Raw genomic sequence first — 57,671 nt, 5'->3', positions numbered from 1 at the left:
TCATAAATATCCCTACCTTCGATAGGCAGACTCTTTTAGGCTGCAATCCCAATTAATTTTATAATCGAACAGCAGATCATAATAATAGGTTTCTAACTTGGCAGGATAAGGCTTTCCCTTTGGGTCATAGACGGTTTCAGGAAAATCATACTTTTCCTTCAAGTCTTTCTTCATTATATGACAAAAGAAGAAAGAAAAAATGTGAAAAATGGTATTTGGCTCTGTGGGAGATGCGCAAATGAAATTGATGTTACTCCTGATTCTTATCCAATCGATTTACTTTATACATGGAAGAGTCAAGCTGAAACAGGTAATCTTTCTTTGTCTGACTCTCTTCCCCGATTCCTCCCGATGTTTCGCAATGTCATCTTTTATGGGATAATGATTTTGCAGTCCCAAAAAATAAAAAGCGAGTATTCCCTTACGGGGGCTCGCTTTCGTTCATCTATGGCGAAAATGAACAAATTTTCCCAAGCATGGAACCGATTTTAGTTTTGTCACTACGAAAAAAACTGCTATTTTGATTTTCTTGATGAAGGACTACATACACTTTCATTTTCTCATACCTTCGCAAATGTGTCATAATTTAAACGACCGACCACTTGAAGTAACCTGCGTTTCAATCGTTAAAATCCACTCGTCCAAATCATCTAGGTTATACCCGGCTGCCATTAATTCTTTCGGAAAACTTTCTGGATTTTCCGCAGCTGATACATGTTTTCTAGCGCTCCAGGCATCCGTCCGAAACTATAAATATTTTGGTTCCTGATTTATTTCCATCAGAGAATGTTTACGGAGATAAATATAAACCCGGCCTTTGGCTTATAATCTGGTGTATTTTTTATATTCTAGGAGGCAATATTATGGAACAAGGTACAGTGAAATGGTTTAATGCAGACAAAGGATTCGGTTTTATCGAAGTTGAAGGCGGAGACGATGTATTCGTACATTTCAGCTCTATTCAAGGCGAAGGCTTTAAATCATTAGACGAAGGTCAAAAAGTAACGTTTGATATTGAACAAGGCCAACGTGGCCCACAAGCGACAAACGTACGTAAAGCATAAGAGACCCTAATAAAAACAGACTCTATTTCCAGAGTCTGTTTTTACTTAAAAAGATTTTTATATCAACCTTATTCACTATTTTTCATGTTTCATTAATTCTTCTTCAAAGAAAAAAGTACTGGGATATTTATTGACTACATAAGAGTATCTTTTCATATTTTTTACATAATGACTTTTTAAGACTGTTACTAATTCATTCGATCCTCTTATATTTACTATTTCCCCATTACGAAATATTTCCGCGCTCATAGCCATCATCCTCTCGAGTATCAGACATAATAAAACTTTTAATTTTATTTATTGTGAGACACAATTTAAATCTCACACGTTTCTTTATTTTATTTCGTTCTTTCGCCTGATGTTGTTTAGTTCTCCCTAATCATAAGGATTAACCATTTAAGTTACCGTATTCTTATAGTAGAGCTGAGAAAGGCTTACATCAATCCGTGTAGGTTTTCTTCCGATAGATGTGTTCAAAAAGTAAGCAATCTTTCTTCGATAGTTGGTCCAGAAAAGGTTCGTTGTTTTTGACACTTTACGGAGCGATCAAGATCGATACCTACTAGGAAAGTATATAGTCATAAAACAATAAAGGCTTATCTTCTATAAGTCTTTTTACGGCCTGCAGCTTCTTTTCTGCCTCTACTTCTCTTGCGTTCTGTTTTTGCCTTTCTATTACGAAGTGGTGGCACTTCAGTTAATTGAACAGGAGTCATATTCGATTCTTTTGTTAAGAGCTTTAAAGTGGCTGACAATAAGGTAACAGAATCCACTTCTTCTAATAACTTTTCCGCCGTAGGTTTATATTCCCCTAACTCTCTTTTGTCGATGGCGGTCAAAACACGGTGAACGATTGCTTCCTGATTTCCTGCCATTACTTCACTAGAAGTGGGAGGTGATTGTCTAGACATGCTTGTTTTCGTGACATCTTCAATTACTTTTAAGTGATGACGTTCTCTCGAGGTTATAAAGGTAACCGCCAATCCCTTAGTACCTGCCCGCCCTGTTCGACCAATACGATGAACATAGCTTTCAGGATCCTGAGGAATATCAAAATTATAGACGTGGCTAACACCTGTAATATCAAGTCCTCTTGCTGCAACGTCGGTTGCGACCATAATCTCAATAGTATGCTCCTTGAATTGACGAATCACATCGGCCCGTTTTGATTGTGTAAGATCTCCATGAATGCCTTCTGCTGCATACCCACGTTTTTTCAGCCCTTCGGCAAGTTCATCCACCCGTTTTTTTGTGCGTCCAAACACAATAGCAAGGTCTGGTGATTGAAGATCTAAAAGATTACAAAGAACATCAAATTTTCTATTTTCTGGAATTTCCACATACTGTTGCTCAATGTTCTTTACCGTTAACCCCTTCGCTTTTACTTTCACGAGTTCAGGAGTGTTCATAAATTTCTGTGCTAAACTTTGTACTTGCTTGGACATGGTTGCTGAAAATAATAAGGTTTGATGGGGAGAAGAGATACCACCAAGAATCGTTTGGATATCTTCAATAAAGCCCATGTTTAACATCTCATCTGCTTCATCTAGAACTGCCGTACGAATATGATTTAAACGAATGGTTCTTCTTTTTATATGGTCCATAAGACGGCCTGGCGTTGCTGAGATAATATGTGGTCTTTTCTTAAGCGCCTTGATTTGGCGACTAATATCCTGTCCCCCATAAATAGGTAACGTTTGAACTCCTTTTACCTGTCCAATTCGATTTAACTCCTCAGCTACTTGAATCGCCAGTTCACGTGTCGGTGCTAAAACGATTCCCTGAATCGTTTTAGCACCAAGCTCAACTCGCTCTATAAGGGGTATACCAAAAGCTGTTGTCTTTCCAGTGCCTGTTTGAGCCTGTCCAATTAGATCTTTACCCGTCATAGCTATCGGAATAGCTTCAGCCTGAATCGGCGTAGCCTCTTCAAAACCCAAGTTATGAACGGCCTTTTCAATGTCCTTACTTAAATGAAAATCGGAAAAATTTTTCAAATGTTTCATGCTCCTTCTCTTACTTAAATTCAGAAATGAGAAAAGTACTCTTCAAACAGAGGTGTTGCTTATTCATTCCTGCGTATTGTAAATCAATGTTACTATCAACGAACATCTTGTTTTAAGGTATCTGTCCAAGACGAATTCAAACCTTATTTTATCCACGCTTACGTGTATTTATAAATTCTGTATTATAACCATAGGAAGAAAAATCAAGAGCCCTTACTAGAGAACGAATAGAGATTTGGGAATGCGAATCAGAAGAGTGGAATGGTTGGATGAGAAAAAATTTCTCTTATCAAAACCATCAAAAGTGTCCTTTGTGTGACCATAAAATGAGATCTGGAGAACGGCTTTTAGATGCGTCTCCTAATCCCCATCCAAAATAATTTATGCCCGCCTTTTGTATAAATCCTTAAAGAACTTCTGGCACTTTTTTAACTGAATTTAAACTTCTTACCAAACAAACAAGCCATATTTGCTTTATATTTCTAATGTATGATATAACTAGTCCATACCTTGTTCCATTTGTTTTGTCCAAAAACCAGACTTAAAACTCTGGTTTTTTTTATTATACCGAGATTTTAAAAGTAGATATCATATGTTTTTTTCTAGCTAGTGAAATCAAGAGTAAAAAAGACTCCCAGATGGAGTCTTTTTTACTCTGATTATGCTACTTTATGAACGTTAGCAGCTTGTAGGCCACGTTGCCCTTGTTCAATATCAAACGTTACTTTTTGACCTTCGTCTAATGATTTAAAGCCTTCGCCTTGAATAGAGCTGAAATGTACGAATACATCGTCTCCACCTTCTTGCTCGATAAAACCGAATCCTTTGTCTGCATTAAACCATTTCACTGTACCTTGTTCCATAATATTACCTCCTGTTGTGGGATGCCCCACACTTGTATTACTACCCTTGTTCAACTATACTATCTCAAGATAAAAATTTTCTATTGAAGAGATTTCTATTCTCACAATCTTACACCGAACAAAAATAATTAAGTTAAGCATAACATATAGAACTGAATATAGCAAATCCAGGAAAGTAGATAAATCTTTAAAGTGTAAAAACCTTGTTTAGAAAAGGACGAATTTAAATCTACTAATAGTAAATAATTTCATTTGCCTTTCATCATTTTTGCGTATATGAAATTTTTTATAAAATTGATAGTTCGGGTAATAATACCGGGTATATACATGGTATAGGGGGGATTGTTTAGGACTGAAGGATGGAGACTTTTATACAGATAGTAGAAACAACCGATAAGGTATATAGATTAAATGAAGATGACAAGGGCAACTGGTACGTGAGTATGCGTGAATGATGAAGATACTCATAAAATGTCAAGAACTTCGGAGCGTAACATGATGAAATGGTTAAAAAGTTTTCATCACAAAATGAACGACAGTTGAAAATTCATAGCTCTGAAGAAACTACCTTATCCTAGTCATCATAGAGAGGAAGTTTTTTGTTCGCATTATATTTAAAAAGTAGTGGCTCAAAACCTGTTGGAAAGATACACGTTTATGAGCACTTTTAAATATCTATGACTGAAATAGTGCTAGTACTTTAATGAAAATGAATTTTTCTCCACATCCTTTTCCTTTCATTAAAAAATACATCCACCTATGTATGACAGTTGTCATACTAGTTACTTGACGTTTATATCTTTTATTATCAGTTACTATGGTCTACTATAAATATAAAGAAGAGTTGAATATTAAACACGGTAAAGATTTAAGGAGGAACACATGAGCAAACAAAAAACGACTGAATTAAGAAAAAATGTAGCACCTTTTGAAAAACCCAATACGAAATCAAGTATAAAGCAATTGATAAATACATTCCTTCCGTTTTTACTACTTTGGTTTCTAGCTTATCAGAGTTTGTCGGTTTCTTATTGGCTAACACTGCTATTAGCTATTGTTACAGCCGGGTTCGTCGTGCGAAGCTTCATTATTTTCCATGATTGTTGTCATCAATCATTTTTCAAAAGCCGAAAAGCGAATAATATCCTTGGTACAATCAGTGGGGTCATAATAATGTTTCCGTATGAACAGTGGAAACGAAGCCACTCGATACATCATGCCACGAGCAGCAACTTAGACAAACGAGGAACTGGTGATGTGTGGGTCATGACAGTTGATGAGTATATTGCAGCTTCCTCCTGGAGCCGGTTAGCCTACCGAGTTTACCGCAATCCAATTGTTATGTTTGGATTAGGTCCCATCTATCTGTTCTTAGTTTCTAATCGATTGAATCGAAAAGACGCGAAACGTAAGGAACGTTTAAACACGTATTTGACCAATTTCTCAATTGTTGCGGTGTATGCACTTTTGTGTTGGGCTATTGGTTGGCAAGCTTTTCTGCTAGTTCAAACTCCCATCCTTTTTGTAGCAGGATCACTTGGAATTTGGCTATTTTACGTACAGCATCAATTTGAGGATTCCTATTTTGAGAACGATAAAGAGTGGGATTACGTGAAGGCTGCAGTTGATGGTAGCTCCTATTACAAGCTCCCTAAAGTTCTACAATGGGTGACTGGTAATATTGGTTTTCACCATGTACATCATTTGGCTCCTAGAGTGCCAAACTACAATTTAGAGAAAGCTCATGAATATACGCCACCGTTGCACAAAGCGACAACAATTACACTAAGAACAAGCCTGAAATCCCTTCGTTTTCGGCTTTTTGATCAACAAAATAAAAGTTTTGTAAGCTTCAAAGAAATTAAGCATCTAGTAGACAATAAAAATACGCGTATGAAGTTAAATAACAAAAGACCAAAACTCGATAAAAATTGAATATCCATACGATAAAATCATTCAATTCTAATAAAAAACACCTGGATTCGTTTATTTCTTCCTCGTATGCTCTATAGAAACTCCCTGTTCCAGGTTCGATTTTATGGGACGTGCAATGGTGGTAGTCCATGTAAGGATCTTGCGGTCGGTTTTTCAGAGCTAGATGTACAAAAATATGAACTACATATGAAAACGACTGCAAAGATGATAAAAGTACTGGAGGAGCGCGGACGTTATGACACTGCGGAAAAGAATCGTACTAATTTAAAGAGATATGAAGATATCCTAAACACCATCAAGCAAGGTAACATAATTTTTGGTCGATTAGAACGTGTAAAACAAAAGCAAGGTGATTTAAATGGCTAAATATGATCGCAGAGAGCATTTGAAACAAGTGCATGAAGCAAGAAAAGCAAAGACTCGTAAAACGGTTGATGATGCGATTCAAAGCCAATGATAACATTAACTTTAATAGTGTTGCAGAGGAAGCAGGAATTAGCAAAGCTACTTTATATAACAAGCAAGAAATACGAGAACGAATTGAATCGTTACGAGAGCAGCAAACCCAAGTTCAAACTCCAAAACAGGTAAAACGTGAGATTGATGAGAATAATAAAGATGCAATTATAGTATCTTTAAAACGTAAAATTAAGAAATTAGATGTAGAAAATAAAGAACTACGTGAGCAGTTAAAATTTGCTTATGCAGAAGTTTATAAAAAAATCTAAGTGAACACCGTTACCTGCATGTTCAACAAACGGTCCTTTAGTAGAATAAAGCGTATTGGACTAAACTTATTTTGAATAATGATTTATACGTACTATATTTTAAGAGGGTGATAACGTGAACATTATAGTGAATAAAAAACAGAAATTAATAAATTAATAGAAATATGGTACGAAGGTTCCTTAATCGCACATGATTTTATTGATAAGGATTATTGGAAATCACAGCGAAAGGAGATGAAAGAAAAGTATATTCCAATGTTATTCCAATGTCTAAAACCTATGTTCTAAGCAATGAAAAAGAAGTTGTGGGCTTCATTTCAATGGTAGATAATTATATGGCTGCATTGTTTATTGATGTTAAACACCAAGGTGAAGGATACGGAAGAAGATTATTAAACTTTATAAAAGGACGAAGGGAAAATATACAACTGAAAGTGTACAAGAAAAATAACAAAGCCGTTAATTTTTATTTGAGAAATGGCTTTGTAATAAAAGAAGAATTATTCGATGAACAGACTGACGAGGAAGAGTTTTTAATGGGATGGGAAAAGGTCTAAGTGCCATTTTAGTTGAGTCAGATTATTACATAAAATACAGATGAACATTCTTCAGTTAAAGGAGCACGAGTATTGAGCAAGAAGTAAAAGGGCGATACATATTATACATGACTAATATGTATCGCCCTTTAGTTTTTATGACTTTCTGCGATTTAGGTCTTGATAACATAACTTAAGACATTTTATAGTAGGGGTACCGCCACATGCCCATCAAGTTAGTGCAAATCATTACCCCAAAAACGAAAAAAAACGCTATTCTTTCTGTAATATGATGGAAAGGAAGGTGTTTTTTATGTATCGTGAAAGTTTTAGACGAACTTACCCTCTTTTCACAGGAATTGCAACGATATCTGTCTCCATAAGCTCTTCATCAGTTGGCCAAAAAGGTAGGTTTTGTTCAAAGGACGAGTAAGTTCCAAGCCTAAGATTTAATTGCGTTGTGCGTGTGGTTAAGCCAAAAAGTAGCAAGTATGTCCCTAACACAGTTATGTAGTTGTCTAGAATCTTCAACGGGAGTCTTGATAAGTCCTGAAGGACTCAATCAACGATTTAATCCTTCTCCTGTAAAGATTTTACATCAGGTGTTAACCTGTTTGATTAATCAAAAGTTGAATACCTCTAAGGTTCTTTCTCATCATTACGCTTCTCAGTTCGGGCGGAAGCCAGGCAGCCGGCAACGGAAAACTGATTGGTTGTGGCACAAAAAAGATGCCAGACATCGCAGGAATATTTCCTGCACGTGGTGTCTGACACCTTTTCCATTTATATTTCTTTTTCCCAGCTCTCTCTTTCCTGTTCTTTCATTTGTTCTTCTGTTTTTGGCGGATAGACGGTACGGAATTTATGAGAATCGAGTGGGATGACTTCGACCATTTTATCGATCATTTCCTGTGGATCGAACTGGTTGGCCATTCCTTTGTCGATTTCCTTCATTTCATCGGCCGGTGAATAATGGATTTCTTCATTAAACCATTTCCACTTAGCCTCAACGGCACGATCGTTGAAGCCGGTCGCAAACGGTCCCGGATTAATAGTCGCTACTTTAACATCAAACTGTTCCAGTTCTTTTTGCATTGTTTTCGCCATTGCTTCAATTGCATGCTTGGAAGCTGCGTAGAGGCCGCTGTAAGGGGAAGTCATAATGCCAGCCATTGAAGACATGAAAATGATTTTCCCTTCGCCTTTTTGGACGAACTTCCGAGCCGCAATCTGGGCGGTTTCCAGTGTGCTGAAAACATTCACTTCAAAGATGTCACGGAAAATTGACATCGGCACTTCACCAAGCGGACCGCCTTCATTGATTGCCGCATTGGCGACAAATATATCAAAATCATATTCAGCCATCTGGCTTCTGTCTTCTGGATTACGGATATCCATCTTAAATACTTCGAGTTCCACACCTGCTGCACTGGCATCTTCCCGAAGCGACGTGACCTGTGCATTGATTTCCACCGGTGCAATCACACGGTGTCCTTTCTTTGCCAATCCGATCGCTGTTCCTTTACCAAGTCCGGTCGCTGCACCAGTAATAAAAATTGTTTTTGCCAATTGATACGCCTCCTGTATTTGAAAAGTCACTAGATTTTGTCTTCCCTTTGTTTGTCTTCCCTTTGATAGATAAGTTAAACAACCGTGTTTCCAGTCCATAAGCCGGTGACGGTAGTAAAGAAATGAAAAATTGACCGGATCATAATAAAAATCGGAAAATTTTGTTAAAATGGAAACAGAAACGGAAAAGATAATGTAAGTAATCAGTTCATTACATATTTAGCAAAAAAGAAAAGGGGAAGGAAATGAAAAAATTGAATATTGCCCTTACCCTTATCATACTGGCAATTCTCGCTATTGGTATATTCGGTGGGACTTTTATTGTTCAGTACATCAGGACGGGAATTTTTCTAATCGATCAGATACTAGGAACTATTTTTAGCATTGCTTTACTGGTAACCAGCCTGCTCTGCAGAAAGGCACGATCAAGGCTGTTAAGGTAGGGAAGATGGCAAAATGTTCACCTATTCTTTTCATCATTGTTTAACTACTGACGGCGCTTGTTCTCTATTTTTTCTACGCTACTAAAATCTTTGATATAGCGACATGCATTGGCATTGTGTAGTAAATTCCTTGGCGAGCAGATGTGACAGAAATCCTTTTTGGTTGTTCGCAATAAAATCCTTATATATTAGGTCTTTCAGTTTTAACGTATAGAATATGCGTTTTGACGGTGTTACCCCATTTTGAAACCTGATTCTAGTTTTTTAAAAAACCAAGTAGAACCGCTCATTCCATAGGCTCGTACCTGCACACTAGTTCCTTCTTTCCTACTAAAAAGTGCCTCGCAGTAAATCCTGCGAGGCACCCTCTTTTACCTAAATCATCTTCCAGAGCCTTTTACAAGCCATTCATACTGAGTTCGTTTTAAGTCAAACAATGTCAGCGGATCGGTGTATTGTTCCGGATTTGCCCTTATTGTATCAAGAGCGTTTTGGCTGGTTTCGATGTTATTCTTTGTTTCATCGATCGTTTCAGTTATTTCTTGATAAGGATTTTGATAGAACATGTTGATGTCGTGCTCCAGCGCTTGTTTGAAAAGCTCAAATTGCAAAAGAAATTTTCTCGTGATTGAATTGGCGACTTCCTCGTAGCTTTCGTTTTCAATATATTTTTTGTACTGGTTATAAAGTACGGATTTTTGGTTGGAAAGTCCGCCTAATAGCTTGCCTGCGCCTTTAAGAAAGAGCTGAGCGGGTTTTGATCTTAGCAAAATGTTTTCCTGTTCAATTTGGGCTCTTCCGGTCATTCGGCCAAGATCTCGTTTCCAATCTTCAAAGATTCGAAAATCACATGCCAGCTTTAATTTTTCTTTTCCGTATAAGCTATTAAAGGTATCGCTCATTTCATTTAGATAGACTTGGCTATCAGAAAGTGTTGCCTTTGCCTGATTGAGCCATTCTTCAAGAGAGCGGGTAAGTGATGGGAGAAGCTCGTCTTGCAGATAGGCTTGAATCCCTTCATTCATTTTTTTATTTAATTCAATATGAATTTTCCGGAAGTCGCTCTTTTCATTCATATGTGTCGTTGATTTACGAATAATTTCAGGGATTTTTTCTTTCATTTGCTTTTCTGTTTCATTAATTAACCCTTTATATGAGCTGGTGATTTCTTGAATACTCTCAGCTTCTCTGTCATTGTAGTGGTAAATGAACCCTTCCAATCTTGAAAGAATGTCCTTGTTCCAATTGATTAAATCAAGGTACTCGTTTTCTGTATCTTCCTTTTTCTTGATAATATCTTTGGTCAAAATTTGAGCCATAAACAACAGCTTTTCTTTTAGTCTGCGAGCTTGGAATCGAGCCAAAGAAGAATCAACGGTCTGCAAAAAGGTATTCCAATCATGGTGATCATTAAAAGTAAATACCTCTGCATCCGGGAAATATTCTTTAATTTTCCCCTTCGTTTCTTGAAGGAATTCTACAGTATCAGAGCCATCAAGCGAGTCTTTTCCTGTTATAGCAAAATGAATGGCTAAGGTTGGGTCCTGTTCCCGGATATTTAATAGAAAGTCCAATTCTGAAAGGTTAAATGCTTCTTTTGCTTCCAGCTGGAAAAGAAGCCCGTCAGCCAAAGGTAAATAGCGCTGCATAGCATTTTTATTGCTTGGAACGTGGATCCAGGCATACTTTTTCTCTTCATCAAAAGGAAGATTCGGAGACTGAATTTCAATAAAATCTTTGCCCGACCTCGTCGGCTCTTTTTCACCTGTTTCTGATAAACTCGTAATCTTTCGGATGCCTTGATCGGAAATTTCATGTGCTTCTGCAGGATTTTCACTGGAATAAATGATTGCTGCTTGTGAATTCGGAGTCAAAATCTGATCTCCAAGCAGCTGATGGATCAATTTATTTTCATGAAAACCAGCGAGCATAATGTAGCTTGTCGATTTTTCAGTAAGCTTATTGGTCCACCATAAGCTTCGGTTGCCAGGTGATAATTCATTGGTTTTACCAAAGTTCGTAATCGTCTTTATCAATGCTTTAATATCGTCTACAGAAACCGCATCAATATGATTGTCAGAAATCGTCTGTTGAGCGCGATGGATCGTGTTTTCATCAAAGGAAGCAGGTGAGATTTCATTCCATGCAAGCACAGCTGATGCAGCAAGTAATTGCTCTTCCTTCACGGATATTTTGAGCCAATTCACAAGCAAAGTTGGAACGATAGGCTGAATTTTATTTATGTAGTACTGTCCGTTAATGAGGCTTGAGTAAGTATCCTTATATAAAGCAGACACGCTTTGCCATGACTCAAATGGCTGCACTTCAATGTTTAAGAAAATATTGTTTACCGTTTCTAACCAAGGGAACATTGAGCCTTGAAGGCGGAAGTGGTTCCACAATGCAGCAATTAACTGGACAAATTTCCGCTGATCTATTCTGTAAAGCACGATCAGCACCTCATAGAAATCTTCCGGCGCAGCAGTCCCAGCTCGTTCTTGCTCGACATACTCTTTTAGCACATGGAACCATTGAATATCCTCTGTGCGAATCGCTTCTTTTATTGCAAGCTCGGTCGCATTCTGATCATCCCGTTCCTCCTCATAAAAACGGCGGGCCAGTTCAGTTACCATTGGATAATCAGGATCCAGATGCAGTGCTTTTTTTAATATCGCGTATGTACGATCTGTCTTATTTCTTTCTTGGTAAAGGAAAAAGAGCTTTAAATAGATTTCTGATAATAGGGTTTTATCGTCGGTTTTTATCGATGTGTAAATGTCTTCTGCCGATGTCAGGTCTTTAAGCTCATAATATGAATCGGCAATATTTTTCCGGGACCAATTCCCGAGCTCGCCCTCAATATTTTCCCATTTGAAGATAGCTGCTTCATAATCCTTGTGATGAAAATAAACCTCTCCTTGGGCGTACCGTACAGCACTCAAGTCGTTTGACTCCTCTTGACGCTCGGCCAGATGATTTTCAGCCAGCACAAGAATGGGATGCTTTGTTTCGTGCTCGTCTATAAATGATTTATAAAATGTTTTATTAATTAATTGTGAAGTCATGGTAACCTCCGGGCTTTTCGACTATGTCATTCGTATAAAAAAGAATGCTTACCTATTAGTGTATCAAAAATAAGTTGCGGCAAGTTTTCATTTCCTTTTCAATTTAATGCATTTTGTACAAAACAGAACGAACTAAGTAGTTTTTCTATAATGTAACATAATGCAATTAAAAAATGTTATTCTCGAATTTTTCTGATTGCAATGTAATATAATCTCACATCATACATGTTTTTCCGGATGATCTGCTTTATGATTTTATACAAGTTAACTAAAAAAATATAGTTTTATAGATAAAAGTAACCAACACAGCAAGTGCAATTGGAGGTTCATTTATGGATACGATTCATCAAATATTGAATGCTCTGGATTACACAACGGAAGATTCTGTGCTTGCGACGATTATTCGCGTGGACGGTTCCTCCTATCGTAAAGCAGGAACGATGATGCTCTTGGAAGAGGGAGGTTCTAGAACAGGTGTTTTAAGCGGCGGCTGCCTGGAGGAAGATTTGTATGAAAGGTCGATTCAGCTTCCGAAAGGATTTTCGTCGAAGCTAGTTGCCTACGATATGAGCAGTGACGACAATCTTTCATGGGGCTTAGGTGTCGGCTGCAACGGTGTTGTGTACGTTCTGCTTGAACGGATTGATGCTGAGCTGAAGTTGAATTTAGCAAAAGTAAAATCGGCATTTCATAAAGGCAGTCCGGTCACGATGGTGAAAAAGCTGAATGATAAAAATCAAGTCACAGACTATTTATTTCTAACGGAAACTGAAGAATTTGGCGTATGGAATAAAGAGCTCTCCACATATGAAAGAGAGCAAATAGCAAAAGTCAGCAAAACGGTTCTCATAAAAAAAGATGATGGCACAACGTACATCCAGCGATGTGAGCCAAAGCCAAGGGTATTCTTGTTCGGAGCGGGGATCGATACGATACCGATTGCTGAATTGGCTTCAACTTCAGGCTTTTCGGTCATTGTCTCTGATTGGCGATCTGCGCTGTGCAATACTTTTAATTTTCCAAGAGCAGATAAGCTGATCGCAGGTTTCCCTGCCGATGCACTTAAGCAGATCTCCTTTCGAGAAAGTGACAGTATCATTATCGCTACCCATCATTTTCAGCACGACCAAGCCATTTTGGAATATATGCTGGATCAGCGAGTCGCCTACATCGGATTGCTTGGATCGAGCAGGCGGACCGAGAGGCTTCTTCAAGGAAAGGTGCCTCCTGCTCACTTTTTTAGCCCGATCGGATTACGAATAGGGGCTGAAGGACCTGAAGAAATAGCCGTAGCCGTTATCGCTGAAATTCTGCAAAATCGAAATAGCTTAAAAAATTCTCAAATCAAGAAGCAGATTAGAATATGAAGGCAATGATCGGGATTTACTTAGCTGCGGGAAAAAGTACGAGAATGGGACTATATAAACTTGCCCTCCCGCTGTCAGGCACTACACTCGGGAGTTTAAGCTTAAAGGCAGCGATTCAGTCAAAGCTTGATCAAGTCATTGTAATTGAAAACAGCAGCACGCCTCACGCTGCCTGGGTCGATCCGAGTCTGCTAAACAATCAAGAAAAATGGAGCGTTGAGTGCTGTGATGATGCAGATAGGGGACAGTCTTATTCCATTGTATGCGGTGTGAAAAAGGCAGCAGAAATGGGTGCTGACGGTATCATAATTATGCTTGCGGATCAGCCGTTTCTCTCTGTATCGCTCATCAATCGATTACTGTCAACATACTCCAGCCGTACAAAACCTCTACCGTATGTAGCTTCGAAACTCAAAAACGATATTCGACCACCAATCCTCTTTTCAAAGGAATGCTTTCCATTTCTACTGAAGCTAAAAGGAGACGAAGGCGCCAAAAAACTTATCTTAAATGGATGCTTAGGAGAAGGACTCTCGATTGCTCATGAAGATCCGATGAATTTTTTTGATATTGATACGCCGCGAGACTATCAAAAGGCAAAGGGGGGAGCAAGCCATTGAATAAAACATCAATGTCAACGAAGGTTTTTGTTCCGAAAACAATAGAAGAAGCGTTTGAGCTGAAGCATTCCCTTAGCGAGAAAGGCTGTGTTGCTCTGGGTGCGACGTGGCTTCAGCTTCAATGGGAGAAGACGGGCATGAAGCCTCAAAATTTGATAAGTCTTGAACAAGTCATCCCCCTTCAGGAGATCACAGCTGAATTGATAGAAGACCAACTTTTTTTATCATTGGGAGCTGCCGTAAATCTAAGCTCCTGTCGGCGTAACCCATTGATACAAGGGAAATGGCCTGCTTTAAGCCGAGCAGTTTCGCATGTAGCGTCACCTGGAATCAGAAACAAAGCAACGATCGGCGGAAATGTCGCAATTAAAACGGGTGATATCATCCCGTTGCTGTTGGTTATGGATGCCACGATCGTTTTATATACAACTGAAGGCTATGTTCGTACTCCACTCGCTGAATGGCTGGAGAATAATCGTGAGGATTGTCTAATAACGAGAATCCTCATTCCCAGGGAAGAAAATCGGAAGGTCTTTTATCATAAAATCGGACGACGAAAAGCATTTATAGGGTCGTCAGTCGTTGTATCCGGAAGCTATGAGAAGGATAATCAGCAAAAATTTTCTTTTATCCGTCTGATTGCAGGGCATGCAGACATCCAGGCACAGCGTTTGTATGACGCGGAAAAAAAGCTGTTAAACAAAAGGCTTGCTCCGGAAATGATGAAGGATATTTATCAGACGATGATTTCCGAATTTCAGCCAATGCCTGATGCTTTTCTTTCAGCTGATTACCGTAAGAAAGCAGCGGCAAACCTTTTAATGTCTGAGCTTGTTCAATGAAGGAGGAAACATTCATGGATGGTAAAAACCGTGTTCGTCCGGACGGCAAGACAAAAGTTACCGGCACATTAAAATATATGACAGACCTGACTTTTCCAAACATGCTTTATGCCAAGGTTTTACGAAGTGAGTTTCCGCATGCTGAGATCAAATCAATAAGTACGGATCGTGCCTCCACGTTGCCTGGTGTGAAAGCTGTTATTACGTATAAGGATGTTCCGGGGATGAATCGTTTTGGAATCGTTTTTCCAGATCAGCCTGTTTTGTGCGAAGATCGGGTTCGTTATGTGGGAGACGCGATTGCGGCTGTGGCAGCTAAGACTGAAGATATTGCCGTTCAAGCACTGTCTTTCATCGAAGTTGAGTATGAGCCGCTTCAAGTGGTAGATGACCCGGAAAAGGCGTTAGAGCCCGGCTCGCCAAAGCTTCATGATAATGGAAATATCCTTCATGAAGCTGGTCATCAGCACGGAGACGTGGAAGCGGGCTTTCGTAGCAGCGATCTGATTTTAGCGGAAACGTATCATCTGCCGCGGCAGATGCATACGTATATGGAAACTGAAGGCGGAGTGGTAGTCCCGGAAAAAGACGGAGCTATCACTATTTATGCAGGCACACAGCATGGCTATAAAGACCGATTTCAGCTTTCAAGAATACTCGCAATGCCGGAGGAAGACATTCGGATCGTATCGAGTCCAATCGGCGGCTCCTTTGGCGGAAAGGATGAATTAAATATCCAGCCGTACGCGGCATTGCTTGCTATCGTTACGAAGCAGCCTGTAAAAATCCATCAAACGAGGAAAGAATCTGTTCGTTCGGGAATAAAACGGCATCCGATGAAAATTACGATGAAAACAGGAGTGACGGTGGAAGGAAAAATCCAGGCGCAATACGTAAAGATTGTTGCCGATACTGGCGCCTATGCCACTTTAGGACCAGCTGTGCTTGATTTTTCTGTCGAACATGCCGCTGGTCCATACCTTATTCCGAATCTGTTGACCGAAGGCATTTCTGTCTATACGAATAACGGAGTAGCCGGAGAATTCAGAGGCTTTGGCGGCAACCAAATAACGTTTGCGCTTGAAAGCCAGATGGATCGTTTAGCGGAAAAATTGGGAATGGATCCGCTGCAAATACGAAGAATTAATTTGCGCGAGGCAAAAGATCCCGGTCCGATGAACCATCGAATTGCACCTACAGATGGTGCTGCAAATGTGCTTGAAACGATTGCGAAATCTCCGTTGTTACATGTTTCAAAAAAGTCCTCTTCTCCATTTAAAAAGAAGGGGGTGGGAGCGGCAATCACGATGCATGGAGGTGGCCTTGGATACGGAAGATTGGATCCTTCAGGAGGCAGGCTTTCATTATCTGAAGAAGGAAAGATCGTGATCTCATTTGGATTTGAAGAATGCGGACAGGGGATCCTTGCTGTCATTGAAAATCTAGTAACGGATGAGCTTGGCTGCTCTACCGAAGATTTGCAAATTATTATTGGCGACACTGAAGCGGTACCTGTATCCGGATCATCTACAGCTTCAAGAGGAACCAGCATGGTTTGGCAGGCGATTCAGCTGATGAAACCGTTATTTATCAAACAACTGATTGAAAAAGCCGCTGAACTTACCAATCTTCCAGCTGAATCTCTGTTGATTGGACCAGGGGGACTTTATCAAAAAAAGTCACCTGTTATTTCATTTTCAAAGCTTGCAGCGCAAGGCTTTAAAGAAAGTTCCCTGGTCGTCGATACTTCATTTCAATTTCCTACGACTCCTGATCCTGTAATAGGAGGGCATTTTCTTTATTCGTTTGGCGCGGTTGCTCTTGAAGTGGAGGTTGATCTTCTGACAGGAATGGTTCAGGTAACGGATATGGAGCATGCGGTTGCGGCTGGTCCTGTCGTCAGCAAACAAGGCTATACCGGACAAATTGAAGGCGGCGCTATGATGGCGCTTGGCTATACGTTATCGGAAGAAGCAGCGATGTCAGAAGGAAGATACTTGACGGGAAATTTGGATACTTATCTGATCCCAGGGATACAAGATGTGCCTCCCGATATAAATATTCACGCGATTGAGGAGCTATGTGAAGGGGATATTTACGGACCTAGAGGAGTTGGAGAAATAGGGACGGTCGCAGTTGCGCCGGCGATCGCCAAGGCTGTCCACGATGCAGTCGGATATTGGGTCAATCGCCTGCCGATTTCATCAGAAGAGCTTCTTGACGCAATCGATGAAAAGGGGGAAAAGGCATGGATATGAAGGAGCAATCACAGCTAAAACCGGGCGACTCCCCAAAAGAATTAAAAAGCATGACTGTAAACGGAACGATAAAAGTGATTACAAAACCAGATACGACCCCGCTTGTCGAAGTACTGAGGGATGAATTTCAGCTGACAGGGACAAAAGTATCTTGCGGAATCGGCCGATGCGGCGCATGCTCAGTACTCATGGATGGACGCCTGATTAATTCCTGTATGACGATGGCCTATCAAGCGTTTGATAAAGAAATAACGACGATTGAAGGCCTTGCTGAAGATGAGCTCGACTGCTGCCAAAATGCTTTTTTGCAGGAAGGCGGCTTTCAATGCGGCTATTGTACACCCGGAATGATCATAGCGCTAAAAGCACTGTTTCAAGAAAATGAAGAAGCGACAGATGAGGAAATTTTAGAAGGCCTGTCGGGAAATCTATGCAGATGCACCGGATACGGCGGAATCATTCGAGCGGCGAGACGAGTAAGGGAAGAGCTTAGAGAAACAGGTTTTTTTGGATAAAAATTAGTGGGAGAGTTTTTTCTCTCACTGGTTTGCTTCTCATTTCAACTTCATTATCCAAAACCCCGCAACAATAATAGCCAGACCGAGCAATGTCCACCAGTTCGGTACCTCCTTCAAAAATAAATAACTAATCAATAAACAAATCATCATTTCAATGCCTTTTGAAAAAGTAAGGGTGAACGTCATATTTCCAAAAGCTTGATATGCAAATTTCACGCCGTATCCGATCAATAAGTTTGCTGCAAAAAATACCGGTAAAAGCTTAAACTGATACCAAACTGTTGTCCAAAATGCCGGATTGATATGCTCACTTTGGTACGCAAAAATAGCGTTTATTGTAAATAACCCTCCTGCTAGTAAAACAATAGCGAATATAAACAATTTTTTTCCTCCGCCAAAAACAATTTGAGAATTATTTTTCCCTTGAGGAACTTTTTTAACCATAACCAATTTTCGAAGATTAATCTTTAGGGTGATAAATTTCTTATTGAATTTATCTCTTTAATCATTTTTTGAGGTTCATCTGCACGAAATACTACAGTATTAACGTATTTATTTTTTCCGTAAGAGCCTCTCATTAATGTTGGTTCCTTTAAAGTGAGTTCAAACTGTGGAGAATCAAGCTTTGTTAAAGAAATGTATGTATCTTTAGGTATTTTAGCACCGAGTTCACTTTCTTTTGCATGTTTTATGCTTATGATATTTTTGATATCTATTTCAATGCTGCTCTGAAATCCTAGACGAATTATGAGTTTACCTTTCTTAATAACATGAGGTAAATATTTTATAGAATTATTATGTCCTATCATATAAAGTAGAGCGTAAATATTCAGTACTGTAAAAATCCATGCAGCAATATCATTCCATATTTGAATAAGAAAATGAAATAGCAGGCCTTCTCCAACAATCAGGATTGAAAATACGATGGTAACGATCTTTAACTGTAAAGATTTATGATAGGGATAGACTCCTTGCGATTGTACTTTTGGCTTTTTAAACGACACGACTATAGAATAATAAAATACACTAAGTTCTGTTAAGACTATTTCTAATAGCGGGCCTTTTCCTAACTTTGGTTCAAGTGACTTCCTAACAGCATCAAGAAAATCACTGTTTTCATTTGTTTTATAAAGGATTATAGTTTTAACGATCGTATAAATTACAATAATGATGACACAAACTTCTAAAACAGGTAAGAGCCAAACCAAGATATGATTAAAAAAACCTTTGTGCGGAAGAGGGATAATATAATAAGAAGCAGCTAAACATAAAAGAAATGAAAGATATGACAATAATTTTGGCAAAGGTCTTGGACGGATCAACAAAAAATAGATGCTCATCGGGGTTAGAATAATTAGGCTCAAAGTTATTAATATTACAATAGAGTTATTAATGTTATCCAAACGTAGTATAAAGTAGCTGCCTCCCATTAAAGTGAGAAGCACCACAAGTAAGATTGGTATTTGCAGTTTTTTTATGGCCGACACCTCATAACGATATTATTTGTTCTTTCCCTATTTCAATTAAATTATGAAGCTTACATACATTAACATAAATTACCAATATTTCACAGAAGAAAAATAAAAACAGGAGCGAAAGAAATAATTCCTTTCGCTCCTGTTTTTTAACTTCCTCTATATACCTGGTATCCCCAAGGTGAAACGAGCAAAGGAACATGGTAGTGGGAGCCCGGATCTGCGATTCCGAAGCGAACTGAGACGACATTCAGAAATGGCGGATCGGGCAAAGGTGTTTCTTTTTCTTTAAAATAGTCGCCGATATAAAATAACAGTTCATATTCTCCTGAAACCATTTTCTCTTCAGAGAGCAGCGGTTTATCAACCCTGCCGTCTTTGTTTGTTATGCTATTCGCAAGCAGCGACCTATTTGATTGTTCGATAGAATATAATTCGATTTTTACACGAGAAGCAGGAATGCCGTGTGTTAAGTCAAGAATGTGAGTTGTCAGCTGTCCCATAATATCCCCCTTATTTCTTTACTTCTCCAGCTTTTTCAGTGTTTTGTGTATCAATTTTTTCTTGCAATCGGAAAGAGGCAATTTTGAATACTTCGTTTAAAGCTGTTTCAAATTCTATGTCGCGTCCGTTTTGCAGCCGGGAGTGAATGGCCTGTTGAATTTCGTCTTTCGTTTTGCCTTTAACAGCAAGAATAAATGGAAAGCCGAATTTCTCATCATAGGCATGATTTAATTGAAGAAAGAGCTCGTATTCATCATCATTCAAGCTGGCGAGGCCCGCATTTTTTTGCTCTTTGACAGAATCATTGCTCATTTGTTTTCGATCCCCTAGCCGCGGGTGGCTGTTTAGAAGAGTTTCCTTTTTCTCCCGATCTGAGTATTGAACGATTTTTTTCATTGCTTCAGTCAATTCGGCCAAACTGGAATATGGCCGTTGTTTCTCCGTAAGAATCGCAACCCAAGGCGATTCCTCATAGATATGGGCAAGCGTATCAGAAAATTCATTTGGTGACATTCGATTGAGTTCGGATAAAGTGACCACTTTAGATGCTCCTTTCACTGTTACTACTCATCATAGTAAATAGGGCGCATGAAGTCATTGGACATCATGTATAAAACCACCTATAACTTCTTATGTTTTCTACAATACAACCTAGTTATTTCAAAACCATTTGTATACGAAAAGCAAGTCTTAGCCGCAAGGTAGCGTCAGGATCCTTTAAGCTTACACCTAAAATTTCTTCACACTTTTCCAGTCTATAAATCACTGTATTGCGGTGAACGTACAAGCGCTTCGCTGTTTCAGAGATTTGGCAATGCGTCTCTAAATAAATCGAAAGTGTGTTTAATAAGCTTTGTTCCTCATATTGAAGATCTGAGAGCTTTTGCAGCGTAAACGCATAGAAGTTTCGTAAATCATCAGTCGGAACCATCCTTAAAATCTCTGAAATGTCCTTCGTATGGTAAAATTGAACAAATTGAGAGTTTCCGGAAAGGTAGCCTGTTTGCAAAGCATCGGTCGCTTCCGAATAGGATTCGGGAACATCAAGCAGCACGTGGCATACGTTACTGACTCCGAAAGATATCGTTTGCCGAAACAGTCTGTTTATATCGTTTTGCATCTGTTTTAACCAGTCAGAAACGACGGTATTTTCTTCTCCCCAATATTCACCAGCTTCGATCAATAGGACGCCAATATCACTTTTCATAAAAAAATGTGACGGAAGAGAAAGTGAAGACAAGCGCCCTTCCAAAAATTCAAATACGGTATCCGTTATGATCTGATTTTCAATGAAGCTTGCGTCGGATTGCTTGCGGTCAAGCTTTCCTGCGACACATAAATATTTTTGTTCTCTTTTTAAATTCAGTTCTTTTCCGCGATTTTCGATTTCGCTTTCGGAAGAAAAAACGCCTTCGACAAAATTGCTAAAGAACTCATTTCGTGCTCTTTTCGTATATTGTTTTAGTGCATTATCCTTCATCAATTCAAACGAAATGACATTGGTTGCCTGTTCGATCGTAAGGATTTTTTGTTTATCTGACACAGAAATAAAGCCTTCTACGATAAGATATCCGCATTTTTTTTCATGAGTGAAAATTGGAAAAACGGAAAAGGCAGATTTGGAAGAAAGCAAAGTAAACGATGTGTACGCTGCATCCGTTAACTGCTGCAGGCCGTTCTCAAGGTCATCGCTAACATTCGTTGAGTTTGTTGATGAAGCAAGGATTCGTAAATGATGGTCGACCAAAAGGACAGGAAAATCCAGCAGCTGGGAAACGTTTTTCAGAAGCGCTCTCAAACCTTTTCCGCTCATTATATGTTCTGTAAATCGTTTGTGTATGGAAACTGCATGCTGCAATTCACCCGTTCGAATATCGAGAATGTAACTTAAGGTCTGGTTTGCGATGTCGGCTAATCTTACCTGGTCAGGGAGGTCGATGATCGGAAAAGCGAGCTGATCAGCGAGCTCTAAAATAGAGTCGGGGATGTGGTGCAAAAAACGTTTTGTTTTAATGCCCAGTCCTGCACAACCCCGATTTGACATATGGATAATCAGATCGCCTAGTAGCTCGGGTTCATCCTTTAAGTGATATGCCGTAGTCACAAGAAGATCCCCTTTATTAAGATAATCCGTAATATCGGGAGCGTCCATCATGTTAACGTGTTGAACCTCTCGACCTGACCCAGATAAGCCGCCAATTATCTTTGCTTGTTTAAATATAGGTAGCTGCATCAAATCAATAATGTTCATCTCGTTCTCCTTTTCTATGTTCTAACAAGTAACATACGAATCTCATAATTTTCATCTTTTTAGTTAAAATAAACAATGAATATAAAAAAAAGTAACGAATTTGCTAATGATTATTTTATATATTAACAGTAAACTAAATCTAATACATAAAGTTGTCACATAATGTAACAACAAATGAAAGGAAGTGAGGAAATGAGCTTCTCATCTGATACATTAAGAGGAGATAAACCACAGTTGGATCAATTGCTGTCATGGCTCGCTTCCTACGGAAAGACAAAAGATAACGGCGTGACCAGATTGCTATATTCAAAGGAGTGGCAGGATGCACAGCTGGCTCTTTATGAATTGATGGAGTCATACGGTCTTAAGGCATATTTTGATGACGCGGGGAATCTGTTTGGAAGAATTGAGGGAACAGAAGATTCTCAAGCAACCATTTTAACCGGCTCTCACGTAGATTCTGTCGTGAATGGAGGGCGTTTTGACGGAGCTTTTGGAATTGTTGCGAGTTTGCAGGCTGTTTCACAACTTCTTTCCGATCACGGTCCTCCGAAAAAAACGATTGAAGTCGTTTCCTTATGTGAGGAAGAGGGCAGCAGATTTCCCCTGACCTTTTGGGGTTCCGGCAATATTACCGGGGTACATGACCTTAAAAAAACACCGCCTGTCCGCGACGCGGAAGGTGTAGGCCTGGAAGCCGCGATGCACGAGGCCGGCTTTGGTAAAAGAATGCATCCAGATCCGTATCGAAATGATATTACATGCTTTCTAGAGCTTCATATTGAACAGGGGAATGTTCTTGAACGATCTGGGAATTCAATTGGATTGGTTACAGATATCGTTGGCCAAAAAAGATATACAGTGACAATAAAGGGAGCAAGCAATCATGCAGGTACGACCCCGATGCAAAATCGGGAAGATGCTCTCGCCGCTGCGTCAGAATGCATTTATTACATGACGAAGGAAGCGAAAAAAACAGATCCGCACCTTGTGGCAACAGCCGGGAAAATGAGCGTAAAACCGAATGTTCCGAATGTCATTGCTGAATCTGCAGAGTTTACGGTTGACATCAGGCATCATAACGAAGATTTGCTGGAGAAATTTTCTCATGATTTATTTGCAGCCTTTGAACGTATTTCTAATCAGTCAGAAGTAAAAATGGCCGTTTCCCAATGGACGAATGTGAAGCCTGTTCCATTGAATGCCGACTTGAAAAAGCTGTTTGCCGAAGAGGCGGACGCTCTAAATATCAGTTATCAAGAAATGACAAGCGGGGCTGGGCATGATTCACAGGTATTCGGTACTTATTGTCCGACGATGCTCGTATTTGTTCCAAGTCATAAAGGGATTAGCCATTCTCCGTTGGAATGGACGAACAATGAGGATTTAACGTCTGGCTGCAAGCTGCTGACATCCGCGTTATATCAATTAGCCTATGAATAGAAAGGAGAATAAAGAATGGCATATAAGGAGCTTTGTGCACCGAAACGAACAATTATGACGCCAGGTCCGGTAGAAGCGGATCCGAGAGTATTACGTGCATTAAGCACGCCGATATTGGGGCAATTTGATCCGGCTTTTACCGAGATGATGAATGAAACGATGGACATGCTAAGAGGCGTATTTCAGACTTCAAATAAGTGGGCTTTTCCGATTGACGGGACGTCCAGGTCCGGATTGGAAGCGGTCTTGTCCAGCGTAATTGAAAAAGGTGACAAGGTGCTGATCCCGATTTACGGACGGTTCGGGTATCTTCTCACCGAAATTTGCGAAAGATACGGAGCAGACATCCACATCATGGAATGTGAGTGGGGAGACGTATTTAACCCCGAAGATGTAATCGAGCAAATCAAACAGGTTCAACCGAAAATTGTCGCAATGGTGCATGGGGAAACCTCAACAGGTGCAATTCAGCCATTAAAAGAGATTGGTCACGCGTGCCGTGCTTTGGATGCCCTGTTTATTGTTGATGCGGTCGCAACAATTGGCGGTACAGAAGTATTAACGGACGAGTGGTGCCTGGACGCTGTAATTGGCGGAACACAAAAGTGCCTGTCCGTTCCATCTGGAATGGCCCCGATAACCTTTAATGACAGAGTCGAAGCTGTCATCAATTCTCGAAAAAAAGTAGAGAAAGGTATCGCGACAGAAAGCGATCATGCCTATGAAAGAAAGCATTCTCCGATTTCGAGCAATTATTTTGATATCAGCCAGTTAATGGATTATTGGAGCCCAAGACGGCTTAATCATCATACAGAGGCTACGACAATGCTTTATGCGCTTCGCGAAGGCGTTCGTCTTGTTCTTGAGGAAGGACTTGAAAATCGTTTTAAACGCCATCGTCTTCATGAAGAGGCGCTTATAGCAGGAATAAAAGCGATGGGACTCGAACTATTTGTTGAAGGAGAGAAAAAGCTCCCGGTAGTCACCTGTATTAAAGTTCCGGAAGGGATAGATGCAGACTCGGTCAGAAGCTTGATGCTATCTGAATTTGGCGTTGAGATTGCCAGTTCTTTCGGGCCTCTTCAAGGGAAAATTTGGCGTATCGGTTCGATGGGCTACAGCTGCCAGAAGAAAAATGTTCTTTTTGTCCTTGCCGCATTTGAGGCAGCGTTAATTTATCATGGAGCAGCAATTAAAGCTGGAGATGCCATACAAACGGTTCTTTCTTTTTACAAAAGGGAGGGGTAACTATGAAGCCCTATGATCTAATAATTAAAGGAGCACAGATTGTTGCACAAGATGGAGTTATTTCTGCAGATGTGGGAATTAATGATGGAGTCATAGCTGAAATCGGCTCCCTTTCCGAAGAAGACAGCTTAGACGTATTTAAAGCAGAAGGGTTTTATGTCTTTCCCGGGGCGGTAGACTGCCATGTACATCTTGACGAACCTGGCCGCGAGCATTGGGAAGGTTTTGAAACAGGAACGGCGATGCTTGCTGCGGGAGGCTGTACAACATTTTTTGATATGCCTTTAAACGGAATCCCGTCAACGACTTCTGTGCAAGCCTATGAAGAAAAAAAGAAAATCGCTAACGAAAAATCGGTTGTTGATTTTGCTTTGTGGGGAGGACTTGTGCCTGGAAACTTTGAAGAAATTGCAGGGCTTGCCGAAGCTGGAGTGATCGGCTTTAAAGCGTTTCTTTCTGAATCCGGGAACAAGGAATTCGAAGCGGTTGATGATGAGACGCTTTTGCTAGGCATGATGGAAATCGCCAAGCATAATAAAATACTAGCTCTCCATTCAGAAAGCAATGTGATCACCCGTGTCATGCAGTCGATTTTTGAAAAGAAGGGTGATGTATCTGCGGATGCCTATGCTGCCTCGAGACCAGTGGAAGCAGAGGTAGAAGCGGTTGAACGAGCTATTCAGTTTGCTAAGCTAAGCGGCTGCCTGCTGCATTTTGTCCACATCAGCAGTGGACGAGCCGTTGAGGCAATTACGAGAGCAAAAGAGGAAGGAATGGATGTCACCCTTGAGACCTGTCCTCATTACCTTCTGTTTACCCATGATGATCTAAAAACAATAGGGTCAAGAGCAAAGTGTGCTCCACCACTTAGAGAAAAGCCAGTCAGAGATGAATTGGTTTCAGCACTCATTGAAGGCAAAATTGATATGATTTCCTCTGATCATTCTCCGTGTCCTCCTGAAATGAAAAACGAAGAAAACATGTTTCAGTCATGGGGAGGGATCAGCGGCGGGCAATATACGCTATTGAGTGTTATTGAGGTGGCGCTTAAGTACAATATTCCGTTAGAAAAGGTCGCATACTGGACGGCGGAATCTCCTGCAGACCGTTTCGGATTAGGGAAGAAAAAAGGAAAAATCAAAGCTGGATATGATGCAGACCTTACTATTGTTGATCTGAACCAACAATTTACTGTGGCAAAGAAAAACATGTATGCAAAGCATAAAGTCTCACTCTATGAAGATCATTCGTTTCCATGCAAAATTAATGCGACATTTACAAGAGGCAAGCTAGTATACTCCGACCTGACTTGAACAAACCTTCAAACAGTGGGGGTTATGAAGGACATTTCTCCGGCACTCTTACTTCATGATGTCCTTCACAACCCGGATGAAGGACATATTTCTGTATCACTTGCGCCATTTTGTCCTTCATAACCCGAATGAAGGACATTTCTCTGCCTCACTTGCGTTATTTTGTCCTTCATAACCTGAATGAAGGACATTTTTTTGTATCACTTGCGCCATTTCGTCCTTCACAACCCGGATGAAGGACATTTCTCTGCCTCACTTGCGTCATATTGTCCTTCATAACCCGAATGAAGGACATTTCTCTGCCTCACTTACGCCATTCTGTCCTTCATAACCCGAATGAAGGACATTTTTTTGTATCACTTGCGCCATTTCGTCCTTCACAACCCGGATGAAGGACATATTTCTGTTTCCCTTGCGTCATTTTGTCCTTCGTGACCGGTATGAAGGACATTTCTCCAGCACTTTTACTTCATTCTGTCCTTCATAACCCGAATGAAGGACATATTTCTGTTTCCCTTGCGCCATTCTGTCCTTCACATTCCGAAATGAAAGATGTTCCTCTGTCTCATTTGCGCCATTTTTTGTCCTTCACAACCAGAAAATTCGAAAATTGGACAAGCTATGATAAGCATGAAATTTCGAGCTGTACCTTTATCCTTATTAGAAGATTCTTAGAAAATCGTATGATAAACTAAGTTTAGAGGTGATACAGATTGATTTACATAGGCTTGTCAGGCTGGGGAGATCACGATAGCATTTATCCCGCGAGACTTAACAGTAAAAACAAACTGGCTCATTATTCCGCCAATTTCCCTATCGTTGAACTTGATTCAAGCTTTTATGCCATTCCGCCGGAGAGAAATAGTGTAAAATGGATAAAAGATACACCTGATTCCTTTCAATTTATAATAAAAGCCTATCAGGGAATGACTGGTCATCAAAGAGGAGAAATCCCTTACGAGTCAAAGGAAGAAATGTTTGATCATTTTAAGAAATCGATCGTTCCTTACATAAATGCTGGTAAGCTGGCGATGGTCCTTTTTCAATTTCCTCCATGGTTTGATTGCACGAAAGATAATGTTGCTTATTTAAGATGGTGCAGGGAACAAATGGGTGATATGCCTTGTGCTCTTGAATTCCGGCATCAGTCTTGGTTTTCCCCTTCATTTTTGAAAAGAACGCTGGATTTTATGAAAAAAGAAGAATGGATCCATAGCATATGTGATGAGCCGCAAGCAGGTGTTGGAAGCGTGCCTGCAGTATTGGAGGCGACTTCACAATTAAAAACGCTCGTTCGGTTCCATGGACGTAATATAGAAGGCTGGAAAAAACCCGCTTCAGGAGAAAACTGGCGGGAGGTTCGGTATTTGTACAGGTACAATAAGAATGAGCTCACTGAATGGAAAAAGAAGCTGGAAGCCTTGCAAAGACAAACTCGCGACATATATGTTATTTTTAACAACAATTCTGGCGGAGATGCAGCAGATAACGGAAAAGAAATGATTACCCTTTTAAATCTGAATTATGAGGGTTTAGCCCCGAGACAGCTAGATTTTTTCAGCTAAAGAGAAGAGGTATTTCATGATTGTAATAATCATTATGCTTATCCTTGGGGTATTGGCAGGTATGATTGGAAGCCTGGTGGGGCTCGGAGGGGGAATTCTGATTGTCCCAGCTTTGACTTATTTGGCAGAAATCGTACCAGCTTTTCACGATGTGACCCCTCAGATTGCCATCGGAACATCGTTGTTTGTTATTATTTTTACCGGCCTTTCTTCTACTTTATCATATATGAAATATAAACTTGTTGATTACAAAAGCGGGCTGATTTTTTTTATCGGATCTGGTACAGGAAGCGTAGCGGGGGCGTATGTTTCTAAAGGATTTCATACAGATTCGTTTTCCTTATGGTTCGGCATTTTTATGATTGCCATCTCGCTATCGTTGATGCTGAAAAGAAATCAAAGATCCGCTGAAAAAAAACATGTCGGAATGATCCGGGCGTTTCAGGAGAATGATGGGACTGTATATACTTATTCCTATCGTGTTTGGATCGGAATCAGCATTGCTCTAGTTGTTGGCTTTCTTGGCGGGTTATTTGGAATTGGCGGCGGGTCATTAATGGTGCCTGCGATGATACTGCTTTTTATGTTTCCGCCGAGGGTAGCTATAGCCACTTCCATGTTTATTATTTTTTTATCATCTATCACCGGATCTATCGCTCATATTGCTTCAGGACATGTCAATTGGCTTTTTGCTCTTTGTTTAGTCCCGGGTGCATGGTATGGCGGCAAACTTGGTGCGTATATTAACAGGGCGCTTAAAAACGATATTCTTGTCATTATGATGAGATGGGTTTTGGTCATTATCGGGCTGCGCATGATCTTTCAAGCGATTTTTTAGTTCTTTACAAGGAGAAGGAGATATGAGAGAGACTCTTCACTTATTTCATACAAATGATTTGCATAGCCATTTTGAAAACTGGCCAAAAATCGCGCAATATATTGAAACGAAACGTAACGAGCTGCAGAAAAAGAAGGAAGAGTCATTGGTTTTTGATATCGGTGACCACGTAGATCGTTTTCACATGATTTCAGAAGCAACCTTTGGAAAAGCAAATATTGAGCTTTTGAATGATATATGCTGTGACGGTGCGACAATCGGAAATAATGAAGGGATTACACTACCGCACGAAAAACTCGACACATTGTATGCTGATGCAAAATTTCCAATCGTATTATCGAATCTGTATGATTTAAACGGTAAGAGACCCGATTGGTTGATGCCTTACTATATTAAGACGCTGAAAAATAATATGAAGCTTGCCATTCTTGGTGTTACAGTATCCTATTACGATGTGTATGAAGTTCTCGATTGGAAGATAACGGATCCGTTTGAAAGCATTTCAGAAGTCATAAATGAAGTGAGGGAGCAAGCTGATATTATTGTGCTTCTTTCCCACCTTGGCATTTCTGATGACATTCTGGCCGCAAAACGGTTTCCTGAAATCGATGTGATTCTTGGCTCTCATACCCATCATTTGCTCGAAAATGGTCAATACGAAAACGGGGTTCTTTTGGGATGTGCAGAAAAATACGGGCACTTTGTTGGACATATTGAGCTTCAACTGGATTCTGAAACGAAAACAATACACGGCAAAAAAGCAAGTGTTCAAAAGGTAGAAGATTTAACAGAAAGCTCAATCAGGGCAAAGGACTTTCTGCAGAAGGAAGAAAAAAAAGCAAGCGAAATCCTGAATCAGGAGGTAGCCACGATTTCTTCGACCTTAGAGGTCAACTGGTTCTATTCATCTTCTTTGCCTAAACTGCTTGCAGAAGCTTTGAGGGAATGGTGCGGAACTGAGATCGGCATGGTGAACTCCGGAGTTATTCTCCAGTCTCTCGAAAAAGGATCTGTTACGAGAAAGGATTTGCACAGCATTTGTCCGCATCCGATTAATCCCATAAAGGTTTTTCTTGAAGGGGACGAGCTAAAGGAAATTATTCTTCATGCGGCAACGGATCAAATGGAGCAGTTCCAAATTAAAGGGCTCGGCTTTCGCGGGGAAGTGATGGGGAAAATGATGTATTCCGGTATCGAATTGGAGACGGAGCGTTTGCAAGACGGATTGGTGCATGTGAAGAGCATATTGATTAATCAAGAACCGCTCGTGCCCGATCGAGTATATTCCGTTGGTACAATCGATATGTTTACGTTAGGCTCTTTTTTTCCTTCGATTCGAAATGCAACGAATAAAATCTATTTTATGCCGGAATTTTTGCGTGACCTTTTGGCATGGAAGCTCAGTAAAGCGTAATTTCCGCTTCGGCCTATACAACAAGTCCTTCTTTCTATCATAAATTGATGGGGAAGGGAGGATTTCTTAAATGGTAACATTAACACCGTTGATGATTGGTGATTATCCTTTTACTGCTATAACTGTAAAGCTTCCAAAAACAAACTTCATGGCTGTGACCAATGAGAATGGCTACATTATGTGTGGCGCGCTCGATGTTGCTTTATTAAATGAAAAATTAAAGGATCGGAAAATAATAGCCGGGAGAGCTGTAGGTGTCCGGACAATTGAACAGCTGCTTGAGGCGCCGCTCGAATCTATCACATATGAAGCGGAATCGCTGGGGATTCACCCTGGTATGAGCGGAAGAGAAGCATTATTAAAAATGGCTAAACCCCTTTAATCAGGGGTTTTCTTATGTATTTTTTTAAACATGGCAATTGTCATATACTCTTTTCTAGCGAGTGGTTTTTTCTAGAGAGCATCATGATCCCTGCTATAAGCAATAAGATCCCTGGCACAAAATAGAATGAAAGTGAGTACAAAATCCCCATGACCAAAATAAAGATGCCCCAGCCTAAACTGTCTTTCTTCAGGAAAAATGTCCCGACCCAAACTAAAATAATCAACGGGGCATTTAAGAAAATCGAAATTAGAAGTACAATAAACCAAAAAGCCGCATTCGCATCACCTTCCGCAACCGTTCCGAAGAAAAGTAAAATGAAAACAGTCAAGATCAAGCATAAAACCAATAAAATACTAGCGATTAAGGATAAGATAAATTCGGTTGACCTGTTCAAGCGTGAGCTACCTCCTAGTTGTTTTCTATTACATGATATCATAAATAAGGAGGATATTTTTTACTTTTCCAATTATCTAGGATTCAGAAAAGTTTTTTCAACTTCGCATTCTAGAGGCTATAATCATTTTTAGACTATATTGTGTTTGATAATTTTATGGACAAACTTAGTAAAAAAATACGGATTATTCATCGCTCAGCTTTTTAATTATTTTTCTTTCGGATATATTCTGCTTTAGTCGCAGAGCTATTACTTTTTTTGGACTGACTTGGGGCTAGCATTGCCAACGCTGTCGTAAAAAGTAAAAAAAATAAGTAAACCCTAATAAAAGAGTAAACCGTTAATTCGAACGGTTTACTTTTTTTTAAGATCTTTTCGCTCCCATACTCGTAAATAAGGATAGGGATCAAAAGACCATTCGGTTCGTCCATTGTCCTTATACATCCCGTAATGCAGGTGAGGCGGAAACTTACCGGAAGTGCCTGGCGGACCATAGCCGGAGCTGCCGACTGAACCGATTACTTCGCCTGGAGCTACAATTTGCCCGACCTTTAAACCTTTAGTGAAGCCGTTTAAATGAGCAAAGTAGTGGTACGTATTATTAATGTCACGGATTCCGATTCTCCATCCTCCAAATCGATTCCAACCCTTCATTTCGACGATGCCAAAGCACGTTGATCGGACAGGGAGGCCGTAATGAGCGAATAGATCCGTTCCTTCGTGTATGCGTCTGCCGCCAAAGCCTCGTGCAGATCCCCATGTACTTCTGTAGCTGTAATCAGTTCGAACGGGCAGCGGAAATGCATGTTCGCCCAGTTCAATGTGCCCGTACTTCTTAAATAGCTTAATAAAGCCAGTAATGATTCCGACGGTCTGATCGCGATGATAATATTCCCATAGGCCAATCCGAATGTTTTCAAGATCGGTTCCGTACTTGCGTAAATATTGCCCAACTGTAAATAACACATCTTCTTCATCGCTTTGATCAGCTAATCCGTCACCGTTTCCATCCATTCCAATTCCATCAAAAACTTTAATACTTAAAGGGTGGACATCTTTAGGATCGGGATTTTCCGGTCCACTCCATATTTCTTCAGGAATATAAATTCCGATAGGGCCGGTGGAATCCGGAAGGTCTTTGCGATTATTACGTATATTCGTTTCATATTGGTCAATCGCAGCAAGCACGTACCAAGGAATGTTTGTCACAGCTTCTGTCTTTTGATAGAGCTCCATCCGTGTTTTTTCAGTTGACTCGCTGGCGGCTTCAGCTATTGGAGAGATGAGCAAAAAAATTAGGGATAATACAATTGCTTTTCTTGTCAAACGGTCGGGCTCCTTTCAAAAAAATTAAGGTACTTCTAGTCTGTGGTATAATCCCGTAATCCATTATTAGAAAATGTTAGTAATTTCAAGGTTTTCTTTTCTTGTTCAATAATGATTACTATGTTAAAGTGGCAATTGTAAAAACTTTTATCTACAATAAAATGTGATCGATTTCAATACACTTCTTATACCCTTCCTAGAAAGAACAGATTCAAATAATGGAGTTGATATCAGTGGTAAAAAAAGAAGAATACCTAAGAAAGCCTGATTGGCTTAAAATAAAGCTTAATACAAATGAAAACTACACAGGCTTAAAAAAAATGATGAGGGAAAAAAACCTACATACAGTCTGTGAAGAAGCGAAATGCCCCAATATCCACGAATGCTGGGCAGTTCGCCGGACAGCTACATTTATGATTCTCGGCTCAGTGTGTACAAGAGCCTGCCGTTTTTGCGCAATAAAAACCGGACTTCCAACTGAGCTTGATCTTAACGAGCCGGAGCGAGTGGCTGATTCTGTGGCTCTTATGAATTTGAAGCACGCTGTTATTACAGCCGTTGCCCGCGATGACCAAAGGGACGGAGGAGCAGGCATTTTTGCGGAAACTGTCCGTGCTGTCCGCAGAAAAAGCCCGTTTACTACTATTGAGGTTCTACCTTCCGATATGGGTGGGGATTATGAAAACTTGAAAATCTTGATGGACGCAAGACCGGATATTCTTAATCATAATATTGAGACCGTTAGAAGCCTGACTCCAAGAGTTCGTGCGCGTGCCACATATGATCGTTCACTTGAATTTTTGCGCCGCGCAAAAGAGATGCAGCCTGATATTCCAACTAAATCGAGCATTATGATTGGTTTAGGCGAAACAAAAGAAGAGATAATTGAAACGATGGATGATCTATTGGCAAACAACGTTGATATTATGACGATCGGACAGTATTTGCAGCCTACGAAAAAGCATTTGAAGGTTCAGAAGTACTATCACCCGGATGAGTTTGCAGAGCTAAAAGATATCGCATTGGAAAAAGGCTTCAGCCACTGTGAAGCAGGACCTCTCGTACGATCTTCCTATCATGCGGATGAGCAAGTTAATGCGGCTTCAAAGAAACGTCAAGCACGAGCATAAACGCCAGAATTCTGGCGTTTTTTTTGCCTCATTCGGAAATCATTGAGAATTAGTGTATCCTATTAAAAAGAATTTTCTTTTTTAATAATTGATGGGGCAATCGTTATGGTCTATCATAAAGAGGATGAAAATTATCAGTCCCTGCAAAAAAGAGGTGGCAAATCAAGGTGATTTCTTTTCAAAATCATACTTTTGAGATCATTGAAAATTTTAAGGACGGGTTTGACGAAGAAGCATTTAAAAATCGTTATTCAGAAATTTTAAACAAGTATGACTATATAGTAGGTGATTGGGGATATAATCAGCTTCGTTTAAAAGGTTTTTTTGATGATCATAATCAAAAGGCAGCTTTCGATACAAAAATAAGCACATTGGATGAGTACATATATGAGTACTGTAATTTCGGCTGTGCGTATTTTGTGTTGAAACGAATCAAAAAGTAACAAATAAGGGGATGGATGAAGGGTGTATTTTGTGGATCAAAAACAAATTGAAGAAACGTTAGTCTTTTTTGAGAAAAATCTGGAGCTTTACAGAAACCATTCGGGATGGAAGACAGAGATCGAAAAGAAGGCATTTGAACGGATCGCACACCTTTTAATTGAATGTGTATTAGATGCGGGGAACATGATGATCGATGGATTTATTATGAGAGACGCCGGCAGCTATAACGACATATTAGACATATTAATGGACGAAAAAGTTATAACCAATCAAGAAGGACAAACACTGAAAAAGCTGGTCTCTATGCGGAAGAAGCTCGTGCAACAATACACTCAAATTGATGAACTTGAATTAGTAAACGGTTTAGCAGAATGCACAGAGGTTCTTCAACGCTTTCCAGAAAGAATTCGCATCTATCTTCGCAACGAACTGGGGCCGGTATCAGCATTTAAATAATAGATGGAGTGTTAAGATATGAAACAATATAAAGCCTACTTAATTGACCTGGATGGCACGATGTACAATGGTTCCGAAAAAATAGAGGAAGCAGGTATTTTTGTAAAAAAGCTCATAGAAAAAAAGATCCCTTACTTATTTGTCACAAACAATTCCTCCCGCACACCGGAACAGGTGGCAAAAAAACTGGTTGAATTTGATATTCCCGCTACAGAAGAACAGGTTTTTACCACCAGTCTCGCCACTGCCAACTATATAGCAGAAAAGAAAAAGAATGCGTCAGTATACTGTATTGGTGAAGAAGGGATCAAAAAAGCCCTTTCAGAAAAAGGGTTTACATTTGCAAAAGAGAATGCGGATGTTGTAGTTGTGGGAATCGACCGCGACATTACATATGAGAAGCTGGCTATTGGTGCATTAGCCATTCGCAATGGAGCAGAATTTATCTCGACAAATGGCGACATTGCTTTGCCGACTGAGAGAGGCTTTTTGCCCGGAAACGGCTCTTTAACGTCTGTGTTAACTGTGACCACAGTCACTCAACCTACATTTATCGGAAAGCCTGAACCAATTATTATGGAACAGGCAATGAAACAGTTAGGTATAGCTGTAGAGGATACGCTTATGGTAGGAGATAACTATGATACTGATATTTTGGCAGGAATTCGTTCCGGTATGGATACGCTGCTCGTTCACACAGGCGTTACGAAAAAAGAGCATTTGAAGAACTATGATGCTCAGCCGACGTATGCGATACATTCGCTTGAAGAATGGCTGACATATATTTAAAAAAACGGGCGGCAGCTTATTGAGGCTGCTGCCCGCTCTTTTGTTGGGAGCTGTGAGCCAGTCTGCTCGATGCAGCTGCTGCGATGGCCCCGACGATATCGTCAAGGAAGGTATGGCATTCTCCGGTCGATTTATCGTTCAATTTCGCTAAAATTCCCGGCTTTTCTTTATCGACGTACCCGTAGTTCGTATAGCCGATTGATCCATAAATATTCACAATCGAGAAAGACAGAATTTCATCAATTCCATAAAGGCTTTCATCGACTTCAATAATGGATTGAAGCGGTTCGGCAAGCATTTTTCGTTCGGCCAAGCGGTCCAATTGTATTCCCGTTAAAATCGCATTTTGAACCTCACGTTTCGCAAGAACCCGTTCCACATTCATAACACATTCCTCATGCGTTAAGTTGGTATGATATTTTCTTTGTAAGAAATAGACGAGGTCTGCTATGTCAGAAACGGAAACTCCTCTTTCCTGCAGCCACTGCTTTGCTGTTGCTTCGACTTGGTCCTGATAATTTTTTTCAGCCATTGCTTTCATCCAATCTTTTTTTACTAGTTTATACAAAAATGAATGAAAATGTACCCTTCATTTCTTAACTCAGAAAATTTGTGTTCATAATTCACCTAAAGCCCGATTATGATAAAAAAAGATCAATATAGAAATGCGGGTGATCATGTGAAGGATTCAATAAAAACCCATTATGGAATTCATGTCCGGCAGCTTTCAGTTTTTCATTCATACCCTTCATTCCAAACTCCCAACTCTATCTTTCTTATCGTCCCTACCGGTGAATTTACAAAGGAAGAATTGAAGGAATTACATGATATGAGTCAGTATTTGCAAGAGCAAAAAGACCCATACGTTTCAACTTTTCTAATGACCAAGGATAATGAGCTGACGTTTGAGCACGAAGGCAGTAAATATTCTTTGCTCAAATCGGCTTCCTACTTGTCAAACAGGTCGTTTCAACTTGGAACGGAGCTTGCACAATTTCATCAAAAGGGTCGGCAGTTTCCTTATCAAGTGAAGGAAATGACGAGGCTCGGCGGGTGGAAGGGCTTTTGGGAGAAGCGGTTAGATCAGCTGGAACAGTTTTGGCGGCAAAAAGCATTTATGCATCCACTTGAGCCATTCGAAAAAAAATTTGTGGAATCATTCCCGTATTATTTAGGACTATCAGAAAATGCAATTCAATATTTGGTTGATACCGAGCTTGATGAAAAACCAGGGATTGTTGATTCCGGAACTGTATGTCATCAACGAATGACAAAAAACAAGTGGTCTCAGGAAAACCTCGTAAAAATACCTACAGATTGGGTGCTTGACCACGGCTCAAGGGATCTAGCAGAATATATGAGAAACACGTTTATGCTGTATAGAAATGATCTGTTTGAACAAGGCTTTTTATTTCTGCAGCAGTATGAGGAAGTTACACCGCTGTCAAGCTTTTCAAAAAGACTGATCTACAGCAGGCTTCTGTTTCCGCTTCACTATTTTGAAACGATTGAAGGATACTATATTTCACCAGAATCAGAGCACGACTTTTATGAAGACCGTCTAGACCGGCTGCTTCTTGATTCAGATAGGTATGAGCTGTTTTTGAGAACGTTTCATGAGATGTCCGGAATGAGAAACACTCATTTTCAAATTCCGCAAATTAAATGGCTGACACAAAAAAGAAGCGGATAGAATGAATCTATTCGCTTTTTGCAATTGGCTATGCAAGGGTTTTGACAGCATTTCTGCCAAAAATACTTTATGCAGGAGAATCCTTGGTTTTCCAAGTAAGTAAGCGGTATCAAAAAAGAATTTGTGTCATTCGCCGACTTGTCAAAACCCATTTTCAGCCTTATAATGTGTGTAACTTTATTGTCTGTGATGAAATGACAGATGAACTTCTGTGACGGACATCAGTTGAAAGGTGGAGTTTTTGTGAAGGTTATCAATGTAGGGCTTTTGGGACTCGGGACAGTAGGAACTGGTGTTGTAAAAATTATCGAGGATCATCAAGATCAATTAATGCATCAAGTAGGATGTCCAGTTTCTGTGAAAAAAGTATTGGTTAAGGATATACATAAGGATAGAGATGTCAATTTGCCCAAAGAGGCGCTTACGACAGAACCTTATGATGTTATACATGATCCGGAAATTGATGTTATTATTGAAGTAATTGGCGGTATCGAACAAACTCGTGTATATTTGCTCGATGCATTAAAAGAAAAAAAACATGTAGTAACAGCAAACAAGGATTTAATGGCACTTTATGGTTCTGAGCTGATCTCTACAGCGACTGAAAACAGCTGCGATCTTTATTATGAGGCAAGCGTGGCCGGTGGAATCCCGATTTTGCGTACACTCGTTGAAGGATTGTCCTCTGACAGAATTACGAAAATGATGGGAATCGTAAACGGAACGACCAACTTTATTTTAACGAAGATGAACAAAGAAAAGGCTGCATATGACGAGGTATTGAAAGAGGCACAGGATCTGGGATTTGCAGAATCAGATCCGACAGCAGATGTAGAAGGCCTTGACGCTGCCAGAAAAATGGCGATTCTTGCCCGGCTCGGCTTTTCGATGAACGTTGATTTAGACGACGTCAGTGTTAAAGGAATATCGTCAATTTCAGATGAAGACATTGCTTTTAGCACTCGGTTAGGATATACGATGAAGCTGATTGGGATTGCCCATCGCCACGGAAATAAAGCAGAAGTCAGTGTACAGCCGACTTTGCTTCCTGACCACCATCCTCTTGCTTCTGTAAACGATGAGTTTAATGCTGTATATGTTTACGGGGAAGCCGTTGGAGAGACAATGTTCTACGGTCCGGGTGCAGGAAGCCTTCCTACGGCTACTGCGGTAGTATCCGATCTGGTTGCTGTAATGAAAAACATGCGTCTTGGAGTCAACGGAAAAAGCGCTGTGGCGCCTCAATTTGAAAAAAAGATGAAGGATCCCGGCGAAATATATGCCCAGCAGTTTTTACGAATTCATGTGAGAGATCAAGTAGGGTCATTTTCTAAAATCACCTCCGTCTTTTCTGAGCGGGGAGTCAGCTTCGAGAAAATATTGCAGCTGCCAATTAAAGATCATGATGATTTAGCGGAAATTGTGATTGTTACTCATCAAGCATCGGAAGAGGATTTCAGCGTTATTTTAGGGCAATTAAACGATTTAGAGGTTGTTGTTCAAGTAAAAAGTACGTATCGCGTAGAAGGGAACGGTTATAGCTAATGTGGAGAGGACTCATTCATCAATATAAAGATTATTTACCGGTAACAGAACAAACGCCTATGCTTACGCTTCATGAAGGAAATACCCCGCTGATACACCTTTCTAAGCTTTCTGAGAAGCTTGGGATCGAGCTCCATGTAAAAACAGAAGGAGTTAATCCTACTGGCTCATTTAAGGACAGAGGAATGGTGATGGCAGTCGCCAAAGCGAAAGAAGAGGGCAATGATACGATTATGTGTGCTTCTACAGGGAATACGTCAGCTGCAGCAGCAGCCTATGCGGCACGCGCAAACATGAAATGTATCGTTGTCATTCCTGAAGGAAAAATCGCCTTTGGCAAGCTGGCGCAAGCGGTGATGTACGGGGCGGAAATTATCTCAATTGACGGCAACTTTGACGATGCGCTGAAAATGGTTCGCAGCATTTGCGAAAAAGAGCCGATTGCCCTCGTGAATTCTGTTAATCCTTATCGAATCGAAGGACAAAAAACAGCCGCATTTGAAGTGTGCGAGCAGCTTGGCCAAGCGCCAGATGTCCTGGCTATACCAGTTGGAAACGCAGGCAATATAACTGCGTATTGGAAAGGTTTTAAAGAGTATCACGAGAGACACAATTCGGGTCTTCCTGAGATGCGCGGCTTTGAAGCGGAAGGTGCAGCAGCAATCGTCCGTAATCAAGTGATTGAACAGCCTGAAACTGTAGCAACTGCCATAAGAATCGGAAATCCGGCAAGCTGGGACAAGGCTGTACAAGCATCGGTTGAGTCAAACGGAAAAATCGATGAAGTGACAGACGAGCAAATTCTAGAAGCCTACCAGCTTATCTCCCGTGAAGAAGGAATTTTTGCTGAGCCTGGATCGTGTGCATCCATTGCAGGCGTAATCAAGCAATTAAAAACCGGTGAAATTAAAAAAGGAAGTACGGTCGTATGTGTCCTTACCGGAAACGGTTTGAAGGATCCAAACACCGCTATTGATGTGTCTGAAATCAAACCGACTAAACTTCCTAAGGATGAAGACATTGTTCTGGACCATTTAAAAGGAGCTGCGAAGGTATGAGTGAAAGTGACATGCTTTTTTCGATTACTGTTCCGGGCAGCACTGCAAATCTGGGACCGGGCTTTGATTCAGTCGGAATGGCTCTTTCACGTTACTTAAAATTAACTGTGTTTGAAAGCACATCCTGGAGCTTTGAAGCAGAAACTGAAAGCTTGGCACAATTGCCGAAAGGGACAGATAACCTTATATATCAGGTCGCTAAACGGGTGGCAGACTCTTTCGGTGAGACAATTCCCGCATGTCACGTAAAGGTTTGGAGCGACATTCCTCTTGCTAGGGGGCTCGGGAGCAGTGCTGCCGCGATTGTCGCTGGAATAGAACTCGCGAACACATTATTGAATCTTCAGCTTTCAGATAAAGAAAAGCTGCACTTTGCCAGCCTTGAAGAAGGACATCCCGACAATGCTGGAGCTTCTCTGTACGGTGGCTTGGTTTTCGGACTTCATGAAAAAGAAGATACACAACTGATTCATATCCCTGAGGTAGAGCTTGACATTGTCGTGGTTATTCCTGCTTATGAGGTACTAACAAAGGATGCCAGAAATGTTCTCCCCGAGGAGATCTCTTATAAAAGTGCAGTGCAAGCAAGTGCGGTAAGCAACATGTTAGTAGCCGCCTTACTAACAAAGAATTGGGAACTCGCCGGTCAAATGATGAAAAAGGATTTATTTCATCAGCCGTATCGCTCCATGCTCGTTCCAGAGCTGAGCAAAGTCGATCATGTAGCAATGCTGAAAGGAGCTTATGGTGTCGCACTGAGCGGGGCTGGGCCAACGGTTCTCGTTTTGACTGAAACAGGAAAAGGGCAGCAGATGAAAGAGCAGCTTTCGCAAAACTTTCCTGCTTGTGAAATCGACTGCCTCCATGTTCCAAAAGCAGGATGCACGGTGGACAAAGGAAATATCATAAGGACAACTCAATCAAATTAAAGAAGAAATGGACCCGCTCCCTGCGTTTTGGAGCGGGATTTTTTTCTATTAAAAATAGCAGGTTTTTATATTTAGAAAGTCGAAATAAGTAGAAAGTGATTCAAACGTGAAGGAGGAACAGTATTGAAAAAACTCATAGCCGCAGAAGATCTTGTTCAACTAATATCTGTAACGGATCCTAACTATTCTCCAGATGGAACGAAGGTTGCTTATGTACAAACAAAAATAAATGAAAAGAAGGATTCATACAACTCTCATATTATCGTATATGATACAAATCAAGGACAATCTTATGCATGGACTCATGGGAAAGAAAAAAGCCATTCTCCTAAATGGTCACCAGATGGAAAGAAATTAGCCTTTGTGTCGAAGAGAGATGAAACCTCATCAATTTACGTATTGCGAACGGATGGCGGTGAAGCGAAAAAGGTGGCTGAAACGCCATACGATCTTACACAGCCGGTGTGGGCTCCGGATGGTAAGTCTATAGTCTGTTCGGCTAAGCTGACAAATAAGGAAAGCCTTGACGATGAAAAGAAAGCGGAAATTGATTCATATGAGCCTTTGGAGATAGAGTCACTTCAATATAAAGCGGACGGAGTTGGATTTACGAGAGGGAAATATTCGCAGCTGGTGTTGATTGATTTTGCAACAGGAGCATTACAGCAGCTTACTGATCATGAGACGAACCACTCATCCCACGTCTTTACGCCTGATGGACAAGCGATTGCATTTACTGCGAATTATTCGGAAGACAAAGAGCTGAATTATGTCTATGATATTCATCTCCTGTCATTGGATGACAAAAAAATCCGTCGGCTCACCAATGAAAACGGAATGTTCTCATCGGTTTCATTTTCAAACGACGGTCGTTATGCGGCATTTCTGGGCCACGAAAAAGAATTTAAAAATGCCACGCTGACAAAGGCATGGATCTATGATTTTCATGAAGAGAAACTGAGCTGTTTAACGGAAAGCCTTGAGGTGATTTTTGAAGATGCTGTTGTGGGAGATACGGTATTTGGTGCAGTCAGCCCGGATCCTATTTGGACAAAAGATAATAAAGGTTTTTACGCTTTAGCGACTGACCAAGGAAATACAGCGATTTATTACATATCTATCGAAGGACATGCGTATCCTGTTAGATTGGAAAAAGAGCACATTAACGGGTTTTCCCTTCATCCCGAAGAACATATGGCAATCATAAGCAGCGCCACGCCATCCTGGCCAAGTGAGCTTTATGAACTGAATCTAGAGACAAAAGAAGCGAAGCGAATTACAGATGTAAATGAAAGTTTTGTAAATGAACATATCATAATTGAGCCGGAAGAAATTGAGTTTGAATCTTATGATGGAATGACAATTCACGGATGGTTGTTAAAGCCTGCTGAATATGAAGAAGGAAAAAAGTATCCCCTAATTCTTGAAGTCCATGGTGGACCGCACGCGATGTATGCTAACGCATATTTCCATGAATTTCAGGTACTTGCTGCCAAGGGAAATGCAGTCGTGTTCGTCAATCCGAGAGGAAGCCATGGGTACGGACAAGCCTATGTGGATGGAGTAAGAGGAGATTACGGCGGCGGTGATTACGAGGATGTCATGAAAGCTGTCGATTATGTGCTCGGCAGCTATCAATTTCTTGATGAAACACGGCTTGGCGTCACTGGCGGAAGCTATGGAGGATTTATGACAAACTGGATAGTCGGGCAAACGAACAGGTTTAAAGCTGCCGTCACCCAACGCTCCATCTCCAATTGGCTCAGTTTTTACGGTGTCAGTGACATCGGTTATTTTTTTACAGATTGGCAGCTTGGTTATGACTTGTTTGAAAACCCGACGAAGCTATGGGAGTTTTCACCGCTGAAGTATGCGGAAAATATCTCCACTCCGCTCTTGATTTTACACGGAGAAAGGGATGATCGCTGTCCGGTGGAGCAGGCAGAACAGCTTTTTGTCGCCCTCAAAAAAATGAAAAAGAACGTAAAATTCGTGCGATTTCCAAATGCGGCACACAACTTATCAAGGTCAGGACACCCAGAACAAAGAATTAAGCGACTTAATTATATTTCCGGCTGGTTTGAAGATTATTTGTAGTATAAAAAAAGCTGTCCGAAAATGGACAGCTTTCTTGATCAAATTAAAAAACTTGTTCTACTTCGACAACGCCTGGAACTTCTTCAAGCAAGGCGCGTTCAATACCTGCTTTTAGTGTAATGGTTGAGCTTGGGCAGCTTCCGCAAGCTCCTAAAAGGCGAAGCTTCACAACCCCTTCCTCCACATCTACAAGTTCGCAATCTCCGCCGTCACGAAGTAAAAACGGACGAAGTTTATCTAAAACCTCTTGCACTTGTTCGTTCATATCCATTTCAACCGACATAACTAAGTCGCTCCTTTCTTATAAACCCATTATATTCAGATCAACAATAAAAAGCTATTGTTAGTTATCCAGGTTATCTTTTTCATTATAACATTTTATCTTTACTTTTGAGAAGAAAACATTTACGATTAATTCTGTATTAATTTGTTTAATACAGTTGATACAGATGGAGGGAGCTATATGTTCCAGCTTGACTTAAAAAGCAGAAAACCGATCTATGAACAGCTAGTAGTAAATATTAAAGAGCTGATCATCAGTGGAGTATTAAAAACTGATGAAAGGCTACCGTCCGTCCGCTCCCTTTCAGGAGAATTAACCGTGAATCCGAATACGATTCAAAGAGCATACAGAGAGCTGGAGTATCAGGGAATGATTTACTCCATTAAAGGCAAAGGCAATTTCGTTGCTCCCATCAGCGGACAGCAAAATGTCGAAAAACTGGTTGAATTGAAAAATGAAATCCGGAAGGTAACCGCTGAAGCCATTTTCCATGGGCTGACACACAGCGATTATGATTTGCTATATTTCGAGGCGAAAAAGGTGTTGAAAGGAGAAGGAAGCGAATGATTGATGTAAAAGGCGTTTCAAAAAACTATCGAAAAAAAAGAGCGGTAGACAACCTGTCCTTGTCGGTAAAAAAAGGATCAATTTATGGCCTTTTAGGATCAAACGGCGCCGGGAAAACCTCCTTAATGAAAATGATCGCCGGCATCTACCGTCCTTTATCTGGAGACATTACTATTGATAATCAGCGCATTTATGAAAATACTTCAGTTAAAGAAAGAGTAGTCTTTATTGCTGACATGCTCTACTTCTTTCCCCAGTATACGATTGCGCAATGTGCCGCTTATTATAAAAGGATGTACCCTAATTGGAGCGATGAGCGCTTCACTCAGCTTCAGAAGGTATTTCGCCTGGAAGTGAAACAGAAAGTGCACCGCCTTTCAAAAGGAATGAAGAGGCAGGTTGCATTCTGGCTGGCATTATCGGCCATGCCTGATGTCTTGATTCTTGATGAGCCGATTGACGGGCTTGATCCAGTCATGAGAAAAAAAATAAAAAATCTATTATTTCAGGAAGTAGCAGATCGGGAGCTTACGGTTTTGATTTCGTCGCATAATTTACGTGAAATAGAGGATCTTTGCGATTATGTTGGAATCATGCATCAAGGGAAGCTCATGATTGAGAGGGACTTAGACGATTTAAAAGCGGATATACATAAAATTCAAGTTGCATTTAAAAATCCTGAGGAGGAACACGTCGTAGAAGGATTGGACATTCTCCACAAAGAAAAACGGGGAAGCGTGCTTTTAATCATTGCAAAAGGCAGTGAGCACGACATACGAGAACAGCTCCAGCAAGGAAACCTGCTGCTGTTCGATCTTTTGCCGCTTACTTTAGAAGAAATATTCATTTTTGAAATGGGGGATTTTGGCTATGAAATCGAAAATATCCTTCTTTAAACCAGGAATAATCATTCAGGATTTTCGGCAATACGGCTGGATCGCAATTATATTTACAATCGGTCTATTGCTAACGGGACCTGTATCTTTGCTCATAAAAGCTTCAAACAAGTATTTTCAAACATCTGATTTCAAAAGCTTGTCAGAATTAATGACGGATCGGTTAGAAGTCTTAGTTTTGTTTACGGTTCCTGTCGCCTGTGGAGTCATGGTGTTTCGCTATCTTCAATCCGAGTCTTCTGCTGATTTTGTACATAGCTTTCCGATTCGAAGAGAATCATTGTACATCAACCACATTATCAGCGGCTTATTAATGATGATTGTACCGATTCTGATCAACACTGGCGTTTTATTTGCAGTTATTAACACGAACCCTTTGATGAACGCTATCGTAGAGAACTCAGAAATTTTGTATTGGACTGGTATTGCAATCTTATGTTCATTTTTCTTTTTTTCCACAGCAGTTTTAGTTGGAATGATTACAGGTATGTCTGTGTTTCAAGCCATTCTCACCTTTATTTTTATTTTGCTGCCTTTTGGGCTTTATGAATTAATCCTGTATCAGATGAAAATCTTTTTGTATGGCTTTAATCCTGCCTATGGAATAAATACTGAAATGCTTGTCCCTTTTCTAGCCTATTTCAATATGCAAGAAGATAAGTCTAATTCTTTACTAATCATTGTGTATATTGTATTAACAATACTCTTTTTTATTGCAGGCTGGTTTCTTTATAAAAATAGAAAACTTGAAAACGCTCAAGAAGTAATTGCCTTTGAAATTATGAAACCAATCTTTAAATACGGGGTCACATTTTGTTCGACTCTGTTAGGGAGTACGTATTTCTATTCTGTCTCCGGATCCTCCTTTGGATGGCATGTGTTTGGAGCAGTTCTCGGTGCTGCTGTCGGGTACTTTGTTTCCGAAATGCTTGTGCAAAAAAATTGGCGGGTGTTTCATTGGAAAACATTCATTGGATTTATTAGCTTCTCTGTCGCAATGGCGATTGTTTTTACCGTTTTCGAGACTGATGCGTTTGGCTACGGGAAAAGACTGCCGGAGGAAAATGAGATTGCCGGAGTAAGAGTATTTCAGAATGATTTCAATTGGCAAAATAAAGAGGAATCTGCCGGTTTCTCAGAGGATCGAGCATATATTCTTAATACGCGCGAATTTCAGAGGTTGATTATCGATCAAAAAGAGATGAATGAAAATGAGAATGATTTTGATGCCAATCAATTTATTGCTATTGAGTATAAATTAAAGGACGGAAAACGTTTTAAGAGATATTATAGTATAAATGAAAAGATGTACGTACCGCAGCTAAGCGTGCTTTATGAAACGACAGATTTTAAAAAGCAACGTTACGCGGAGTTAGCCAATGTTAACTCGGAAATAACGATAGGAGGGCTCCTTTCTCAAAAAACGGAACTGACGATTAAGGATTCTGAAGATATTAATGAGCTTAAAGAAACACTTTTAAAAGACCTTATGAGTATGACGTATAATGAACTTCATGCTGGAGATGATTTGGGATACATCGCTTTTGTAAGGAAGGAGCAGGAGTCTATTCATATCCCATGGAATTCTTCTTTTGAACATGTGAAAAATTGTCTGGATGAAAAAAATCTGCTGGTCCAGGTTTTCCCGGCACCTGAAGAGGTTCGAAATATCGTGGTGACAGATGAAAGCTATCGAGACAGAGAAATAGATGTAGACTCGATTTCAAATAAGGTTGAGGTCACGCAGAAGGGCGTCATTAAAAATGCTTTGGAAAACAGTGAAGCAGACAGCGGAGAACACGTATTTGTGAAAGTTAATTTTGTTAACGGAAGTGTTTGGGAAGGTGCCTTGCCCAAGGAAGCTTTCCCTAAAGAAGTAACGGATCAAGTAAACGAGGGAGAATGATCGTATGTCAAAACAAGTGGAATTATCGGTATATGGTGCAGAAGTTCTCTGTGCAAGCTGTGTGAATATGCCGTCAGCAAAGGAAACGTACGAATGGCTGGAGGCAGCTTTAAAAAGGAAGTATCCAGATCAGCCTTTTACGATCTCATACGTTGATATCCAAGAACCTCAAAATGATCAAAAAAAAGAGGACATTGCTGAACAGGTCCGAAATGAAAAGTATTTCTATCCATTAGTTCTCGTGGAAGATACCGTAGTTGGAGAAGGCGACATCCGATTAAAGAATGTGTTCAGTGAAATGGAGAAGCACGGATACGCAGCCAAATAAAGCGGCAAGGGAAACTCCCTTGCTGTTTTTTTATGGGAGGACATTTTCAGTCCTCAGGTTAAATACCAATCTTTCCGTGGTATCTATTTTTGAAACATTTCATCTATTGATACGTAACACTATGAAAAGGAGCTGAAACGGTATGAAAAAACTAATCATAGGTGCAGTGATTGTCTTGGTTGTCATTGGCGGACTCGTTATTTGGTATTTCAATACAGCAACCGGCCAGAGAATGATAAAATCCATTCAGTCCAATAACTCCGGCGGCATAGAAAGAGTCGTAAAGGTTTATAGTGATGACGGTAAATTAATCGAAGAATATGAAGGCAAAATCGACATCCAGGATACTGAATATGGAAACAAGATTTTGTTTGATTTAAATGGAAAACGAGTAGTTATATATAACGGAACAGTTGTCACTGGGGAAAAGTAGAAGGGTAATGGCGGCAAGATTGGCATAGAAAAAAATCGGCGATCTTGCAAATAAATCCCGCAAACTTAAAAATACTCTGCAATATTCCTGGAAGTTTAACAAAAACCGCACTAAAAAACACAAAAAAACTCGTTATCTATGACCAGTTAACGAGTTTAATCCAAAAACATGACCGTTATCCATTATGATGCTTGTACATCCAGAGCAGACCTGATTTTAAGAGACGCGGTACTCTTCCGATGAGCGGGCGTTCGGCAACGAGGCCGAATCCTGCTTTTCTTCCGAGAGAGCCGAGGACTCCCTTTAGTTTAAATTTTGGCAAGGTATCGGGTAATGGTTCATTGTTCCATCTTTTTTGCATGATTTGCACAATTTGTTCCGCTTGAGCCTCGGCAAGCTGTGCGCTTGGTGCGTGCGGGAGACTCGCGCAATCACCTACGACATATACATTTTCATCTCCGGGAATATTATGATGCGGAGATAACACAACTCTTCCATGGCAATCTTTTTCTATATCCAACTCTCTTACGACTCTATTCGGTTGAATGCCCGCTGTCCAGACAATCGCATCAGCTGAAATAGGTTCATTATGGTTGTATACGATACTGTCTTCTACTTTTGTAATATCTGCATGATTGACAATTTCTACCCCGTGGTCTTCAAACCAGCTTTGAACATATTTGCTTAACCGTTCTGGGAAGCTGGATAAAATCAATTTTCCTCTGTCGAACAATATAATTCGCAAATCGCTGCGGCTTTCTCTTAATTCACTCGCCAGCTCTACACCGCTAAGCCCCGCTCCTACGATTGCGACTGTGGCATCAGCGTGTAAATTATTTAACGATTGAGAGGCTTTTCTTGATTGGTCAATTGTTTGAATGCTGTATGTATATTCTTCTGCGCCTGGCACGTTATGATATTTATCCTCACAGCCGAGCCCGATCACTAATTCATCGTAGTCCAGTGAATCGCGGTCCGTAAAGAGGATCTGTTTTTGATTAAGGTCAATTGAAGAAATCTCTCCATATACATGGTCAAGTTTTGGATGTTCAGGAAATGTGACTCGAATATGATGGTCTGAAATGGTTCCAGCAGCAAGAGCGTAATATTCCGTTTTCAAACAGTGATACGGATTTTTGTCTACAAGTGTTATTTTCATATGATCGGGTAACTGATTCGACAGTAATTTTTGCAGAATACGCATATTGCCGTAGCCCCCGCCAAGCAAGACCAGGTTTTTCATGTAATCTCCTTCTCCCTTATAGATCATGATCTGTTCAAAATAATGATTCTATAGAAAATTCCCCTTAAAATTATAGCGAATTTGTTAATAAACTACAATGATTCTCAGCGAATAACTCTCTTTACCAGTATATAGAAAGACATATTAACGAAAATAGAATGTACTAATTAAAAAATAAATTTTGACGCATATAGAAAAAAAGAGTAGGATGAAGGTGTATGTGAGGTGATAGATCGTGTATACGATTGTTGAATTTTGCATGAGCAACCTGGCCAATGGCTCTCAAAAAGCATTGGAAGTACTGGAAAAGGACCCAAATATAGATGTCGTTGAATACGGGTGCTTGAGCTACTGCGGAATGTGTCTCGACAAATTATTTGCTTTAGTAAACGGAGAAGTCGTTACTGGCAATGATGCAGAAGGCTTGGTTGAAAATATATATAAGCATATTGAAGAGAATCCGATGTTTTAACAGCCTGTCCCCTGGCTCAATGCTATGCAAATTTTCCTGGAAATATTGCTTGGTGGATTGGGCGGCTTTCGACCTGCACCATGTTGCTGCAAAGCTTGGGATGAAAGCTGCAGCTGCTAAGTACTCTTTCCAATTTACTGAGCGCCGCGGGTAGCAGAAATGTTTATATAAGTTAAAAGCATAAAAGCTCCCTAGCGAACTAGGGAGCTTTTATGTATGAAAAACGGGGGATATAAACATTGTGTTCAATTCCTTTCGCTTTTATACTTAAAGAAAAGATATTGGAGGAACAAATGAACTCTTTTCAATTTACTAAAATGCATGCCCTCGGCAATAACTATATATATGTCAATCAATTTAAGGAAAACCTTCCTGAGGAACAATTGAAAGAATTAGCAATTAAAGTATCGAATGTATATACAGGAATAGGCTCGGACGGAATGATATTGATCTGCCCTTCCGAGACAGCCTCAGTCAAAATGCGCATTTTTAACAGTGACGGATCTGAAGGAAAAAACTGCGGAAACGGACTAAGGTGTGTTGCCAAATACGCATATGAAAATAAACTGGTAACAGAAGAATCATTTTCCATTGAAACGTTATCTGGAAATGTATACGCCGAGCTGCATCTTGAAAATGATAAAGTGACAGCAGTTACCGTTGATATGGGAGAGCCCCATTTGAAAAAGGGCGATCTTCCTATGCTGGGAAATTCTAATTCAATAACGATCAATGAATCACTTTCGTTTAACAACACCGAATTAAAAGGAACAGCCGTGTCCATGGGAAACCCTCACATTGTGTTTTACTTGAGTGATATAAGTGAAGCACCGCTTACGACGCTTGGCCCGGTAATCGAGAAGGACCCAATGTTTCCTGAAGGCGTTAACGTAGAGTTTGTTGAAGTGGAAAATGAAAGAGAACTGCATTTCAGAGTGTGGGAAAGGGGATCTGGAATCACTCAGGCTTGCGGAACAGGGGCGTGTGCCGCTGTCGTATCATCCGTATTGAATGAATTTACGAAGCAAGGAACAGATGTCACGGTTCATCTTGCAGGAGGAGATTTAGTTATTAACTGGCATGAAAACGGCCATGTGTACATGACCGGACCGGCAGAAACCATTTGTGAAGGAACCTATTTCGGGTAGGCGATCGAACCATTTTAAGAATTGAGACGATATTGGTATAATAAAACTAACGAAAGATAAGGAGGAATACGTGATGAATACACCTGTAACGATTACCGAAGCAGCAGCTTTTCACATAAAAGATATGATGAAAGAGCATGAAGAAGAAAATGCTTTTTTGAGAGTCGGAGTCAAAGGAGGAGGCTGCAGCGGACTTTCCTACGGCATGGGCTTTGAACACGAAAAAAATGAAAATGATACAAAATTTGATCAACACGGGATCACTGTTCTTGTCGACAATGAGAGCATGGACATCATGACCGGAACAATTATTGATTACAAACAATCGATGATGGGCGGCGGATTCACCATCGACAATCCAAATGCGATCGCTTCCTGTGGATGTGGCTCCTCATTCAGGACGGCGAAAAACGAAGGTACACCGGAAGAGTGTTAGGTTCTTAGCAGGTTGCTGGCAGCTAAGAAGGGGCAAATCAAATAAACTCATGTCTTTTAATGCGCTTCTTGACGTATAACGTAAGAGGCGCTTCGACTTTTTCCTCAATACTTGATCTTGCTTGAAATATAAGAGCAGGTTGATTAACATGAGACAAGGTATACATTGATAAGATGATCTCGATCTGTACGTATGCAGTCGAGGCGTCTGTCGTACGCTGACACCGAAATGAGGTAAACCAATGGAAGAAAAAATAAACTGCAGAAAATGCAATGCCTTGATCCCATATCGCTCATCCGTTTGTCCGGAATGCGGCTGTGAGAATCCTCTCCCGAAACCGGAAAAAATCAAGGATCGTATCATTTTGATTGTAGCAAGTATTGTAGTTATATTGCTGATCGCAATGATTCTTGGAGTACTTAATGCATATATAGGCATTTTTTAGACAAAACAGAAAGAGAACCGGTTGTTAGCCGGTTCTTTTCGTATTACTTATTATCAAAAAGGCTTGTGCTGTGAAGCGGCTGTACGCGCGCTTTCGGATCCATATAGGCTTTGGCATTATTAACGGCAGTTGGCGCTTCGCCAAAACCGCTAGCAATGAGTTTCACCTTTCCTTCGTAAGTGCAAATATCACCAGCCGCATAGATGCCATCAATATTGGTTTTCATCGTGCTGTCCACAACAATAGAATTCTTTTCAATATTTAAGCCCCAGCTCTTAATTGGACCGAGGGAAGAGATAAATCCAAAGTTACAAATGACATCATCTACATCAAGAACTTCCTTGCGTTCTCCTTTCACCTCTTCAATCACTAGCTGTTCGATCGTATCAGTGCCAACGATTTCAGAAGGAACAAACGGAGTAAGCACGTTCACTTTGCTATTGTGCAGGTTTTCTACACTATGCTCATGAGCACGGAATTTATCGCGTCTGTGAATAATTGATACCTCTTTTGCAATAGGTTCAAGCATAAGCGCCCAATCAACTGCAGAATCACCACCGCCCAAAACGGCTACTCGACGGCCGGCAAACTTGTTCATGTCATCTACGAAGTAATGCAGATTTGTTTTTTCAAATTGCTCTGCATTTTCCAGCTCTAATTTACGTGGTTTGAACGCACCGTTTCCAGCTGTAATGATAATGGTTTTTGTATAGTGGGTTTCTTCGTTCGTCACTAGCTTGAACACACCGTCTGCTTGCTTTTCCACAGTTTCTACCGCTTGATCCAAGCACACTGTTTGCTCGAATTTCTCCATTTGTTCCTTTAAGTTGTTAACGAGATTCTGGGCACTGATTTTAGGAAAGCCTGCTACATCATATATATATTTTTCGGGATAAAGCGCAGATAGCTGTCCGCCAAGCTGAGGCAAGCTTTCGATAATTTTAACGCTTGCCTGCCTCATTCCGCCATAAAACGCGGTAAATAGGCCGACCGGTCCTCCCCCGATAATTGTAATGTCATATATCTTTGTATCTTCACGCATGAAAAAAGCCTCCTGTAATTGATAATTATTCTTAATAATAACACATAGAGCTTTTAAAGACTACAGAGATAACTATTGGAAGCACTTAAAAAGCTGGGAATCACAGTGTTTAAATGATCTTGATAATCGAAACAGAAATGGATATGATGGAAAGGTAGCTGTATACTAATTTCTCATAATAATCATTGCACAATTTTTAAAGTGAAGTTTTTAACAAAGTTTTCATCCTAATTATTCATAAAATATTATTAAGTCGTGGAAGATATAAGTAATCAAAACATCTAGACAATAAATTACGTAAAGGTGGATGTGATCCCTTTGAAAAAACCCAAAGTTGTGGTATTAGGTGCCGGTTACGGCGGATTAATGACTGTTACACGCCTGACAAAGCATGTAGGTGTAAATGAAGCGGAAATTACTTTGGTTAATAAACACAATTACCATTATGAAACAACATGGCTCCATGAAGCGTGTGCTGGTACGCTTCATCACGATCGGTGCCGTTATGAAATTAAAAGCGTAATCAATACTTCCCGGATCAATTTTGTGCAGGATACGGTAACCGGAATCAATATCAACGAAAAGAAAGTAACCTTATCAAACGGAGAGCTTGAGTATGATTACCTTGTGATTGCTCTTGGAGCTATGCCTGAAACCTTTGGAATTGCGGGTTTAAAAGAATACGCTTTCTCTATTTCAAATATTAACGGCGCAAGGCAGCTTCGTGAGCATATTGAATATCAATTCGCCACTTTCAACAATGACGCAGAAAAAAAGAAAGAGCGATTATCCATTATTGTAGGAGGAGCAGGTTTTACAGGAATTGAATTTTTAGGAGAGCTTTGCAATCGTGTTCCAGAGCTCTGCCGAGAATACGATATTGACCAAAAAAATGTCCGAATCATTTGCGTTGAAGCAGCTCCTACAGTTCTTCCTGGTTTTGATCCAGGCCTTGTTGATTATGCAGTTAACTATTTAGAAGGCAAAGGGGTAGAATTTAAAATTGGAACGGCGATTAAAGAATGCACCCCGGATGGAATTATCGTCAGCAAAGATGATAAGCAGGAAGAAATTAAAGCTGGCACAGTCGTCTGGGCTGCCGGAGTCCGCGGGAACAGTATTGTGGAAGAGGCAGGGTTTGAAAATAACCGTGGCCGTGTGAAGGTAAACCCTCATCTTCTTGTCGAGGGGCACGATGACGTATTCATTATTGGGGATTGCTCTTTAATTATAAATGAAGAAAATAACCGGCCATATCCGCCAACGGCCCAAATTGCTATGCAGCAAGGGGTGACTTGCGCAAAAAATATTGGAAGGCTGATTCGCGGCCAAGACAATCTGGAGGAATTTACGCCGGATATTAAGGGAACCGTTGCATCGTTAGGCGAACACAATGCAGTTGGTGTTGTCTACGGCAAGAATTTAACAGGGACAAAAGCTTCTATTATGAAAAAAGTCATCGACAACCGGTCGCTATTTTTAGTTGGCGGTCCAGGGCTTGTTCTTAAAAAAGGGAAATTTAAATTTTTCTAAAAAAGTCTGCATTTCCGCAGGCTTTTTTTATTTAAGTAAACCTTAATTTCTTCGCTTGAGGCAAGAGTCTTGAAAAATCTGTGCTGAAATAGAAAAGATATTATAACAATAACCAGCATCACAAAATCACAAAAATCTAAGAAAATATAAGAACGAAGGAGAAAATCATATATGTTTGCGCTCTCATGAGATTTAATGTTACATTTTCTAACTTTGTTCAGAAAGCGAGAGTATGATATATTATCAGAAAATTCTAATAAGAGGAGTAATTATGAAATCAAATTCAAAGTCTGAATCAAAACCATGTATTTACTGTTCTGGGAACGGATATTTTCAGCTCCTGCTTGGCGGATCTGAAACGTGTAATCATTGCAAGGGCACCGGTGAAATTCATTAATCACAGTACATTGACTCCCATTATGCCTTCTGTGTACACTTAACGTGGGGAGGGAGAAGAAAAGTGATTAGTTTACCGGTTGTACTGATTTCAGTCGTTTTATTTTTTGTGTTATTTTTTGGAATTGGCTTTTTACTAAATATGCTGCTCAGAATGTCGTGGATTATGGCTCTTATCTATCCAATTGTATGCGCATTCATTATTAATGATCAAAAGCTGATTGATTTCGTGCGGACACCGTTAGAATCTTTTCCAAATCTTATTGTGAAATTTGGATCATTAGCCGCAGCGGACGTATTAATATTAACGAGCGGACTGATCGGAGCTGTCATGTCAGGGATAGCTATAAAGTCGTTGAGAAAAAGGGGATATCAAATGTTTTAGCTTTCTTCAGTTTGAAGAAGGTTTTTTTGTATTTCACTGTGATGTGTATTTTTTGAATATTTTTTCTCTTATCTGGAAACGAATAGTAGATGGGAGGAGAGAAAAAATGAAAAATACAATTCAATTAGCAAAACGGACAATGATGCTCAGTTTGTTTCTTTTGGCCGCAATGACGACTTTCTTTGCCGTATCTGGGGTAGAAGCCAAGGATTTATCAAAATGGATAAAAGAACAGCAGGAGCTATCTATTAAGCAAGTGGGAATCATGTTTAAAAAATTTAACACAGGGGAAGCTGCAGAAACGCAAGTATTCGCTGCTCAAGAAGACGCTAAAGCGGCATCAAAAAAGCTCGAAGCTTTTGACTTGAGTAAGTATCCCAAGCAGAAAGTCGTAGCGACGGGATATACAGCAGGAGTTGAATCGACTGGGAAGAATACCAATCACCCTCAATATGGCATTACATACTCAGGGGTAAAAGTAAAAAGGGATATATTTTCAACGGTAGCTGCTGACCCATCCATTTTTCCGATAGGGACGATTCTTTTCATTCCAGGCTACGGCTACGGAGTAGTTGCAGATACCGGTTCAGCAATCAAGGGACATCGTCTTGACCTTTACTTTGAAACGGTGGATGACGTTTATGACAAATGGGGCAAAAAAACTGTCGATGTAATTGTTGTAAGAAAAGGAAGCGGTAAATTGGATGAAGAGACATTAACACGGCTGAACGAAGATAAAACTTTACAAGTGTTAAGAGACCAAAACAAAATTGAAAAGAAATAAAGATTATCTTATGATTTTACGGGCAGTCATCCCCAAAAAAGGGGATAGCTGCCCGTTTCGCGCTAAGGAATCACTTTAGTTAAAATAAAAATTTAATATAAGTGCCAAGGCGATTCCGGTTAACCCTCCAAAAAAAACTTCGATCGGCTGATGCCCTAATAATTCTTTTAATTTCTTTTGCTTTTCATCTTCTCCAGCATTAGGAAAATCCTTTGCTTCACTGACAAATCTGTTGAAGTCAAAGATTAATTTATTAATTGCGGTTGCTTGTTCACCGGCGTGCCTTCTTACACCTGTCGCGTCAAACATCGTTATGACGGCAAAAATAGTCGCCACAGCAAATAATGGAGAATTAAGCCCCTGCTCGATTGCAACCCCGGTTGTTAAGGCTGTTACAGCAGCTGAATGGGAGCTCGGCATTCCTCCTGTACTGGTGACCAGCTTCCAGTCAATTTTTCTTGTGGCAATAAATTGAATGGGCACCTTTACGAATTGCGCGAATAGTATCGCGACCAGGCTTGCTACTAGAGGGAAATTTGTCAATAATTCCAAATGCTTTCGTACATCCTTTCTCTATATATCATTTAATAATTAACTTGCTGCACCTGAAAAATCATACGAATTGGTCACCTATAATAGGAACTGGTAAAATAAACAGAAAGCAGCAAAAATCCATGCTGATTTATCATTTTTATTATACCATTCTTCCTTATAAACTAAAGGAGTGATTCCAAATGTTTTATGCAATAAATGATACTCAACACGAAGGCCAAGAAACATTGGTTATCGGTTTATTTCAAAAGAGCCAATTGGCAGGTAAGGCAAAGCAGCTGGATGAGCTGCTGGATGGTCAAATTACCGGCCTGTTAAAGGATGGCGATATTACCTCCAAAAGGGGGAGTACCTCCAAACTGTTTACACCGGGGCTCACTGAAACCAAGCGGATTTATTTTGTCGGGCTTGGGAGAGAAGCAGATTATTCTTATCAAGATACGATCGATGCTTTTTCGCTTGTATTCCGGCTGCTGCAAAAGGATAAGAATAGCCAGTCACTGACGATGGCGCTGGACAGCTTTCTTTCCGGGAACGTAAGTGGTGAAGAAGCTGCACATGCTTTGTCTGAAACCTTTCATAGGTCTACATACACGATTCAGAATTATAAACAAAAGTCAAATGAACCGGAAAAACCAATCGAAAACGTATTTGTACATACAGATCTGGATCTCAATGAAATCCAAGCAAGCTTGGAAGTAGGAAGCGTGTACGGGAAAGGTGCCAATTCCGCGAGAACTCTTGTGAACCTTCCAGGAAATTTACTGACTGCAGCCGATTTAGCAGACTATGCAATTAATCTTGCTAATAAATATCATTTCGATTATGAGGTTTTGGATAAAAAAGAACTTGAGGAGCTTGGCATGGGCGGTTTGCTTGCGGTCAATCAAGGGTCAAGCGAGCCTCCTAAAATGATTGTATTGAAGTACCAAGGAAAAGAAACGTGGGATGATGTTATCGGTCTCGTTGGAAAAGAATTACCTTTGACACGGGTGGATACAGCATAAAACCGAGGGACGGCATTGTCGGGATGAAATCTGATATGGGAGGAGCAGCCTCTGTCCTTGGTGCTATGGAAATCATCGGAGAATTAAAGCCAGAACAAAATGTTGTGGCTGTCATTCCTTCGACAGATAATATGATCTCTTCTAGTGCGATGAAGCCTGATGACGTGATTGTTACGTTAAGCGGGAAAACGGTTGAAATATTAAATACCGATGCTGAAGGACGGCTTGTGTTAGCTGATGGAATTACTTATGCAAAGCAGCATGGGGCTTCAGTGCTTATAGATGTAGCTACGTTGACAGGAGGAGTGGTTGTCGCCTTAGGAACGGAGATAACGGGAGCGATGACAAATAGCCAGAAGCTTTTCCAGCAAATTGTGTCTGTATCTGAAGATTGTGGTGAGCCGATCTGGCAATTGCCGATTACGGAGAAGGATAAGAAACGAGTAAAAAACAGTCTGATGGCCGATTTGAATAATTCACCGGGCAGAGAGGGGCATGCCATTATGGCCGGAACCTTTATCGGGGAATTTGCTGAGAAGACTCCTTGGGTGCATCTTGATATTGCAGGTACTGCGACAACAAAAAACGGATCATCCTTAGGTCCTGCAGGGGGAACCGGTGTCATGGCAAGAACGCTCGCTTCTTTTGTAGAAAGGTTTGAGAAGCTTCAATGAACTCGTTTTAACAAGGGGAAACTGGTTGAGACTCTACCTGCCCGATTGGAATATCCTTCTGCGCTTCGCTTTGAAGATAAAAAAACTGCGCTATTTCCGCGCAGTTTTTTTAATCATATAAGAAAAAGGAAAGAGCGAATCTCTTTACCTTGACGCAAGTTCGGTTAATTGTTCATCATCCATTTCAAGGATATATTTTTCCAATTCAGGCTTTTCTTTTGCAACCTTTTCCTCAAGCTTTTCTCGATCGTATTCGGATAAAAAATAGCGTTGAATTCGAATTGCTGTTGCCATATCGTTTTGCCCCCTTACATGGCCAATCATATAATACTGATCACAAAAATTATCCAGTATATTAGTTTATGCTTGTAAAATTGTAGCGGATTTTGTCATATTAATCAACCATACTATAAAAAAATCTAGTAATATATTATTCCGGCCATCGTTTTTTGCCCGGGCAGAGGCAAGCCAAAAAAGCGTTTCAATAGAATGATCTAATGAAACGCTTGTCTTTAGCAATTATACAAAGCTTTTAACAGCATCATCAACCGGGACGTAGTTGTATCCGAGATCTCTGGCTACTGCTTGGTAAGTGATTTCTCCGTTCATTACATTGACGCCTGATTTCAAAGCCGCGTTTTCATTTATGGCATTCTTAACTCCTTTATTTGCAATTTGTAATGCATACGGAATAGTCACATTCGTCAATGCCACGGTTGATGTTCTTGGAACGGCACCTGGCATATTGGCTACAGCGTAATGAAGGATGCCGTGCTTTTCATAGGTTGGCTGATCATGGGTAGTGATGTGATCGACTGTTTCAACAATGCCGCCTTGATCAATGGCCACATCTACAATCACAGAACCTTGTTTCATTTGCTTAACCATTTCTTCCGTTACGAGGGTTGGTGCTTTTGCTCCCGGAATTAAGACGGCACAGATTAACAAATCAGCTTCTGCCACACTGTCGGCAATATTCACAGGGTTGGACATAAGCGTTTTTATTTGATGGCCGAAAATATCATCCAGC

55 protein-coding genes and 5 pseudogenes (1 of these 60 cut by a window edge) are annotated in these 57,671 nt (G+C 40.3%); 42 read left to right on the top strand and 18 right to left on the bottom strand.

Going from position 1 to position 57,671, the window contains the following annotated elements:
• Window positions 1-863: 863 nt before the first annotated feature.
• A complete protein-coding gene (locus tag JOC74_RS07925; protein WP_053604064.1) occupies window positions 864-1,064 on the top strand; it encodes a cold-shock protein in 201 nt (66 codons plus the stop codon).
• A 596-nt stretch (window positions 1,065-1,660) separates the two neighbouring features.
• On the opposite strand, the gene cshA is transcribed toward JOC74_RS07925, so the two are convergent.
• Window positions 1,661-3,061, bottom strand: a complete 1,401-nt coding sequence (cshA, locus tag JOC74_RS07920) for a degradosome RNA helicase CshA (protein WP_053606102.1) — start codon at window positions 3,059-3,061, stop codon at window positions 1,661-1,663.
• A gap of 186 nt (window positions 3,062-3,247) precedes the next feature.
• Here cshA and JOC74_RS07915 point away from each other — a divergent pair.
• Window positions 3,248-3,450: pseudogene (locus tag JOC74_RS07915) on the top strand (cold-inducible protein YdjO-related protein).
• Between the two features lie 279 nt (window positions 3,451-3,729).
• Here JOC74_RS07915 and JOC74_RS07910 read toward each other — a convergent pair.
• The gene (locus JOC74_RS07910) at window positions 3,730-3,933 is read right to left on the bottom strand and encodes a cold-shock protein (protein ID WP_053604063.1); all 204 of its coding nucleotides are present in this window, start codon (window positions 3,931-3,933) and stop codon (window positions 3,730-3,732) included.
• Window positions 3,934-4,815: 882 nt separating this feature from the next.
• Between JOC74_RS07910 and desA the strand changes: the two genes are divergently transcribed.
• The 5 genes and pseudogenes from desA to JOC74_RS23435 form a co-directional block, all read left to right on the top strand.
• Complete coding sequence (gene desA / locus JOC74_RS07905; protein WP_053604062.1) at window positions 4,816-5,868, top strand: Delta(5) desaturase DesA; 1,053 nt, start codon at window positions 4,816-4,818, stop codon at window positions 5,866-5,868.
• A 186-nt stretch (window positions 5,869-6,054) separates the two neighbouring features.
• A complete protein-coding gene (locus JOC74_RS23440; RefSeq protein WP_225970222.1) occupies window positions 6,055-6,234 on the top strand; it encodes a hypothetical protein in 180 nt (59 codons plus the stop codon).
• Window positions 6,227-6,596, top strand: a pseudogene (locus tag JOC74_RS07895) (DUF6262 family protein). Before JOC74_RS23440 ends, JOC74_RS07895 begins: the two are co-directional and overlap by 8 nt.
• A gap of 212 nt (window positions 6,597-6,808) precedes the next feature.
• Complete coding sequence (locus tag JOC74_RS07890) at window positions 6,809-7,153, top strand: GNAT family N-acetyltransferase (RefSeq protein ID WP_225970221.1); 345 nt, start codon at window positions 6,809-6,811, stop codon at window positions 7,151-7,153.
• Between the two features lie 299 nt (window positions 7,154-7,452).
• Window positions 7,453-7,812: pseudogene (locus tag JOC74_RS23435) on the top strand (IS4 family transposase); the annotation flags it as partial.
• A gap of 103 nt (window positions 7,813-7,915) precedes the next feature.
• Here JOC74_RS23435 and JOC74_RS07885 read toward each other — a convergent pair.
• Together JOC74_RS07885 and JOC74_RS07880 are read right to left on the bottom strand one after the other, a co-directional pair.
• Window positions 7,916-8,701 (bottom strand): SDR family oxidoreductase, encoded by a 786-nt coding sequence (locus JOC74_RS07885; protein WP_053604060.1) that lies wholly within the window; start codon window positions 8,699-8,701, stop codon window positions 7,916-7,918.
• Window positions 8,702-9,524: 823 nt separating this feature from the next.
• The gene (locus JOC74_RS07880; protein ID WP_211086115.1) at window positions 9,525-12,209 is read right to left on the bottom strand and encodes a tetratricopeptide repeat protein; all 2,685 of its coding nucleotides are present in this window, start codon (window positions 12,207-12,209) and stop codon (window positions 9,525-9,527) included.
• A gap of 332 nt (window positions 12,210-12,541) precedes the next feature.
• Between JOC74_RS07880 and JOC74_RS07875 the strand changes: the two genes are divergently transcribed.
• The 5 genes from JOC74_RS07875 to JOC74_RS07855 are packed head-to-tail and all read left to right on the top strand — an operon-like array spanning window position 12,542 to window position 17,811.
• Window positions 12,542-13,576: an XdhC family protein gene (locus tag JOC74_RS07875; RefSeq protein WP_053604057.1), complete on the top strand. Its 1,035-nt coding sequence runs from the start codon at window positions 12,542-12,544 to the stop codon at window positions 13,574-13,576.
• Window positions 13,573-14,196 carry an NTP transferase domain-containing protein gene (locus tag JOC74_RS07870; protein WP_053604056.1) on the top strand — a complete coding sequence of 208 codons (624 nt, stop codon included), beginning with the start codon at window positions 13,573-13,575 and terminating at the stop codon, window positions 14,194-14,196. The genes JOC74_RS07875 and JOC74_RS07870 overlap by 4 nt, the downstream gene beginning before the upstream one ends.
• The gene (locus tag JOC74_RS07865; RefSeq protein WP_082363987.1) at window positions 14,193-15,038 is read left to right on the top strand and encodes an FAD binding domain-containing protein; all 846 of its coding nucleotides are present in this window, start codon (window positions 14,193-14,195) and stop codon (window positions 15,036-15,038) included. The genes JOC74_RS07870 and JOC74_RS07865 overlap by 4 nt, the downstream gene beginning before the upstream one ends.
• A gap of 14 nt (window positions 15,039-15,052) precedes the next feature.
• Window positions 15,053-17,296, top strand: a complete 2,244-nt coding sequence (pucD, locus tag JOC74_RS07860; RefSeq protein WP_211086114.1) for a xanthine dehydrogenase subunit D — start codon at window positions 15,053-15,055, stop codon at window positions 17,294-17,296.
• On the top strand, window positions 17,287-17,811 hold the full coding sequence (locus JOC74_RS07855; RefSeq protein ID WP_053604054.1) for a 2Fe-2S iron-sulfur cluster-binding protein: 525 nt from the start codon (window positions 17,287-17,289) through the stop codon (window positions 17,809-17,811). The genes pucD and JOC74_RS07855 overlap by 10 nt, the downstream gene beginning before the upstream one ends.
• Window positions 17,812-17,850: 39 nt before the next feature.
• Here JOC74_RS07855 and JOC74_RS07850 read toward each other — a convergent pair whose 3' ends face one another.
• The 5 genes from JOC74_RS07850 to JOC74_RS07830 form a co-directional block, all read right to left on the bottom strand.
• Window positions 17,851-18,195: a hypothetical protein gene (locus JOC74_RS07850; protein ID WP_053606100.1), complete on the bottom strand. Its 345-nt coding sequence runs from the start codon at window positions 18,193-18,195 to the stop codon at window positions 17,851-17,853.
• Window positions 18,196-18,281: 86 nt separating this feature from the next.
• Window positions 18,282-19,139: a hypothetical protein gene (locus JOC74_RS07845; RefSeq protein WP_225970220.1), complete on the bottom strand. Its 858-nt coding sequence runs from the start codon at window positions 19,137-19,139 to the stop codon at window positions 18,282-18,284.
• Between the two features lie 299 nt (window positions 19,140-19,438).
• The gene (uraH, locus tag JOC74_RS07840; RefSeq protein WP_053604052.1) at window positions 19,439-19,792 is read right to left on the bottom strand and encodes a hydroxyisourate hydrolase; all 354 of its coding nucleotides are present in this window, start codon (window positions 19,790-19,792) and stop codon (window positions 19,439-19,441) included.
• A gap of 10 nt (window positions 19,793-19,802) precedes the next feature.
• The gene (gene uraD / locus JOC74_RS07835; protein WP_148564330.1) at window positions 19,803-20,351 is read right to left on the bottom strand and encodes a 2-oxo-4-hydroxy-4-carboxy-5-ureidoimidazoline decarboxylase; all 549 of its coding nucleotides are present in this window, start codon (window positions 20,349-20,351) and stop codon (window positions 19,803-19,805) included.
• A gap of 97 nt (window positions 20,352-20,448) precedes the next feature.
• Window positions 20,449-22,044 (bottom strand): PucR family transcriptional regulator, encoded by a 1,596-nt coding sequence (locus JOC74_RS07830; RefSeq protein WP_211086113.1) that lies wholly within the window; start codon window positions 22,042-22,044, stop codon window positions 20,449-20,451.
• 192 nt (window positions 22,045-22,236) lie between these two features.
• Here JOC74_RS07830 and JOC74_RS07825 point away from each other — a divergent pair, with 192 nt between their 5' ends.
• The 7 genes from JOC74_RS07825 (at window position 22,237) to JOC74_RS07795 (ending at window position 30,247) form a co-directional block, all read left to right on the top strand.
• A complete protein-coding gene (locus JOC74_RS07825) occupies window positions 22,237-23,487 on the top strand; it encodes a M20 family metallo-hydrolase (RefSeq protein ID WP_053604049.1) in 1,251 nt (416 codons plus the stop codon).
• Window positions 23,488-23,502: 15 nt separating this feature from the next.
• Window positions 23,503-24,735 (top strand): (S)-ureidoglycine--glyoxylate transaminase, encoded by a 1,233-nt coding sequence (locus JOC74_RS07820; RefSeq protein ID WP_053604048.1) that lies wholly within the window; start codon window positions 23,503-23,505, stop codon window positions 24,733-24,735.
• A 2-nt stretch (window positions 24,736-24,737) separates the two neighbouring features.
• Window positions 24,738-26,048, top strand: a complete 1,311-nt coding sequence (locus tag JOC74_RS07815) for an allantoinase (RefSeq protein ID WP_053604047.1) — start codon at window positions 24,738-24,740, stop codon at window positions 26,046-26,048.
• A gap of 713 nt (window positions 26,049-26,761) precedes the next feature.
• The gene (locus JOC74_RS07810; RefSeq protein WP_053604046.1) at window positions 26,762-27,613 is read left to right on the top strand and encodes a DUF72 domain-containing protein; all 852 of its coding nucleotides are present in this window, start codon (window positions 26,762-26,764) and stop codon (window positions 27,611-27,613) included.
• Between the two features lie 19 nt (window positions 27,614-27,632).
• The gene (locus tag JOC74_RS07805; protein WP_098945309.1) at window positions 27,633-28,451 is read left to right on the top strand and encodes a sulfite exporter TauE/SafE family protein; all 819 of its coding nucleotides are present in this window, start codon (window positions 27,633-27,635) and stop codon (window positions 28,449-28,451) included.
• Window positions 28,452-28,473: 22 nt separating this feature from the next.
• Window positions 28,474-29,865 (top strand): bifunctional metallophosphatase/5'-nucleotidase, encoded by a 1,392-nt coding sequence (locus JOC74_RS07800; protein WP_053604044.1) that lies wholly within the window; start codon window positions 28,474-28,476, stop codon window positions 29,863-29,865.
• Between the two features lie 70 nt (window positions 29,866-29,935).
• Window positions 29,936-30,247, top strand: coding sequence for a YunC family protein (locus JOC74_RS07795; RefSeq protein ID WP_053604043.1), 312 nt, complete (start codon window positions 29,936-29,938; stop codon window positions 30,245-30,247).
• A 40-nt stretch (window positions 30,248-30,287) separates the two neighbouring features.
• Here JOC74_RS07795 and JOC74_RS07790 read toward each other — a convergent pair whose 3' ends face one another.
• Window positions 30,288-30,644 carry a DUF4064 domain-containing protein gene (locus JOC74_RS07790; RefSeq protein WP_053604042.1) on the bottom strand — a complete coding sequence of 119 codons (357 nt, stop codon included), beginning with the start codon at window positions 30,642-30,644 and terminating at the stop codon, window positions 30,288-30,290.
• Between the two features lie 354 nt (window positions 30,645-30,998).
• Window positions 30,999-31,940, bottom strand: coding sequence for a M23 family metallopeptidase (locus JOC74_RS07785; protein WP_225970391.1), 942 nt, complete (start codon window positions 31,938-31,940; stop codon window positions 30,999-31,001).
• A 263-nt stretch (window positions 31,941-32,203) separates the two neighbouring features.
• On the opposite strand from JOC74_RS07785, the gene lipA reads away from it, so the two are divergent.
• From lipA to JOC74_RS07765, 4 genes are all read left to right on the top strand, one after another.
• Window positions 32,204-33,100, top strand: coding sequence for a lipoyl synthase (lipA, locus tag JOC74_RS07780; RefSeq protein ID WP_053604040.1), 897 nt, complete (start codon window positions 32,204-32,206; stop codon window positions 33,098-33,100).
• A gap of 167 nt (window positions 33,101-33,267) precedes the next feature.
• On the top strand, window positions 33,268-33,543 hold the full coding sequence (locus JOC74_RS07775) for a YutD family protein (RefSeq protein WP_053604039.1): 276 nt from the start codon (window positions 33,268-33,270) through the stop codon (window positions 33,541-33,543).
• Window positions 33,544-33,565: 22 nt separating this feature from the next.
• Window positions 33,566-34,000 (top strand): DUF86 domain-containing protein, encoded by a 435-nt coding sequence (locus JOC74_RS07770; protein WP_053604038.1) that lies wholly within the window; start codon window positions 33,566-33,568, stop codon window positions 33,998-34,000.
• Between the two features lie 18 nt (window positions 34,001-34,018).
• Window positions 34,019-34,789: a TIGR01457 family HAD-type hydrolase gene (locus JOC74_RS07765; RefSeq protein ID WP_053604037.1), complete on the top strand. Its 771-nt coding sequence runs from the start codon at window positions 34,019-34,021 to the stop codon at window positions 34,787-34,789.
• Window positions 34,790-34,805: 16 nt separating this feature from the next.
• Here the strand turns inward: JOC74_RS07765 and JOC74_RS07760 are convergent, their stop codons facing one another.
• On the bottom strand, window positions 34,806-35,321 hold the full coding sequence (locus JOC74_RS07760; RefSeq protein WP_053604036.1) for a phosphatidylglycerophosphatase A family protein: 516 nt from the start codon (window positions 35,319-35,321) through the stop codon (window positions 34,806-34,808).
• Window positions 35,322-35,468: 147 nt separating this feature from the next.
• Here JOC74_RS07760 and yutH point away from each other — a divergent pair, with 147 nt between their 5' ends.
• The 5 genes from yutH (at window position 35,469) to JOC74_RS07735 (ending at window position 42,111) form a co-directional block, all read left to right on the top strand.
• Window positions 35,469-36,482 carry a spore coat putative kinase YutH gene (yutH, locus tag JOC74_RS07755; RefSeq protein ID WP_225970219.1) on the top strand — a complete coding sequence of 338 codons (1,014 nt, stop codon included), beginning with the start codon at window positions 35,469-35,471 and terminating at the stop codon, window positions 36,480-36,482.
• Between the two features lie 243 nt (window positions 36,483-36,725).
• Window positions 36,726-38,027: a homoserine dehydrogenase gene (locus JOC74_RS07750; protein WP_053604034.1), complete on the top strand. Its 1,302-nt coding sequence runs from the start codon at window positions 36,726-36,728 to the stop codon at window positions 38,025-38,027.
• Window positions 38,027-39,085: a threonine synthase gene (gene thrC, locus JOC74_RS07745; RefSeq protein ID WP_053604033.1), complete on the top strand. Its 1,059-nt coding sequence runs from the start codon at window positions 38,027-38,029 to the stop codon at window positions 39,083-39,085. Before JOC74_RS07750 ends, thrC begins: the two co-directional genes overlap by 1 nt.
• The gene (gene thrB, locus JOC74_RS07740) at window positions 39,082-40,014 is read left to right on the top strand and encodes a homoserine kinase (RefSeq protein WP_053604032.1); all 933 of its coding nucleotides are present in this window, start codon (window positions 39,082-39,084) and stop codon (window positions 40,012-40,014) included. Before thrC ends, thrB begins: the two co-directional genes overlap by 4 nt.
• 123 nt (window positions 40,015-40,137) lie before the next feature.
• On the top strand, window positions 40,138-42,111 hold the full coding sequence (locus JOC74_RS07735) for a S9 family peptidase (RefSeq protein WP_053604031.1): 1,974 nt from the start codon (window positions 40,138-40,140) through the stop codon (window positions 42,109-42,111).
• Window positions 42,112-42,154: 43 nt separating this feature from the next.
• On the opposite strand, the pseudogene JOC74_RS07730 reads toward JOC74_RS07735, so the two are convergent.
• Window positions 42,155-42,493 (bottom strand): annotated as a pseudogene (locus tag JOC74_RS07730) (NifU family protein).
• Between the two features lie 81 nt (window positions 42,494-42,574).
• Here JOC74_RS07730 and JOC74_RS07725 point away from each other — a divergent pair.
• The 5 genes from JOC74_RS07725 to JOC74_RS07705 all read left to right on the top strand — a co-directional run bounded on the left by JOC74_RS07725 (window position 42,575) and on the right by JOC74_RS07705 (window position 46,524).
• Window positions 42,575-42,961 carry a GntR family transcriptional regulator gene (locus JOC74_RS07725; RefSeq protein WP_053604029.1) on the top strand — a complete coding sequence of 129 codons (387 nt, stop codon included), beginning with the start codon at window positions 42,575-42,577 and terminating at the stop codon, window positions 42,959-42,961.
• A complete protein-coding gene (locus JOC74_RS07720; protein ID WP_053604028.1) occupies window positions 42,958-43,857 on the top strand; it encodes an ABC transporter ATP-binding protein in 900 nt (299 codons plus the stop codon). Before JOC74_RS07725 ends, JOC74_RS07720 begins: the two co-directional genes overlap by 4 nt.
• A complete protein-coding gene (locus JOC74_RS07715; protein ID WP_053604027.1) occupies window positions 43,832-45,763 on the top strand; it encodes a DUF6449 domain-containing protein in 1,932 nt (643 codons plus the stop codon). Before JOC74_RS07720 ends, JOC74_RS07715 begins: the two co-directional genes overlap by 26 nt.
• 4 nt (window positions 45,764-45,767) lie before the next feature.
• Window positions 45,768-46,091, top strand: coding sequence for a YuzD family protein (locus JOC74_RS07710; protein WP_053604026.1), 324 nt, complete (start codon window positions 45,768-45,770; stop codon window positions 46,089-46,091).
• Between the two features lie 142 nt (window positions 46,092-46,233).
• A complete protein-coding gene (locus JOC74_RS07705; protein ID WP_053604025.1) occupies window positions 46,234-46,524 on the top strand; it encodes a hypothetical protein in 291 nt (96 codons plus the stop codon).
• Window positions 46,525-46,699: 175 nt separating this feature from the next.
• On the opposite strand, the gene JOC74_RS07700 is transcribed toward JOC74_RS07705, so the two are convergent.
• Window positions 46,700-47,767 (bottom strand): NAD(P)/FAD-dependent oxidoreductase, encoded by a 1,068-nt coding sequence (locus JOC74_RS07700; protein ID WP_053606099.1) that lies wholly within the window; start codon window positions 47,765-47,767, stop codon window positions 46,700-46,702.
• A gap of 235 nt (window positions 47,768-48,002) precedes the next feature.
• Here JOC74_RS07700 and JOC74_RS07695 point away from each other — a divergent pair, with 235 nt between their 5' ends.
• From JOC74_RS07695 to JOC74_RS07680, 4 genes are all read left to right on the top strand, one after another.
• Window positions 48,003-48,239, top strand: coding sequence for a YuzB family protein (locus JOC74_RS07695; RefSeq protein WP_098945237.1), 237 nt, complete (start codon window positions 48,003-48,005; stop codon window positions 48,237-48,239).
• A 293-nt stretch (window positions 48,240-48,532) separates the two neighbouring features.
• Window positions 48,533-49,387: a diaminopimelate epimerase gene (gene dapF / locus JOC74_RS07690; RefSeq protein WP_053604024.1), complete on the top strand. Its 855-nt coding sequence runs from the start codon at window positions 48,533-48,535 to the stop codon at window positions 49,385-49,387.
• Window positions 49,388-49,460: 73 nt separating this feature from the next.
• Window positions 49,461-49,823, top strand: coding sequence for a HesB/IscA family protein (locus JOC74_RS07685; RefSeq protein WP_053604023.1), 363 nt, complete (start codon window positions 49,461-49,463; stop codon window positions 49,821-49,823).
• Between the two features lie 241 nt (window positions 49,824-50,064).
• Window positions 50,065-50,268, top strand: coding sequence for a hypothetical protein (locus JOC74_RS07680; protein WP_053604022.1), 204 nt, complete (start codon window positions 50,065-50,067; stop codon window positions 50,266-50,268).
• 43 nt (window positions 50,269-50,311) lie between these two features.
• Here the strand turns inward: JOC74_RS07680 and yumC are convergent, their stop codons facing one another.
• The gene (yumC, locus tag JOC74_RS07675) at window positions 50,312-51,310 is read right to left on the bottom strand and encodes a ferredoxin--NADP reductase 2 (protein ID WP_053604021.1); all 999 of its coding nucleotides are present in this window, start codon (window positions 51,308-51,310) and stop codon (window positions 50,312-50,314) included.
• Between the two features lie 312 nt (window positions 51,311-51,622).
• Here yumC and JOC74_RS07670 point away from each other — a divergent pair, with 312 nt between their 5' ends.
• The 4 genes from JOC74_RS07670 to spsC all read left to right on the top strand — a co-directional run bounded on the left by JOC74_RS07670 (window position 51,623) and on the right by spsC (window position 54,408).
• Window positions 51,623-52,843 carry an NAD(P)/FAD-dependent oxidoreductase gene (locus JOC74_RS07670; protein WP_192841149.1) on the top strand — a complete coding sequence of 407 codons (1,221 nt, stop codon included), beginning with the start codon at window positions 51,623-51,625 and terminating at the stop codon, window positions 52,841-52,843.
• Window positions 52,844-53,114: 271 nt separating this feature from the next.
• Complete coding sequence (locus JOC74_RS07665) at window positions 53,115-53,240, top strand: YuiA family protein (protein ID WP_158320304.1); 126 nt, start codon at window positions 53,115-53,117, stop codon at window positions 53,238-53,240.
• A gap of 63 nt (window positions 53,241-53,303) precedes the next feature.
• Window positions 53,304-53,624 carry a YuiB family protein gene (locus JOC74_RS07660; RefSeq protein ID WP_053604019.1) on the top strand — a complete coding sequence of 107 codons (321 nt, stop codon included), beginning with the start codon at window positions 53,304-53,306 and terminating at the stop codon, window positions 53,622-53,624.
• Window positions 53,625-53,730: 106 nt separating this feature from the next.
• Window positions 53,731-54,408, top strand: a complete 678-nt coding sequence (gene spsC / locus JOC74_RS07655; protein WP_053604018.1) for a stationary phase survival protein SpsC — start codon at window positions 53,731-53,733, stop codon at window positions 54,406-54,408.
• Window positions 54,409-54,483: 75 nt separating this feature from the next.
• Here spsC and JOC74_RS07650 read toward each other — a convergent pair whose 3' ends face one another.
• Window positions 54,484-54,960: a divergent PAP2 family protein gene (locus tag JOC74_RS07650; protein WP_053604017.1), complete on the bottom strand. Its 477-nt coding sequence runs from the start codon at window positions 54,958-54,960 to the stop codon at window positions 54,484-54,486.
• A 182-nt stretch (window positions 54,961-55,142) separates the two neighbouring features.
• On the opposite strand from JOC74_RS07650, the pseudogene JOC74_RS07645 reads away from it, so the two are divergent.
• A pseudogene (locus JOC74_RS07645) lies at window positions 55,143-56,641 on the top strand (leucyl aminopeptidase).
• 144 nt (window positions 56,642-56,785) lie between these two features.
• Here the strand turns inward: JOC74_RS07645 and JOC74_RS07640 are convergent.
• Window positions 56,786-56,935, bottom strand: a complete 150-nt coding sequence (locus tag JOC74_RS07640; protein ID WP_158320303.1) for a hypothetical protein — start codon at window positions 56,933-56,935, stop codon at window positions 56,786-56,788.
• 225 nt (window positions 56,936-57,160) lie between these two features.
• Window positions 57,161-57,671, bottom strand: the 3' end of a protein-coding gene (gene ald, locus JOC74_RS07635; protein ID WP_053604015.1) for an alanine dehydrogenase. 614 nt of this gene lie beyond the right edge of the window; 511 of the gene's 1,125 nt are visible here — the last part of the coding sequence; its start codon lies off the right edge, out of view; its stop codon occupies window positions 57,161-57,163.

Origin of the sequence: Bacillus capparidis (genome assembly GCF_017832095.1) — a bacterium.
In the GTDB taxonomy this organism is placed as follows: domain Bacteria; phylum Bacillota; class Bacilli; order Bacillales; family Bacillaceae; genus Bacillus; species Bacillus gobiensis.
The sequence above is the reverse complement of the archived record's forward strand: the minus strand, read 5'-3'. Positions and strand labels throughout refer to the sequence as shown.

What these genes read in the sequence shown, in the direction of transcription:
- dapF (WP_053604024.1), top strand. Translation starts at nt 48,533, where the DNA reads ATGAACTCTTTTCAATTTACTAAAATGCATGCCCTCGGCAATAACTAT.
- uraH (WP_053604052.1), bottom strand. Translation starts at nt 19,792, where the DNA reads ATGGGACAGCTGACAACTCACATTCTTGACTTAACACACGGCATTCCT.
- JOC74_RS07710 (WP_053604026.1), top strand. Translation starts at nt 45,768, where the DNA reads ATGTCAAAACAAGTGGAATTATCGGTATATGGTGCAGAAGTTCTCTGT.
- JOC74_RS07820 (WP_053604048.1), top strand. Translation starts at nt 23,503, where the DNA reads ATGGCATATAAGGAGCTTTGTGCACCGAAACGAACAATTATGACGCCA.
- JOC74_RS07880 (WP_211086115.1), bottom strand. Translation starts at nt 12,209, where the DNA reads ATGACTTCACAATTAATTAATAAAACATTTTATAAATCATTTATAGAC.
- JOC74_RS07795 (WP_053604043.1), top strand. Translation starts at nt 29,936, where the DNA reads ATGGTAACATTAACACCGTTGATGATTGGTGATTATCCTTTTACTGCT.
- spsC (WP_053604018.1), top strand. Translation starts at nt 53,731, where the DNA reads ATGAAAAATACAATTCAATTAGCAAAACGGACAATGATGCTCAGTTTG.
- JOC74_RS07705 (WP_053604025.1), top strand. Translation starts at nt 46,234, where the DNA reads ATGAAAAAACTAATCATAGGTGCAGTGATTGTCTTGGTTGTCATTGGC.
- JOC74_RS07925 (WP_053604064.1), top strand. Translation starts at nt 864, where the DNA reads ATGGAACAAGGTACAGTGAAATGGTTTAATGCAGACAAAGGATTCGGT.
- thrB (WP_053604032.1), top strand. Translation starts at nt 39,082, where the DNA reads ATGAGTGAAAGTGACATGCTTTTTTCGATTACTGTTCCGGGCAGCACT.
- JOC74_RS07855 (WP_053604054.1), top strand. Translation starts at nt 17,287, where the DNA reads ATGGATATGAAGGAGCAATCACAGCTAAAACCGGGCGACTCCCCAAAA.
- JOC74_RS07815 (WP_053604047.1), top strand. Translation starts at nt 24,738, where the DNA reads ATGAAGCCCTATGATCTAATAATTAAAGGAGCACAGATTGTTGCACAA.
- desA (WP_053604062.1), top strand. Translation starts at nt 4,816, where the DNA reads ATGAGCAAACAAAAAACGACTGAATTAAGAAAAAATGTAGCACCTTTT.
- JOC74_RS07725 (WP_053604029.1), top strand. Translation starts at nt 42,575, where the DNA reads ATGTTCCAGCTTGACTTAAAAAGCAGAAAACCGATCTATGAACAGCTA.
- JOC74_RS07825 (WP_053604049.1), top strand. Translation starts at nt 22,237, where the DNA reads ATGAGCTTCTCATCTGATACATTAAGAGGAGATAAACCACAGTTGGAT.
- JOC74_RS07760 (WP_053604036.1), bottom strand. Translation starts at nt 35,321, where the DNA reads ATGGCTGAAAAAAATTATCAGGACCAAGTCGAAGCAACAGCAAAGCAG.
- JOC74_RS23440 (WP_225970222.1), top strand. Translation starts at nt 6,055, where the DNA reads ATGAAAACGACTGCAAAGATGATAAAAGTACTGGAGGAGCGCGGACGT.
- JOC74_RS07870 (WP_053604056.1), top strand. Translation starts at nt 13,573, where the DNA reads ATGAAGGCAATGATCGGGATTTACTTAGCTGCGGGAAAAAGTACGAGA.
- pucD (WP_211086114.1), top strand. Translation starts at nt 15,053, where the DNA reads ATGGATGGTAAAAACCGTGTTCGTCCGGACGGCAAGACAAAAGTTACC.
- JOC74_RS07800 (WP_053604044.1), top strand. Translation starts at nt 28,474, where the DNA reads ATGAGAGAGACTCTTCACTTATTTCATACAAATGATTTGCATAGCCAT.
- JOC74_RS07715 (WP_053604027.1), top strand. Translation starts at nt 43,832, where the DNA reads ATGAAATCGAAAATATCCTTCTTTAAACCAGGAATAATCATTCAGGAT.
- JOC74_RS07765 (WP_053604037.1), top strand. Translation starts at nt 34,019, where the DNA reads ATGAAACAATATAAAGCCTACTTAATTGACCTGGATGGCACGATGTAC.
- yumC (WP_053604021.1), bottom strand. Translation starts at nt 51,310, where the DNA reads ATGCGTGAAGATACAAAGATATATGACATTACAATTATCGGGGGAGGA.
- JOC74_RS07685 (WP_053604023.1), top strand. Translation starts at nt 49,461, where the DNA reads ATGAATACACCTGTAACGATTACCGAAGCAGCAGCTTTTCACATAAAA.
- JOC74_RS07700 (WP_053606099.1), bottom strand. Translation starts at nt 47,767, where the DNA reads ATGAAAAACCTGGTCTTGCTTGGCGGGGGCTACGGCAATATGCGTATT.
- JOC74_RS07640 (WP_158320303.1), bottom strand. Translation starts at nt 56,935, where the DNA reads ATGGCAACAGCAATTCGAATTCAACGCTATTTTTTATCCGAATACGAT.
- JOC74_RS07680 (WP_053604022.1), top strand. Translation starts at nt 50,065, where the DNA reads ATGGAAGAAAAAATAAACTGCAGAAAATGCAATGCCTTGATCCCATAT.
- JOC74_RS07875 (WP_053604057.1), top strand. Translation starts at nt 12,542, where the DNA reads ATGGATACGATTCATCAAATATTGAATGCTCTGGATTACACAACGGAA.
- JOC74_RS07910 (WP_053604063.1), bottom strand. Translation starts at nt 3,933, where the DNA reads ATGGAACAAGGTACAGTGAAATGGTTTAATGCAGACAAAGGATTCGGT.
- thrC (WP_053604033.1), top strand. Translation starts at nt 38,027, where the DNA reads ATGTGGAGAGGACTCATTCATCAATATAAAGATTATTTACCGGTAACA.
- JOC74_RS07720 (WP_053604028.1), top strand. Translation starts at nt 42,958, where the DNA reads ATGATTGATGTAAAAGGCGTTTCAAAAAACTATCGAAAAAAAAGAGCG.
- JOC74_RS07830 (WP_211086113.1), bottom strand. Translation starts at nt 22,044, where the DNA reads ATGAACATTATTGATTTGATGCAGCTACCTATATTTAAACAAGCAAAG.
- JOC74_RS07665 (WP_158320304.1), top strand. Translation starts at nt 53,115, where the DNA reads ATGAAATCAAATTCAAAGTCTGAATCAAAACCATGTATTTACTGTTCT.